A 57,671-nucleotide genomic window follows, 5' to 3' on the forward strand; every position below is an offset into this window, starting at 1 on the left:
ATCTGAGTTGGTGTCAGCACCGCTAGCAGACCCGGCACAGTTATCAATTCTTGATGTCCCACTGGACGGGGAAATAGAGCGGCAAATCAAGATTGGGACTGGGAATGCTGCGAGTGGCGCGGCAAGCTTTGCTTATATGGAAACTGCGATCGCGCACACGCTTTCGGGTGAGTTCCAAGGCATTGTTACTGGCCCGATTGCGAAATCTGCTTGGAAAGCCGCAGGATATGATTATCCGGGTCAAACGGAACTGTTAGCCAATCGTTCCGGCGTCCAGCGATTTGGGATGTTATTTGTGGCGCGATCGCCTCATACTGGTTGGACACTCCGCACTTTACTTGCCACTACCCATATTCCCCTCCGTCAAGTCGCTGAGGTGCTGACACCGCAACTGCTGACGAATAAGCTTGATTTGCTGGTGGAATGCTTAAAAGCAGATTTTGGGATAGAAAAGGCAAAGATAGCGATCGCTGGTCTAAATCCTCACAGCGGCGAACAAGGACAACTGGGACGAGAAGAAATCGATTGGTTAATCCCTTGGCTAGAGCAACAACGGCGACCCGCTCTGCAACTGGATGGCCCAATTCCCCCAGATACGATGTGGGTAAAGCCCGGTCAAGCCTGGTTCGGTTCAAATGGCATCTCATCGGCTCACGATGCTTACTTGGCGCTCTATCATGACCAAGGCTTAATCCCGGTTAAACTGATGGCATTTGACCGAGCGGTAAATACTTCTATCGGTCTTCCCTTCATCCGCACCTCTCCCGATCACGGGACTGCTTTTGATATCGCTAGTCAGGGAATTGCCGATGCTACCAGTATGAAGGCAGCGATTCAACTTGGGGCTGAATTAGCGGCTCGGAGGACAGCCGCGAACGCTATGTAGCTTTCGCTAGCGAATAAGGTATCGTCAGCCAGATTAATTCGAGAAGAGATTGTTCATGTTTGCATATTTGATTTTTAGCGCGATCGCTCAAAGCATCCACTTGAGCGCTCCAAAACTTCCTGCGTCTAAATCTGAGAACGAGCGAGCCAAGTTCGAGCGAATAGCAGCCTCAACAGTACCAACGAACTCCGCCTTCGCAGACTTAAGGTATTTAAAAACCGCACAGAGGGGTTTTGCCGTTTTACCTGTTGCTTATGTAGCCGCGAATTCTATTCACCGGGAACATTCTCTAGGGTTGGATGCTAAAAACGGTATCTCCTCACAAACACCATTTGTTAAAAGCGATCGCAATCAAAAGTTCTTTCCTTTTGGTTTTAAAGCAATTAGGAGTGCGCCAGGGGTTACACTTTATCACCAAAACTCTGATTATGTGCAAGTTGTTGATTTGAGCCAAGGCGCGTCTGTCAAATTCCTTTATGGCGAGATTACCAATCCCGGTAAGAAACAAGGCGCTTATGGAGGAAACGATCCTAAGTTGAGACGCCAAACGCTGACACAAGCCTGGAAAAATTTCTATTCTTTTAATAAAAAAGCTTTTTCGATAACGAATGGTCAGTTTTTCAGAAATGACACTAAATCCGCCACCATCACTAACTTAGCTTTTCCAGTTAAAGCCAATGGAATCATTATGAGTGACGGCTATGCAGGCGAAAGTGAATTTGCTAGCCAAAAGCTGATGCTTGCGGTTTGGAATAATCGCGCAGAAATTAGCGTTTTTAATGGTAAAAACTCTCTTTACTCTTCTTCAGCTCCTAATATCATTGTTGGCTTAAGCGAAAAAGCAAATAAATCTATAAATAAAAATTTGGGTAGAACTTTTATGGGAGTTAGAGATGGCGACTCTAACAGAATTTACGAAACAGTTTTAATTTTCAATTCGAGTGATTCAACTCAGTTTCATGCAGCTGAGACACTAAAAAAATTTGGTGCAGATAACGTAGTTATGCTCGATGGTGGCGGTTCTTCACAGTTGCTTGCTCAGGGTGTAAATTATATTACATCTAAAAGAACTATTCCCCAGACCATCGGTGTAGTAAGCGCTCCGTGAGTAAAGAGTAGACAGAAATAAGGATGCGATCGCAAGGAATGCCCTGTTGATTCAGGTAGGGTGCGATCGCATTTTTATTTTTTTGCTTTCTTCATTTTAAACCTTTGCAAATTAGGTAAACCAAGTAGATGGGGAAAAACTCTGCTCAGACGAGCTAGGAAGTTGATGTTTAATCCAATCTCTCTTCCTTTGGAGAATCTCAAAAATTCCTTGGCGAATTACTGTTTCTATGTGCAGCTTTCTTTCTCCAGAGCAGTAACGACGATTACATTTCTCTGAAATTTTTTGACCATCCTCGATCGCAGCGTATACGTTAGGAACTCGACTCAGGGTATAGGTCATTAATTCTTTATATAATCTAGAATTTAAAAAGGCTCCGTATTCAAAATACTCTTGTTCATTGTCTAAGATTTGAGCAATTTCATCGGCAACCCATAACATTGTTAAATTGATGGTTCGACAAGCCATTTTGACCTCAATTTTTATCGAATAACATTCTGATTTTGTCTGGTTGATTTTCTAATTTATATCTATTATTATTAAATTTTAAAAACATCAACGTCTTGCCCGAAGCAAATTTTAAAACTGGAGATTTTCTCTTATTTTATTTATGAAGTTTTCACGTAAAAACACAGATAAAATTTAATTACTTTCTTTGCAAATGAAGAGGCAAAAATAGTACTTATAGGCTGACTAATAGGTAATAATTTCCCCCAGCCATAAAGTTTACGGGTATCTTGCTTAGAGGTTTTTGTTAACATCGGCTGCTTTGTAAACTCAAGGCATGAATATTAACAGGAAACTCAGCTTCTATTGGATTAATATCAGTTCTATCTACTAGCGCAAAGAGAGCATACTGGATTAATCGCTTCTAGCGTATGCCGACTAACCCAGCCTGCATTAAAAGGAGGTCGTCAGATTGGGAAACAGACTCTAGCCTGTTTTGAATCTAAGATTACGTCTCAAATGTAAAAAAATAGAGGAGAAATCGGGAAGAAATCGAGAAGAAATGAAAAAAACAGTAAACTTTTGCAAATAATATTTTGCTGCTGTTTACAAAGCATCAAATTAAGATAGCTGTTTAAGGCGATACCCAATACCGTGAATTGTCTCAATCAAATCGGGCGGTGCGCCTACTGCTCTGAGTTTCTGCCGTAGGCTTTTAATATGGGCTTTAACAGTCTCCTCCTCTGGCGGTTCCTCAAGAGACCATACGTGTTCAATGATGCTACTGCGGCTGAGTACCCGCCGACCATTGCGGAGGAATAGCTCCAATAAAGAATATTCCTTGCGGGTTAAGTGCAAAGATTGCTCAGCATAGCTAACTTCATAGGTACTAGGGTTAAAGCTCAAGCTGCCCCACTCTAGCACTGGAGACGCTGAGGAACTCCCTCGACGCAACAAAGCGCGTATCCGAGCTAATAACTCTGGTAGATCGATCGGTTTAACAATATAATCATCCGCTCCAGCATCTAAGCCGGTGACTTTATCTGCGCTAGTGTCGCGGGCAGTGATCATGAGGATTGGCTGGTTGTAGTCATGAGAGCGCAATCGACGGCAAAGGCTTATGCCATCTAGCTTAGGCAGCATTACATCTAGCAAAATTAAGTCATACGTAACGGTTTGGACTTGATCCCAAGCAGCTTCCCCATCTGTCACCACATCAACCACATAAGTTTGATCGGTAAGAGCTTCTACTAAAGCTTCTGCAAGACGCAAATCATCTTCTATTAGAAGGATTCTCATTGCATAAATTGCTTTTAGTTGATAAAAAACGGGAAATAAAGATGATTGATAAAGTCTCTAACTGGCTAAACTGCCCTATTCATAGAATATCATCTATCATTCGGACGATTAACGCAGGATAAACAGTAACCTTAGCAAGAAAACAATGCGATGAAGTGGCCTATTAAAAAAACAATGATTATCAGCGGTTTAGGGTTGGCATTGTTGCTACTCGGTGCAACAAGTACAGCTTCGTATTGGAGCATGACTCAACCGATCGAATGCCATGAATGGATACAGCACACTGAAGAAGTTGTGCAGAACCTTGATGAGATGCTTTCTACGCTAAAAGATATTCAAGCAAAGGAACGCAACGATATCCTAAGGGGCGACGAAACTTGGCTAAACACCGCTCCCGCGGCTAGTCCGGAAATTGGCTCGAAAATTCAAAAGCTCCGAAAGTTGACGGGCGATAACTCCCTGCAACAGACAAAGTTGAATGTGCTTGAGTCTTTAGTGACAAAGGAACTCCCTGTAGTCGAAAAGTTAGTTTCCTTGCGGCAAAACAATGATGAAGATGCGGCGGGTCAGATTGCCCTGATTGAAGAGGAGCAAAAGCGTCAGGGTGAGATTCGCCAGTTAATTCAGCAGATGCAGAATGATGAGCGAGCATTTTTACAGCAGCGATCGCTAGCAGTATCAACCAGCGCTCAAAATACAATCCTGATGCATTATCTTGGCACAGGCTCGGTTTTTTTGCTTTTATGCTGGGTTTACTTGCTTCTGTATAGCGAAAATGCAAAGCGTCAACGTGCAGAGGAAGCACTCAGAAAGGTTAATGAGGAACTAGAAATCAGAGTTCAGGAACGAACCGCAGAAATCGTTAGTACGAATGAATTGCTGCTGGCTGAAATTATCGAGCGCAAGCGAGCTGAAGAAGCGTTACATCTAACCCAATTTTGTGTCGAGCGGGCGGTATATGCGATCGCTTGGATAAATCCGGAAGGGCGGTTTGTCTATGTAAACGACGCCCTTTGTCATTCCATCGGTTATTCACGAGAAGAATTACTCTCGATGAGTCTATATGACGTAAATCCGGACATTCCCCCAGCAGTCTGGCCAGATATTTGGCAAGCTATCAAGCAACGCGGCTCTCTCTCCCTGGAGTCTCATCATCGTAGTAAAGATAGCAGGATATTCCCGATTGAGGTGACAGGCAATTACTTGCAGTTTAAGGGCAAGGAGTACGCTAGTTTTTTTGCTCGCGATATCAGCGATCGCCTGCGGCACGCTACGCTACGCCAACAAGCAGAATTCGCTCTCTCGGAGAGCGAACAACGGCTACAGGCAATTTTAGATAACTCTCAAGCAATTATCTACCTTAAAGACACTTCTTGCCGACACATTCTAGTCAATCGCCAGTTTGAAAATTTATTGCACCTTACTAGAGAGCAAGTTCTTGGCAAAAACGATTACGATATATTTCCCAAGGAAATCGCAGATAGATTGGTATCAAACGACAAGAGAGTGCTTGAATCTGGAAGTTCCTTTGAGTTTGAAGAACTCATTCCTTGCCCCGACGGTATCCGCACTTACTTATCGCTCAAGTTTCTCATTCATAACACTGAAGGGATTCCCTACGCAATTGGTGGCATTTCCACCGATATTAGCGATCGCAAAGCTGCTGAAGAAGCACTGAGAATTAGTGAGGAACGCTTTCGGATTGCGCTCAAAAATTCACCCATCGTTGTCTTTAATCAAGACACCGATTTACGCTACACCTGGGTACATCATCCCACTTCAAGGGTTGTTGACGAAGTTTTACTAGGAAAATTAGAAACCGAAGTCTTTTCGCCTGAAGATGCCCAACAGCTGGTAGCGATTAAACGCCCGGTGCTGGAAAGCGGAATTGGAACGCGCCAACAGACGTGTATTACACTCAATGGAAAAGTTCGCCACTACGATTTAACCGTAGAGCCGTTGCGGAATCCCACCGGGGAAGTTATTGGCATTACCGGCTCAGCGATGGATATTACCGACGTCCGTACTAGGGAAGAACAACTGCGAGCAATCTTCGAGGGCGCACTCGAAGTGATATTAATTACAGATGACGAGGGCGCTTATGTGGAAGCGAATCCAGCCGCCTGCCAACTACTGGGGCTGCAACTTTCAGAACTTTTGGGAAAGCGGATTGCAGACTTTCTGGAGCCTAGTTTCGATTTTGAACAGGCGTGGCACAGCTTCCAAAAACAAGGGCTGGCAACCGGAGAATTGCGCCTCCTTCATCCAGATGGAACCGTGCGAGAAGTTGAGTATTCGGCTAGAGCTAATTTTCTTCCTGGGCGAAATCTATCAGTGTTACGCGACATCACCATGCGTAAGCAAGCAGAGGCAGCGCTGCGAGAGAGCGAGGCTCGCTTCCGCATGATGGCTGATAGCGCCCCCGTTATGATCTGGATGTCCGATCCAGACGCACTTTGTACGTTTTTCAACCAGACTTGGCTAAACTTTACCGGACGGACTCTAGAACAAGAAATTGGGAATAGTTGGTTGGAAGGCGTGCATTCTGAAGATATTCAGCATTGTTTAGATAGCTACTTATCCGCTTTCAATTCCCGAATGTCCTTTTGTATAGAATATCGATTGAGAAAGGCTGATGGCGAATACGGTTGGATTGTAGATAAAGGAGTTCCCCGGTTTACCCCAGAAGGAGATTTTGCGGGTTACATTGGCACCTGCATCGACATTACCGAGCGCAAAGCTAACGAGGAAGCGCTGAAGGAAAGCCAACGTTTCATTCAGAAAATTGCCGATACAACTCCTAATTGGCTCTACATTTATGACATAATCCAAGATTGTAATGTTTATGCCAATCGTCGAACGGAAGACTTTTTTCAATGCACCCAGGCAGAAATTCAAGCAATCGGATCGCGGATTTTATCAGATTTTTTACACCCAGAAGATTTCGCTAAAATCGAGGAATTTAGCAAAGAGTTTGCCACTACTACAGAAGATCAAGTAATCGAAAAAGAATACCGGATGAAAAACGCCACGGGTGAATGGCGTTGGTTTCATATCAGTGAGGTTGTCTTTACAAGAACTGCTGACGGTAGACCCGAACAAATCCTAGGTACAGGAGTAGACATCACCGATGTTAAAAAAGCGGAAGAAATTCATCTGGCGCTAGAAAGAGAAAAAGAACTCAGTCAGCTTCAGATGCGCTTTTTTTCAATGGTTTCCCATGAATTTCGCACTCCAATCAGCACGATTTTACTCTCTTCGCAATCCTTAGAACATTCCTTCGAGCGATGGTCAAAAGAGAAATTATTGAAAAATATTGCTCGGATTCAAGCCAGTGCCAAACACATGGTTCAGCTATTAGAAGATATTCTAATAATCAATAGAGCCGAAGCTGGAAAACTAGAATTTAATCCTGCGTCTATTGATATCAAAAAGCTTTGCTACTACTTAACTGAAGAAATGCGGTTAATTGCAGGTAGTAAGAATTCAATAATATTTGTCAGCCAGGGAGATAGCCCAAACTCAGCAATCGATGAAAAACTTCTGCGCTCGATTGTTACCAATTTACTCTCCAATGCGATTAGATACTCCCCCCAAGGCAGTCATATTCATTTTTCCCTCGTTTGCGATCGCCAAGAGGCAACTCTGCAAATTAGGGATAAAGGCATTGGTATTCCACCAGAAGACCAACTTCATCTATTTGAGCCGTTCTATCGAGGCGAGAATGTTGGAAATGTCGCTGGTTCGGGATTAGGACTAACCGTGACTAAGAAGTGTGTGGACTTACACGGCGGCACAATTACAGTAAAGAGTAAAGTCGGGGTGGGAACCACTTGCACTGTGACATTGCCTTTATACAACCCTGTAAGACCAGGAAGTCTCCAGCCCAGCTAGAGCAGTCAAACCATTCTGAGGGTAGACGGCTGCGATCGCACCCACCGAGTAAAGTAAAAAAGTAGCTCAATTGACTAAGATTGGCATTTGGTAGCAAGATAAGTCATGACTTCTTGGCGCGATCGCTTCAATCAAATCAGTGGCAAAAGCCGCTTCGTAGTCTGTCGTTTGTTTGTCCATCTAGCAGGTGCAGAGGTTGCGCCTCTGTTGGGAGTTCTAAATCGTGCTGCTAGAGAAGCCGTCGAAGCTGACGGGGATCTGCAAATTTTGGGCGAAGGACTGGTTGAAATTTGTCAGAACCTCTTACAGTACGATACTTACTGGCAATCCGCAGCGAATGAAGGCGACGTTTTCTGGAATGAAGGTGAAGCTGGGGACTATGTGAATGAATTGTTCACAGACTCTGCTGAGCGCTATTTGAGCGAACCAGACTTCAGCCAACCTTCTCACGGAAATGAACCCTTGTCATTGCCAGTCACTCGCAACTTGATTGTGATGATTACGGTGGCTTATGAGGGGGAACTTCCGGTACTCGAAGGCGATCTGGCCAATCTTAGTGCGCTTAAAGAAGGTCTAAAAGCCTTGGTTAATCTGCACTATCAGGAAAGGCTGCGAGCAATACAAGTTCACTTTTCTCCAGCGCAGTTGGGTGATGAACTCACAAACGATCAATTGTTGCTGAATTTTCCAGAACTGATTCCTCTTTAGATTCCCCTTTAATGGCTAATAGCTTCCTCATCAAAATTATTCATCCGTTTATGTTACGTAGATTGACCATTCTTTTCATGTCCCTGACGTTGTGCTTCACAACGGTAGCTTGTGGTAGTCCCTCAACCACAACCCAAGCCCCATCTCAGAATCGGGACTTCAAGACAACGACCACTCAAAGTCGTTTGCCTGATGGACAATATCCAGTCCAGCAGGCAACCTACAATGATGCCGATGGGGAATACACCCTCATGTTGCTCAATACCCCTCCGGGCACGCCCGCTGTTTATCGCTCTACAGATTTGCAAATGGCACGTCTGACAGACGAAGAAATTAAGTCTGGTCAGAAGGGTTATGTGAAAGCAGCTAACGGTCAGGCATCTCTGCACATTCCAGAAGACTTCAAAATTGAATACGTTCACAACGTCACTGAAACGCGACCCGACCCTCAAACAGGTCAACCCCAGACCGTGGTCGTGCGTCAGCAGTCAAGCTTCTGGGCACCTTTTGCAGGAGCATTGGCAGGTCAAGCGGTAGGCAGTTTGTTGTTTACCCCGCGTTACTATATGCCGCCAGTGTATCAACCGGGCGGAATTATGAGAGGTTACGGCGGATACGGCAACACTTATAGTCAAGCGGTTCAGCAATACCAAACCCGCTATCAAGCGCCGCCACCAGCTGTTAGAAATCGTCAAACCTTGCGGACAACTGGGCGCTTAAGATCGCCTTCATCCAGTCAACCGACCAGCATTCGTCGAGTCCCGCAAAGCGGAAACCGTTCTACTGGATCGGGTTATGGTTCCAGCACGCTGCGTCGCTCTAACGGATCGACTCCCAGCCGCGCGAATAGAAGTCCCAGTTTTGGCAGCGGATCGCGATCGCGTCCCAGTCGTAGTCGGGGATCGTTTGGTTCTGGTGGCAGACGCCGCTAATTATCGAGAGCGTGGGTAACGCCTATTCTCCTAGCTAGCTCTGTAAGCGCACATTGCCTTGCGCTTACAGCGTCAAAAGAAATTTTTACAAGCTGTATCTTATTGCTTTTCGCCGTTTGAGAAGACTCTGGGGCTGAACTTCCTGGAACCCCTCCCCGCTTGCGGGGAGGGAAATTAACTTGCGGTTACGAGTATTAAGTCAAACAAAAAACGCCCAACAAAAACTTGAGGGCGTCGATCATCAGGGTGCATCTACTAAATTCAATATACCTCACTGAGGGGTCACACCCCCCACCCCTAATAAAAGATTGTTATAAAACTTCTCAATCGCTTCTCAAAGAGCCAAACGTTCTGGCTGTCGCGCGTTATCCCCCATCACTTTATGAGCGCTACATCAGGGATTCCTCTTTTCCCACTTTGGTAGGTAGCGTAGCGGCGCGCCCATTGCGGGGGTTAAGGAACTGTTGCAGACGATTTGCACAACAAAATGACATTACTACCAGAAGCTGCTTCTACCAGCTTCAAAGAACCGAGTAGCCGCCCATAGCCTGCGCGATCGCTACTCCCCCAAAAACAAAAAACGCCCAACAAAAACTTGAGGGCGTCGATCATCAGGGTGCATCTACTAAATTCAATATACCCCACTGAGGGGTCACACCCCTCACCGTCAAAAAAGTTGTTACAAAACTTTACATTTTGGGGGAGCGATTAGCCGAGAGTCCTTATCAAGAGGGTTGAAGGATGCTTGCAGTCAATCCAGAGAAATCAATACCTTGAAACCTACGTACAGCCTAGACGTCAAGAGAGACTGAGAGACACACTAAGCGATCGCTTCTGTTAGCTTTGTATTTACTTGAGCTGTACTTTGTCTACCCAAATCGCTTATCTCTCAAGCAGTGCGTGCAGATTGAGCTTTCTCGCCTGATTGACTGAAAAAACTCCCCTCCTTCCTATCCCTGCTACCTATAGCAGTCCTCAAGGATTCATGAAGCCTTGCTCCCCGGCTTCTTAGAGAAGTTGAGAAGCTGAAGGGCTGGCATTCCACAACTCAAATAGGATTGCTATAGTTAGTTGAATTTCTCCAGCGTAGCTGCTACTTAAACGAAATTCGCCCAAAATAGTATCAGTAGTTTTGGTCGCAACAATGCTATATTTGATAGCCGTTATCGTTCTTATTTAAATTTGTTTTTATAAATTGACGGCGACTTAGGGCGTAAAATTTAAATTCGATCTATACTAATCCCTCAGACGATCCCCTGTATTTTTCCTAAGAAAAGTTTACCCATTAGGGTGATGTGTAAAGGAGGTGAGGAGGGAAACATGGTAATAGCTTGATGGAATGACCCTAAACAGGGCAACTTGACAACAAGTAGCCTGCATATTCGATTTCAAGAGGTTTTGGATATGTCCTTGCTTTTTTTAATCCCTTTAGCAATCTCGATAGCATCAGCCTTCGTCATCTTTGAGAATTCTCACGATGAAGTTGCCATGCTTGCTGCATCAGCAGCATCTGTCAGTTTGATTCTATGTTTGCTCTTTTTGCCTTGGCAAGTCCAGCTTTTGGTGTTGATGTTTGTCTTAACGATTACTAGACGGGTTTCTGTGCCAAATCAGAGCAAATTTAGGTAAAAAGACAATAATTTATGCTGCGCTTTCCTGTACAGCGAACTCCAATCCAGTCTCGATCTAGGTTGTTAGAGCTGGATTTGGTAACGCTGATACTGAACCTCTAACTGAAACATCTGATGAACTGCTACCATTTTGAACAGCAGCTATCGTTTACAGGTTCTTCGGATAAACTCATCGACTCTCAAGAGTTTATTTGCTTTGGTAGGTATATCCCAGTTTGCCCTGCCAACCTAAGCGTGAAAAGGCGCGATCGCTGGAACCTCTACACCCAGCGCTGAAACTGCCCTTTCTTAAACACAGTCTTTACCAGTGCTGCCTTGTGCTTTTCGCCTTGATAATTCACTTAATAGAGTTTGGTGTGAATCCGCCTACTTTTTTGGGATACGTCATGAGCTGAGGATAGAACCATGTTTGTCCTCTAGTTGTTTGGCGCTCGGCACGCATAGCCGCGCCATTGCTTGTGACAGATGCGTAAGTCCTGACGATTTTACTTCATGTCTGCAATGGAGGCATCTATTGTCCCCCTTTAAAAGAGGACTGGGGATATCTGATATTTAGTCTCCAAAAATGAAAGGTATAACACCTGTCTTGAAAGCTTCAATCAAACTTTTAGCAATTAATACCAAAGGAAGAGCCTAAATCATTTTTGATTTGATAATAAATTTTTCGAGAAAATAAAAATACGAAATATTAAGCTTATGAAAATTTTCCGGATTCATTGCCAGATCTATCGTTGAAAATACTGAATACTAAACTTACAAATAAACGTTTAGTTGACCACTACACAGAAACGCCTGCTATTGTCAGAAAATCACTCGAACAACTTCCACAGCTTTGTTTAGCGTACCTTACTACGGATTCTAACTTTACAAATTCTTTGTAGAAGCTCAAGTTTTTATAAAGAGAACGTAAAGAAAAAGATTTGATAAAGGTACTGGCTACTGAGGTTTTCAGTGGATATACTGATATTACTGGCACTCCCAAAAGTGGCACTCCCAAAAGTCTAGGAACTGTAACGGGTGTTATGAGTAATTACTTTCGATTCACAGGAACAGCAACTTTACTGATTGGGTTGCAACTATTCAGCCCCCAGATGGTGTCTGCCAGAATCGACCCCACTCTTCCCAACAACAGCCCGTCAAACAGCTTCTGGAGTGCTGCTGAGACCCAGAATTTACTAAAATCTGGCGGGGAAGGGAAAGCATTTCAACCGAAAGATAACGGCCCTCCGGCTGGTGATGGAACGGGTGCAGGAACGCGCTGAACCAGGCAAAGGTAAAGGTCAAGTAAAAGTTAAAAGGCAAGGATAAAGAAGTTTGTTCTTTCTTAGAACTGTTTAGTTTTGCAGAGGGGGAGATTTCCACCAATGCTGATGTTGAACTAAGGTGTGAACTTGCCAGCTTGGCGAGGTTTGAGAGAAGTCAGTTCGGTAGTGTCCGCCTCGACTCTCTGTACGAAAAGCAGCACTTTTGAGAATTAGATACGCTACATCTAATAAGTTGTGGGTTTCTCCCCAAATTCGCAGTTGTTGGTCGGCATCGGGTAAGTCGAAACTAGCCCGCTGACCGGGGATTAAATTCATCAGGTACTGACTCAGAGACAGAGCAGCAAATTCTTGTTGCCAAACTTCGATTTGAGCGATCGCATTCTCTAAAACCTCTTGCGATCGACAAATTCCAGCACTTTGCCACACTAAGCGCGGTAACTCTTGCCGTAAAGCTTCAATTTTGTCTCGTTCGGTCGAATCGCAGATGAATGATGAGGGATGAGAGAGAGTCAAAGGGGAAATTTCTCCCATGCTTCCACTATCTGGTTTTTCTTGTGTTGTTTCATCCTGCATCGTTGCTGTTTGATCCTTTCGAGTCTTTCCTTCTTGCTTCTGACTCCTTTCTAAATGAGCCAGTTGGGCACCAAACACCAAACATTCCAGTAGGGAATTACTGGCGAGACGATTGGCACCGTGAACGCCAGTACTAGCTGTTTCCCCAATCGCATATAAACCGGGAATCGAGGTGCGATTCATTAAATCGCTGGCGACGCCTCCCATCCAGTAATGAGCCGCTGGCGCAACCGGAATTGGCTCGTGAAAGACATCAATTCCCCACCGCTGACACACCTGGATAATGTTAGGGAAACGGTGGCGAATCTTTTCTTGGGGAATTGGGCGCAAATCTAAGAAAACGTGACCTGTGGCAGGGTTGGCTGCGATTTGCTGCAAGTGGCTAAAAATCGCTCGACTGACAACATCTCTCGGTGCGAGTTCACCCGCTGGATGGTAATCAAAGGCAAATCGTCGTCCTTGGGAATCGACCAGATGAGCGCCTTCCCCCCGGACTGCTTCGCTAATCAAAAAACGAGGCGCACCCGGCTTGGTGAGGGCTGTAGGGTGAAATTGGACAAATTCTAAGTCTCGCAGGATAGCCCCAGCACGCCACGCGATCGCTACCCCATCTCCCGTACTGACCGATGGATTTGTCGTTTGAGCAAATACTTGACCTCCGCCGCCTGTCGCCAGCACCACCGCACCCGCCCTTATCCAGCTAATCTGATTTTGGTAAACCAGGCAAATTCCCTGGCACTCACCAGTTTCAGGATTGAGCCACAGACTTAGGGCAAATGCTTGAGAGATAATCTGGATATTCTGACGACGCAGCACTTGTTCGGTTAAGGTACTCACCATTGCGCGACCCGTCGTATCGGCAGCATGAAGCACGCGGGGACGAGAATGAGCCGCCTCTAAGGTCAAAGCGAGATAGGTTCCTTTGCGGTCAAAGGCAACGCCCATATCCACTAGCGAATCAATGCAGGATGCAGCCTCCTCTACAAGAAACTGTACGGCTTCTTTGTCACACAAACCCGCCCCTGCCCGCATTGTGTCCTCAATGTGCAGCAAAGATGAGTCTGTCGGGTCAATTGCAGCCGCGATGCCGCCTTGCGCCCAGTCGCTGGCAGAAAGGGGCAGAGTATCCTTTGTAATCAAACCAACTTGATACGAGTCTGGCAGGCAAAGCGCTGCATAAAGTCCGGCTGCACCAGCGCCTACTACTAAGACATCAAAGTGGATAGGTATTTCCTGCTGGGGTAAAGATTCTGAGCTTATAGGGTTCAATGATAAGTTCCTTAATACTTCCACTCATAATAAATAACCCACTCCATTGAGGAGTGGGTGGTGAAAATGAGTCGTTAGGGGCGAATGTTCTTGTTATGGTCTAGATTCCGAGTGTAAGGTGAGTTTAGCTCACCCGGCTTGCGAAATCTTTTCCTTGATAGTCACGACTCAGCACGATTAGCAAATCGCTACGTCTATGCTCAAAGGGCTATAGCACTCAGCACTTTAGTAGTAACCGTTGTTATAGCGATCGCCACCTTCCACGAAGCTTGATTCTATTTCTGTCACTGTAAAATTATCCAGGTTCGCTTGAAGCCGTTCTTTTTGACCGTCACTTAGCCCTGGAATTTGCAGGACATCTTCTACTTTCTTGTAAGGTGCATTATCGACAACTTTGCGAGCCAGAGTGGGGTACAGCCCTGGATATTGCCGAAACGCTCGCACATTGGTGTTGTTCAAGTCAATCTTTTTCCCGAACTCGGTGGCTAGCTTATCATCCGCCCGATTCCGGAGGGGTGCCTCGACTGCTGCCAACACTGATGAAGAGTGCAGTGCTACACCCGTCAAATCGGCTGCAATAGCGCTTTTGGGCAGCCCCATCCATCCTAAGCAGCTCACCAACATAGCCAACACTGTCAGCAGACGAACCAATCGTTTCATAAACTTAAATCCTCCTGACACAGCATGATTGAGGGTACCATGTCCTCAACTATTAGTTTAATTTTTGTTTTCTATCCTCTCATCTTATTACCTCTCGGTACCCACTCCACCTCAACTCTGGAACAATTGGAAGTTGGTTAGTTTTCCAAAATCTTAATAAAGAGCTAAACTCCGACCGGGAAACTGGGGTTTTGTGGCAATATAGAAGATCGTTCCTCAAGGTAGTTCACAGGAAATCCGATATGGTTCTTAGATTAGGCGACCAAGTACCCGACTTCACGCAGGATTCTACACACGGTCAAATCAACTTTTATGAGTGGGCTGGCGATAGCTGGGTAGTGCTATTTTCTCACCCCGCAGACTTTACGCCCGTTTGCACCACAGAACTTGGCGAAGTCGCTCGTCTCAAGCCAGAATTTGACAAGCGCAACGTGAAGGCGATCGCACTTAGTGTCGATGATGTTGACTCCCACAAAGGTTGGGTCGGTGATATCGAAGAAACTCAGAGTGTTGGCCTTAACTACCCAATTCTGGCAGATCCGGATAAGAAGGTCTCTGACCTTTACGACATGATCCACCCCAACGCCGCCAACACCGTAACGGTTAGATCGGTCTTCGTCATCGATCCGCAGAAGAAACTGCGTCTCACCTTCACCTACCCCCCCAGCACCGGACGTAACTTCGATGAATTGCTGCGGGTAATCGATTCGCTGCAACTGACGGATCACTACAGCGTAGCCACTCCAGTTAACTGGAAAGAGGGAGACGATTGTGTAATCGTTCCTTCGCTGAAAGATCCCGAAGTATTAAAAGAGAAATTTCCTAAAGGTTACACGGAAATCAAACCTTACCTGCGGATGACTCCCCAACCGGACAAATAGTTTTGAGTGGGTAAGTGAGCGATCGCTGTGCACGATCGCTTACTAGATAATTAACAATAGCCTGATGGGTCGAAAGCTAATCGTCCGTCAGGCTATTTTTATTGGTTTGAATGAGCCAACAGTAAAATTTTGGAGTAGGCGTTGCCCATTCTAACTAAATCGAGGAAATCCAGAATGCTTTCTTCTCCCCTAGTTGTGCGAATTCCGCCATCAATGCCAATGACAGACGAACAGTTTTTTGAGTTCTGTCAAATTAACCGCAACTTACGCATTGAACGGAATAAAACTGGAGAAATCGTCATCATGCCCCCAACTGGTTCAGAGACAGGAAACCGAGAAGGTAATATATTCGGGCAGCTCTGGTTATGGTCAGAACAAGACGGCACGGGGATAACTTTTTCTTCTAGCACGGGATTTATTCTATCAACAGGTGCAGAAAGGTCGCCTGATGCTTCATGGATAAAACTGGAACGATGGAATGCTTTATCCCCAGAACAACAGCAAAAGTTTGCCCCTATTTGCCCTGATTTTGTGATTGAACTGAGGTCAGCTTCGGACAACTTAAAGCCTTTGCAAGAAAAAATGCTCGAATACATGAGCGAGGCAGGATTCCAGCTAGGCTGGTTGATTGACCGAAAAAACCGCAAAGTTTATATCTATCGTCCCAGTCAAGAAGTGGAATGTCTAGACAATCCCGACACGGTAAGTGGCGATCGCGTTTTGCCTGGATTTTCCCTCAACATGACTAAAGTTTGGTAAAAGTCGAGTCGGACTACCGCGATACGCCAAAATTTTTATAGGGAAGAACTTAGGTAATTTCAGAATGGATATCAAAAAGGGTTTTGTAGAGACAGTTGGCAACACACCGCTCATCCGCTTAAACAACTTCAGCGATGAAACAGGTTGTGAAATTCTGGGAAAAGCAGAATTTCTCAATCCAGGCGGTTCTGTGAAAGACCGGGCAGCACTTTATATCATTGAAGACGCCGAAAAAAAAGGTTTGCTCAAACCTGGCGGTACAGTCGTTGAGGGAACCGCTGGGAACACCGGCATCGGTTTAGCTCATATTTGCAACGCCAAGGGCTACAAATGCCTGATTATCATCCCAGATACCCAGTCTCAGGAAAAGATGGATGCTTTGAGGACGCTGGGCGCAGAAGTTCGTCCCGTTCCACCTGTACCTTACAGCAACCCCAACAACTATGTCAGGCTCTCCGGCAAAATTGCGTCTGAGATGGAAAACGCGATTTGGGCGAATCAATTTGATAATTTAGCCAATCGACAAGCGCACTACGAAACTACCGCAAAAGAAATCTGGGAACAAACGGACGGTAAAGTTAATGCTTGGGTTACAGCCACGGGAACTGGCGGCACCTTAGCGGGTGTAGCGATGTACCTGAAAGAAAAAAATCCTGCTGTTAAAACCGTCTTAGCCGACCCGATGGGCAGCGCCCTCTACAGTTATATCAAGACGGGTGAAACGAAGAGTGAGGGCAACTCAATCACAGAAGGGATTGGCAATAGCCGCGTCACCGCCAATATGGAAGGTGTACCGATAGACGATGCTATCCAAATTGATGACACCGAAGCGGTACGGGTTGTCTACAGACTCTTAAGAGAGGAAGGACTGTTTCTGGGTGGCTCCACAGGAATTAATGTGGGAGCAGCCGTAGAACTCGCCAAGCAGATGGGGCCAGGTCATACGATTGTGACCATCCTCTGCGATAGCGGCGCTCGTTATCAGTCGCGGCTGTTTAATCGGGAATGGCTAGCATCGAAGGGACTTTCACCCGATTAGAAAGGAAGCAGGGGGGAGGGGTGAGAATTTTCACCGACTACCTACCCTCAGCATTTAGTCGTTTTTATCTAACCATTGCTAGCATCCCATTGCCAGCAGCGGGTGCAAGTGCCAGTTCCTTCCACAGCAAGAGCGGCTACGTAGTCAAGTTCCGGTTTCAATTCTTGGAGTGACCAGCGATCGCATTGAAAGCGATCGCCTTCAATGCTTAGCAGCATCGCTGGTTCCCCTGGAGCCAGCGTTACCTCAATTTGATCCAGAGGTCGAGCCAGCCCTTCTCCAATTGCTTTTAGATAAGCTTCTTTGCGAGTCCAGGCGTTTAAAAATGCTTGCTGCTTCTGATGTGCAGGCAAGGCACGCAAAACGGCATTTTCTCGCGCCGAAAAGAATCGTTTAGCGATCGTTTCAACTTCGGCAACAGAACGAATGTATTCAACATCGACACCGATCTGGCGATCGCGTGTTACTGCATACAGGCAGATATCTTGAGAGTGAGATAAATTAAACCGAAGGTTACTTTCTCCGTGCGTTCCAGCTAATGCTGGCTTGCCACGGGAGCCATAGCAAAATTGCACCTCGACCGGGTTGATTTCTAAGTAGCAACTCAGAATTGTCCTGAGCAGACCTCGCCCAATGATGAAACGCTTCCTGTCCCGCTCAAAGTGAAAACGCTCAGCTCTTATTTGCTCATCTTCAGAAAGGATTTGTTGCAGATGCTGAACGTGAAATGCCGATTGGTCGAGGGAAGCACGCCAGACATGGACATCATTGCTCGATAGCGCTAAGTCAGTTTGTGGAGGACACCACATAGAATCAATATCAGTCATCAGTCTGAGCCATCAATCTGAGCCTGTGGTTATCTAACTCCAACGTTGCGCCATTTTGAGTCCGGAGAATTACCGAAGGAAAGCTTCTGTTTTAGCGTGTCATCATCACTGAACCCGAAGAAGCCGACAAAAACTCTTAAGCATTTTCTCGGACTCGATCTAATACAGTTCGCTTAACTCTGCTTCATGTCTCTCTTGTGCATTGGTCCCGCCCGTGAGTTAGGAGACGCGGTTCGCGATCGCACTGCTAAAGAAGTCTTGCTCTCCTACTGCGCCATCTGCCTCTGCATTATACTTTCTACCCATCAGAACGCACCAAAGCGCTTAGATTGGCACCACTTGCCTTTACCGGGTACTTCTCCTCGCTCGTGGGGCGGAGAGAAGCCATACGCTAACGGCGCTACTGGTAGATTTTTCGGGAAGTAGCCTATCCCTTATTCTTTGAAAAAACTAGTTACTCCGAGATTGCCGTTTCTTCAGTATAGCTGTCTCTCTTTTTTGTAAAAAACAACACTCATACTAAATTAGTTACAAACCTTGACACACATATACAAGAATTTATATAACTGCTTATAGCTAATCCCACACATGGTCAATAAATTTGGCTGAGTATAGATTTCAGAAAATTACTTCAGCATAGTCTTCCGGCTTCTTACTACGAAAGGACTTCAAATCTTTTTGCCATCTTCCAAGCTGTAATGCTTACCAGCAAAGCAATTTAACTTTGCTGGTAGTCTCGTCTTTCGGAAACCAGCTTGTGCAAGAAGTTTTCATATTTGTAATTTAGATGACAGATTAATCGGACTTAACAATGAAATAACTTTACAAAATCTTTATAAAACTTTTTAGGTGCCATATCAAGAAAAGCAATGTAGGATAAGTTATTTACCGTATTTAGTCTGGAATTTAAAATATATTTTTTTAGTAAAGATTCGTAGAATTACTAGTCTTAAAGATAGACATCAGACCAAAATTGAAAAACTACCGAAAGGTTGATTTTTTTCTCAAGACCACTGTCTGTACCTTGCCGGATTGTTCAAGCTAGAAGCTTTTTTAAAATCTGAACAAAAACAATAAAGAAGATGAATTGTAGTTCTTAACCTTGATATGTCAACTTTCTGGTGCCGCGACCACTTCTCAATAAAGCTAGTAAGTTTCCATTAGTACTTATGAACACCGTTACACCAAGCGATATTGATTCTTCTACAGCTCAAAATTTTTCTACCCTAGTTGAACTGCTACGGTGGAGGGCACTCCAGCAGCCGGAAAAGGTAGCTTATACTTTTCTGATTGATGGCAAAAAAGAAGGTTCCCAGCTCACTTATGCTCAGCTCGATCGCCAAGCAAGAGCGATCGCTGCCTTGCTACAACAGCATAATGCCAGAGGAGAGCGGGCACTACTGCTTTATCCACAAGGTCTAGAGGTTATTGCCGCTTTTTGCGGTTGCTTATATGCCGGGACAATTGCCATTCCCGTACCCCCACCGGAAGCGGGGCGATTGAAGCGAACCTTGCCCAGACTGCAAGCGATCGCCAAAGATGCCCAAGCCTCATTAGTGCTAACCACCTCTGGCATTCTGTCTCTCGTTGAAGAGTACGACGAGAAAATTCCGGAATTTCAGGCAATGAGCTGGATTGACACCGAGCAGGTAGATCTGTCTCTGGCTGAAACCTGGCAAGATCCAGCCGTAACCAGCGATATGCTGGCCTATCTCCAGTACACCTCAGGGTCCACTTCCACTCCTAAAGGTGTGATGCTCAGCCACAGTAACGTAATGTTCCACTCAGCGAACCTCCAAAAAGCCTGTGGCTACACCCCGGACAGCGTAACTGTGGCGTGGATGCCTTACTTCCACGATTATGGACTGGTTGAAGGACTCATCCAACCCCTCTACAACGGTATCCCCTGCTACGTGATGTCACCCTTCGCCTTTATCAAACGCCCATTCCACTGGCTCCAGGCGATTTCGCGCTACAAAGTGACCCATAGCCAAGGCCCTAACTTTGCCTACGATCAATGCGTGCGTAGGATTACACCAGAACAACGCGCCACCCTGGACTTGAGTAGTTGGCGTGCAGCAGGCAATGCCGCTGAGCCAATCAACCCCCAAGTTATGGAAAGTTTTTACGAAACCTTTGCACCATCCGGGTTTCAGTGGAATGCTTTTTGTCCTGCCTACGGATTGGCTGAGGCAACTTTGTTAGTATCCTTCTCTGCACAAACCGCAACACCCGTTTTGTGCAATCTCGATCCGGCAGCACTAGAAAAAAATCGCATCGTTCCAGCCTCCAAAAATCAAGATATTGTACGAACAGTTGTTGGATGCGGGACTAAAGTTTGCGACACCAAGATAGCGATCGTGCATCCGGAGAAATTTACCCGATGTGCCGCTGATGAAGTCGGCGAGATTTGGGTATCCGATCCTAGCGTGGCTCACGGCTACTGGCAGCGACCCGAAGAATCGGAACGCACCTTCCGGGCACGCATCGCAGATACAAATGAAGGGCCATTTCTACGTACCGGCGATTTGGGATTCTTAAAAGATGGCGAACTATTTATCACGGGGCGCATCAAAGATTTAATTATCATCCGAGGCACCAATCACTATCCTCAAGATATTGAATGGACGGTGCAAGAAAGCCATGCAGCGCTTCGACCCGAACATGGCGCAGCCTTTTCAGTGATGGTGAATGGCGAGGAGCGACTGGTAATTGTCCAGGAAGTCGAGCGTCATACCCAGAATCTAGACACCAATGAGGTCATGGGAGCCATCCGTCAGGTGGTATCGGAACAGCACGAGCTACAGGTTTATGCTGTGGTATTGGTGAAGCCGGGAAGTATCCTGAAAACTTCCAGCGGCAAGATTCAACGTCAGGGTTGTCGAGCAGCTTTCTTAGCAGGAAGTCTAGATGTCGTCGCGGATTGGAGCGAAAATCCTCAAGCCACGGCAAAGTTTCAAAGTCTCAAGGGAGAAGTAGAATCCCTGTTGCAGAAAGTGCAAACTCCTAAATAGCGATTGGGAATTGGGAATTGCGAATTGCTTGCGATTACCCACACCGATAAGCCATTACCCATTACACGGAGAATTCAATGCATCAACTAAAACAGTACTGGGTCGCTGAAGCGCTCGAAAAGGACTTAGGCGATCCAACACAGCCGGAAAGCGTGATGTCTTTCAAAAGCGTCATGGAGCTGGACGAGCGCGAAGAATTTCCAGAAAAAGACGTTGAATGGCTTTATAACTGGAATCTTCATCACTACCACATCCCCGTGGAATACGGTGGAGAGCTGAAATCTTATGAAGAATTCGTCGCTTTTGTTAGAGTTTTGTCCAGACGTGACCTAACGACATCGATAACTTTTAGCACGCTTTTCTGGTCTGGTTTAGTTTGGATGGCAGGCACCCACGAACAGAAACAAAAGCTGGCAAAGTTTATTAAAGATAAACATGGTGCCATGTGTCTTGCTTATTCAGAAAGGGCACACGGAAGCGACCTAGTTGCTAGTGATGTGCAGGCAACTAAGGTTCCCGGTGGTTATCTGCTGAATGGGGAAAAATGGCCAATTAACCGAGCGACAATTTCTGGAATTTCAGTTGTGCTTGCCAAAACAGATGACAGTGGCGGGGCACGTAGCTTGTCGCTGTTTGTTGTTGATAAAAGTGAAATTGATCCAGCGGGTTATTCCAATCTTCCTAAGATCAAGACTTTGGGAATTCGCGGTTCTGATATGAGCGGAATCCGTTTTGATAATTGCTTTGTACCTGAAGAAATGCGTCTGGGGCAAGAAGGAGCGGGTTTAGAATTGGGGCTGAAAGGCTTTCATCTAACCCGGACGTTGTGTGCAGCCTTTTCTTTAGGATCGGCGGATACAGCCCTGAGAACGGTGCTGAAGTTTTCTCTAGGACGGAAATTATACGGCAAAACAGTTTTCGATATTCCTCACCCCCGGACTACTTTAGTAGACGCTTTCTTAGATATTTTGGTCTGCGATTGTGTCACGATTGCGGGGGCAAGAAGTTTTCATGTCGCGCCGGAGCAATCTAGCGTTTCGTCTATCTTCGTGAAATATTTTGTGCCTGTAACGGTTGAAAAGTTAGTTCAAAACCTTTCCGTAATTCTAGGGGCACGTTTCTATTTGCGCGAAGGTCACGATGAGGGAATTTTCCAAAAAGTTGTCCGAGATAATGCCATTATTAGCGTGTTTGATGGCAGTACGGTTGTTAACTTGCACGCGCTGATTTTACAGCTTCGTCAGATGGCGAAATACCGGGCGAAAAGAAATGCTGCCACTTATGAGGGATTGCGATCGCGTCTGGAAACCCGGTTTTCTCTAGAAGCACCGTTACCACCATGCGAACGGGCAAAATTTGAGCTGTTCAGCCGGGGATGCGATGATGTTTTACAAGGTCTGGAAATCTCTCTAGAACACTTGTATGACTTAAAGACAGATTCTAGCGTCGATGCTGAAGTGTTGCAGAAGCTGATAACACTGACAAGCGCGGTCCTCGAAGAACTCGACGCACAGGATGAATTCTTGGCAAGCTCAGGTTTTGAATTCGGACACGATCAGTCTCCTGAGTTATTTGAACTAGCTAAGAAGTACTGCACATTGCACGCAGCCGCAGCTTGCGTACATATGTGGATTTACAACCGAAAAGTCTTGGGTGACTTTTTTGCCAAAGGTGAATGGTTGGCAATTTGTCTGAACAGACTCCTGATGACTTTTCGTCCTTCATCAGGTATTATTCCTAGCATTTACATCGAGAATGTTGCCCAAGAACTTCTCAAGCTTGACCGAGAAAACAAGATGTTTTCGATTGTCCCCCTCCAACTAGCCCAAGCCCCATCACCAGAGGAGAAAACCCATGCAGCTTCAGAACTCCAGCTCCAAGCCTAGTGAAGATTTAAGCAAAAACAATTTACAAGACGAGAATATGATTGTTGAAAACTCCCCTGCTGAAGCGATTCAATCCTGGCTAGTTACCAAGCTTTCTAAGCAACTTTCACTCAATGCAAAAACCATTGATGTCCGCGAACCTTTGACGCGCTACGGTCTGGATTCCATCGATGCTGTTACCTTAGTGGGCGATTTAGAAGATTGGCTAGGATGCGAGCTGCCTTCTACTCTGCTGTGGGATTATCCGACTATTGAAAAATCTGCTGAATACTTGGTTAAAGAGTTTGATGTCTCAGCGGCAGTTTCTTCAGTTGCGTCTAGCAATGTCAAGGATGCTAGTGACGATAAAACTGAAAAAGTAGAGGCATCTTCCAAGTCTTCTGGCTGGGGCGGTTTGTGGAACCGAATTAGCGGCAGCTAGAGCAAGATATCTGGTTGGTAATTGGGAATTGGGAATTGGTTAAAGATTTTATCGCTGTTGTGGTGACTGTAAATCTTCAACTTCGGACAAGGAAAGATAACCCATTCTTGATGACTAATTACCAATCGCTAAATACTGGATAAGAGAATAACTTTTAAACCCTAGAAAATAGGGAGGAAACAGTCAATTGAATTTCTCTGATTTCTCCTTCTGGTGGGTACTTTTTCTGATCGGCGTTCCCTTCTTCACGGTTCGCTATATAGGCAAGTACCTGAATATTTGGCGAGATTACTTGGATAGTATCGGGTTGATGGTACTGTCGCTGATGCTGTTTGTGAATGCATCGCGCTCCAGCTTTATCATCTTCGCCTTTGAGATTATCTTTAACTATGTGATGGTGCGGCTGATGTTGCGCCGTCGAGGTTGGGAGTCGCAAGCGATCGCAGCCACGGTGATCGGGATCGACATCGCCATCCTTGCCTACTTCAAATACGTGAACTTCTTTGTGGAAGATGTTCTAGGACTATTTGTAGGGGGAGTTACTGCGAGTTGGCAGCAGAGAGGCGGCATTCCTGGTGCAGGTGCAATTCCTCCAGGGATTTCGTTTTACACCTTCCAGATGGTTGCTTTTGTAGTGGATTCATTCAGAAGCAAAAATAAGCAGCCAATTGGAGTTGTTGATTACATCAACTTTGTTTCCTTCTTCCCGCAAGTCGTCGCTGGCCCGATTGAGCGGCGAGCTGACTTGTTTCCTCAAATTGAATCATTCCGCTTTAAGTTCTCCGCAGAAAACTTTGAGGACGGTCTCAAGTGGCTGTCTTTGGGCTTGTTTATGAAGTTGGTACTGGCGGATAACTTGTCGCCGTACATCAACTTGCAAGAAACAGGAAATGTCTGGCTGGTGTGGCTATCTATCTACTTGTTCACTCTGAGGATTTACTTTGATTTTGCTGGCTATAGTTTCATCGCACTAGGTTTAGCTAAATTTGTAGGCGTTCAGCTAACACTCAACTTCATCGCCCCTTACACTTCACCAAGCATCCAAGAATTTTGGCGTCGCTGGCACGTGACGCTGAGTACCTGGTTTCGAGACTACGTTTTCCTCCCCCTGATGGGCGCAAAGAAGCAGTGGGCGGCATTTTATCTGTTCGTCACGTTTACGCTCTCAGGGTTTTGGCACGGAGCCGCTTGGAATTTTATCATTTGGGGTGCCTATCATGGCTTGTTGCTGCTAGTTCTGCGATATGCAGGTCGCCCTTTTTACCGCTTTGTTGGTGAACGTTTATTCATGCCTCAGTTCTTATCGTGGGCGCTAACCTTTGGTTCGGTGATGCTGGGCTGTCTATTCTTCATGGAGTCAGATATGACTCGGCTAGGACAGAAGCTGCAAACACTGGTGACACCTTGGGCGTACTCGTTCTCAAATTTGGGAGCGGCAATGAGTTCCTTTAGTGCGAATGAGGGTGCGGTCTTAGTTTTGATCCTCTTTCTCACAACGGCGGAATTGTTCTTGGAACACCTCGCAGTTTGGCAAAAACGGAAGTGCGAATATGATTTGCTGTTATCCCCCTGGTTAACTCGCGTTCTTTTGGGTTTGACCATCTTGCTAGCTGCAAATACCCCCTCTAAATTTATTTACTTCGAGTTCTAATGTGGAAACCTCTAAAGCTTGCTAGTTGGATAGCGGTTGCTGGTTTAGCCTGGTCTGTTGGGTACCTTTACAACGTGCGCTACGGTGGAGAACTGAGCTGGCTGCGTGCTATGTACGAACGTAAGGTAGCGCTGGCAAGCCAAATTGAAGCACCCCACCGCCTGCTGATAACGGGTGGTTCTGGAGCGCACTATACGTTGAATACCAAGCTAATGGAGCAAGAACTTGGCATTCCCGTATTCAACATGGGGTTAGATGGCCCAATTGGTTTAGATGTCATCCTTCCCAGCGTTTTGAGTCAAGTTCGCCGGGGCGACATTGTGCTTCTGATTCCAGAGTACCTATTACTGTTGGATGAGGATGGGTTGGGCGATCGCTCTGGTTCGTTTGGGATGGCAATTGGACAGCCCGGTTTGGGAGGAATCCCTCCCAAACAGTTAGCTCTAGACGCAATGATGCTAGGGGTTCCGACTCTTAGAGGAATTACTAAGTCGAGCTTGGAGGTGATTGAAAAAGGAAAAATGACCGGCTACTACTCCGATCCGGTTGACGAACGTGGCGACCCTACAGTGACGAAAGAACGCGCTGGGAAGTGGTGGCAGATGACATTTCAAGAACCCGTATCCAAACACGCGCTTCAGCGGATCGCTAAATTCCGCGAAGAAGTCGAGGCAAAGGGAGCAACTTTAGTGCTGTCATTGCCGTGGGTCTATGCGAACGGCAACGACGAAAAGACGATTCGTAACGTTAAAAAGACGGCTGAGGAACTGAGTAAAATCGCTCCTTTGATCTACGAAAAAGACTCGTTGAACCTGAAGAGTGACTCCAACTTGTTTGCCGATACCCACTATCACCTGAAGCCGGAAGCCAGAACAATCAGGGCAATGGAGCTGGTTCAACAGTTAAAACCAGCGATCGCTGCACAACTGACAGCACCCAACTCCACGACCAAAGTGCCGCAATAGCAAATCGCTTTAGCCATTCGCGTTCGATATCAAGCTTATTTACCAAACCCCTGTTAATGATATGGACGGCAAGCTAGACGGTACAAAGCATCAAAGAAAGGTCAGTTCCACTCCTTCTGAGTCTGGAAGCGCAACGCCCACCCGAATTTGCATTCTTGGTGGGGGCTTTGGCGGTCTCTACACTGCTTTGTACCTGCGCCGTTTTCCTTTATTGAAATCAAGTCAATGCGAAATTACGCTGGTTGAGCAGAAAAATCGCTTTCTTTTTACCCCCTTGCTCTACGAACTGGTCACAGACGAACTGCAAGCGTGGGAAATTGCTCCTTCTTATCAAAAGCTATTAAAAAATACAAATATTCGGTTTTGTCAAGAGACAATTCAGGAAGTTGATTTACAAACACGCCAGGTAAAGCTTGAATCCGGTGAGGGTCTCGCTTACGACTACCTCGTTTTGGCAGTCGGGGGAGAAACGCGCTTAGAGGGCGTTCCCGGAGCTGGCACTTATGCCCAAACCTTTCGCAGTTTGGCGGATGTAGAGCTTCTGAAACAACAGCTATACGAGTTTGAGCTTTCTGAGCAGGAACAAATGCGGATTGCGATCGCGGGCGCTGGTCCTAATGGCGTAGAACTCGCTTGCAAAATCGCCGACCGGCTACAGAAACGAGGGCAGGTACTGTTGCTTGACCGGGGTAATCAAATTCTAAAAACCTTTTCCGCTCATACTCAAGCTGCGGCTCACCGTGCTTTATCAAGTCGTGGTGTGCGGGTAAAACTAGAAACGAGCATCCACCGCATTGAACCTAACCAAATTACCCTAGTTCGGGATGGTCAGATTGACACTTTGCCTGTAGATTTGGTATTTTGGACGGCTGGAACCCGGCAGCTCGATTGGGTGCGCGAACTTGATTGCCAGCATAATAACCAGGGACAACTGATTTCTTGCCCTACCTTACAATTAGTTGACTATCCAGAAGTGTTTGCTTTGGGGGATTTGGCAGAAATTTACAATCCCCGTGGCGCACGGGTGCCAGCAACCGCTCAAGCCGCTTTTCAACAGGCAGATTGTGCTGCTCGCAACATTTGGGCAGCGATCGCGGGCAAACGCTTACGGCGCTTCCGCTATTTGCACTTAGGAGAGATGGTGACTTTGGGAAAGGGTGCGGCTGCGGTTTCTAGCTTTGGTCTGAATTTAGAAGGGCGCTTGGCATCGATTACTAGACAAGTCGTTTACCTCCAGCGCCTGCCAACCGTGCCTCACCGCCTCCGAGTAGTGAGAAACTGGATTTATCAAGCGATTCGGCGGGTTGTTTTAACAGTCTGGAAGTGGCTGGCAGCAATCCGGCGGTTAGGGTCCAATAGTTTGGGAAAGCGGCGATTGGCGGCGAATTACTCCCGGCGATCTAAGTATTAAATTTAACAAACGGCAATTGCTTACTGCCGTTAACCATGAAAAAATTTTCCATCAAGGTCTAATGTTTTATGGCTTCTACTCAGCAAAAATCTAAAGCCATTTTTACTTCCAAGCTTGAGCAACTGTTTGGGTTAGACCTGCGATCGCTAGCCCTGTTTCGGATTGGTTTGGCGCTGGTTGTTCTTGCCGATTTAATCATTCGGGCGGGGGATCTGACAGCACATTATACAGATGCTGGAGTGATGCCGCGATCGCTACTAACTACTATCTTAAAACCTTGGTATTGGTCAGTTCATGCGCTGGGCGGTCAAACCTGGTTTCAAGCCATTCTATTTTTGCTAGCTGGATTTGTGGCTTTAGCGCTATTGGTGGGATACCGAACCCGGTTAGCAGCGATCGCAACTTGGGCGCTGATGGTATCTCTCCACAACCGAAACCCAGCTTTGATTTTCGCGGCGGATGATGTAATTCGCGCGCTGCTTTTCTGGGCAATGTTTTTGCCCTTAGGTGCTTATTACTCGATTGACAGTGCCCTAAATACATCTACCCAAAAATTACCCAAGCGCATCCTCTCCGGTGCCACCCTAGCACTTACGCTACAACAATGCTTTATCTACATCTTTTCGGCGGCTTTTAAAGCGAAGAGTCCCTTTTGGTGGCCTGATGGTAGTGCGGTTTATTATGCTTTGAGTTTCGACCAATACGCTACACCATTTGGTCAATTCCTACTCAGCCTACCTTCTGCACTTCTAGTCTTGCTCACTTTTAGCGCCCTGTGGTTAGAAACCCTTGGCCCTTTGTTACTCTTCGTTCCCATCCGTACCAGCTTTTTCCGCTGCTGTGCAATTATCTCGTTTATCCTCTTACATATCGGTTTCGGATTGTCGTTTGTACTGGGGATTTTTCCGTTTCTCAGTACAGCCAGTTGGCTAGCTTTCATCCCGACGGAAGTTTGGGACTCGGTATCTAAGCGGCTGTATACCCCAGAACGAGCCGGACTCCAGATTTACTATGATGCCGACTGTGGCTTCTGCAAGAAGGTTGTCCACCTGATTCGCACTTTCTTGATATTGCCTGCACAGACGCCACTGCTCTTAGCTCAGGACGATCCCTCGATTTTTGCAGATATGCAAGCGAAAAATTCTTGGGTAGTAGTGGATTGGCAAGGAAACAGGCATTTTAAGTGGGAAGCGATCGCTTACGTTTGTAGTTTATCCCCAATATTTAAGCCACTGGTTCCCCTTCTCAAATGGGGGCCTGTGATGTCTGTAGGAACGAAATTTTACGAGACAGTTGCATCTAACCGCAGGGCTGCTGGTAACTTTACAAAACCCTTCAAGTTCCGTCCCCTTGAAGTACGTTCTTCGCGACCGATGAATATAGTGACGTTACTCTTGCTAGCTTATGTCACTATCTGGAACTTCAGAAGTTTTGCTCCTGAGAAATTTAATCGAAAAGCCTTAAATTCGATTGACTGGATTAGCCGAATTTTGAGGGTAGATCAATCTTGGAGTATTTTTGCCCCCGCTCCCCCCCGAGATGATGGTTGGCACGTAATCCCAGGCAAGTTGAAAGATGGAACTGAAGTTAATGTTTTGAGAGATGGGGAGCCTGTAAGTTGGGAAAAGCCGAGTCGGAAGAGCCGAAACGCCCTCTATCAAAATATGCAATGGCGCACCTATTTCATAAACCTCAATCGCACCATCGGCAAAAAGCTTTATCCCTACTATGGACAATACCTCTGCCGTGACTGGAACGCTCGGCACCAAGGTTCAAAACAACTAGATAACTTTGAAATTGACTTTATGAACGAGAGAACCGTGGCACCCGGTCAACCTCAGAATGTCGAGAAGAAGCCTGCTTGGCAGCAATCCTGCTCACAGAATCCCGAACAATATCAGTGAGGCTCGTCAAAGAAAAAGTTTGCTGTGACAAGTTTAAAACACTTATTATTCAAACTTTCTCTAGTCGATTGACCGGATAAAACTTAGTATTTAAAGTTTGCGTTTTTTCAGTCGCATTGGCTTTGTCTTTTTTCGTTCTAACTTGACATCTGGCGCTATCTTTACACATTTAAAATGCTTAAATTAAACTTTTGGAAGCCTGATAGCAAGAATAAGCAAAAAGTTAAAGCTTATTTAAGTATATTTATTTTTTTCTGGATACTCTTTATCTTGAGTAATTGCGGATTTGATTATGCTGAAGGCTCCTTCCACTATAAACTTGCAGAACATATTGTTACCACTGGGCAACTAGGTTTTGATACTCCACAAGAGGGAATTTTTTCAATAGCACCCAATGGGAGAACCTATGCTTCCCAAGAAATTGGAAATACAATATTTTTTCTACCTACCGCCTTTATTAATGTAATTTTAGAAAGGATTTTAGATCCTTTCACTACGGTAAAAGTTATATCTATAACGAAGGAATTTATACGTTCATTTCAGCCCGGGTTTTATTCTGCACTCACAGTCACTGCTTTTTTCGGTATCTTGCGGTTTCAGTTTGGTCAAGCTATCTTACCCAGCTTTATCGCAACCTTATGCCTAGCCGTCAGCACTTATTTTTGGACTTATACCAGAGAATCCTTTGATGGAGTTCTCTGTTCTACATTATTGACTACATCTTTTCTGCTGTTATTAAATTTTAGAAACAACAAAAAAAATCAGTATTTAATACTAGCTTTTATTTGTTTGGGTTTTTCTTTAATTACTAGAATTTCCATGATTTTAGCTATAGTAGCTTCACTTGGTTATGTAGTACTTATTAGCAGACTATCTTTGATCAGCCGAGCAAAGAATGTTGCCACTGCATTACTGATAATCTTCCCTTTTTTAGTATGGCAATCATGGTACAACCATCTAAGAACTGGATTTTTCTACCTTTCCCCGGTTCAAACAGACGCCAAATATTTGGGTAACAATGCGTTGGATGGAAATATCTTTATAGGATTGACAGGTCTTTTGCTGAGTCCTGGAAAAAGCATATTTATATATGCCCCTTTATTAATCCTATCTGTTGTTCTATTTAGAAAATTCTTTAAGGAGCATAAAAAAGAAGCTTTATATATATTGGTACTGACGATAGCTTGGTTTCTACTGCATGCAAGATTAAGGAGTTGGTATGGTGGCGGAGGATGGGGACCCCGTTATCTAGTGACCATCCTGCCCATTCTCTTTTTGCCCTTTGCAACCAATATGGAATATGTTTTACAAAGAACCTCGTTGAAGCTCTCAGCAATTTTTCTAGCTGGTTTTGGGTTCATTCTCTCATTTTCATCAATTCTTTCACATTGGTACTGGAGACTAGAATTCGCTAGAAAAGATGAAGTAGCCTATGTCTGGAAGTTCTCAAATAGCCAGTCATTGGATATGTTGAAGAGTGCAGCGAGAAATCTTCTCAATTCCTTTAAAATTGCTACTCATTCTCCAGGAATTCAAAACCAAAATTTATGGTATTTAAATTCAGGCATAGAAGCTTACGGTAGTCATACTGTAAATCTCTGGCCTAACTCTCTTGTGTTTATCGGTGTTCCTTGGTATTTAGTAGCGACTTCAGTTGCCTTTTTATTGTTGATGATGTACTTATCTATTCGGAACATTTTTAATCTGGAAGATACTAGCAAAATGGCAGATTAAATTAATTTTAGTGACAAAAAGAAAGAATAACTTTTTTAAGGAATAGGGTTAAACCAGTGTTCAATCTTAAGAAGAATCCAGCCAACATTACTGCATATACTTTAATCGTATTATCCTTAGTTTTTGGATTTTTTATACGCCTATTCAGTGTTCTCAGATATACCACTTTTTTTTATTACGATCAGGCCAGAGATGCTGAAATCTACATGAAGATGTGGCAAGGAAATTGGCCTATATTAGGCCCTTCTGCCTCTGTCGGAGGATATCATCTACCGCCTCTTTATTATTATCTAGTTTTTCCTTTTACTATATTTGGCTCAGATCCAGTTTTTACAGCTGTACCTAATGCATTATTCTCTTTTTTCTCTATTCCGCTTTTAATTTATTTAGTTTATGAACTATTAGAAAATGTTGAATTTTCCAAACGCCTTCTTCTGGCAGGCTTAGCAGGTTTTTGGTACAGTCTAATCTTCGGAGAAATTTTTATAAGTACGTTCCAGTGGAACCCCAGCCCTATTATATTTTTTCTGCTTTGTTTTACTTTACTCTATAAATACCAGTTGGAAGCTAGATTTTCTCTAGTTCCTCAATGCTTCTCCTGGATACTTTATGGGATTGTTTTAGCCATATTAATTAGCTTGCATTCCACAACTCTTTTTGTAATGCCAGTAGTTTTTATTGCCAGCTCTATTTTATTCATCTCAAAAAACCGCAGAACTCCTATTAGGTTTTTACTGCCTATCTTGTCCGTTTTAGCAGCATTTGTAGCTTTGTTTCCTTATTGGAAAGGAGAACTTAGTCGCGGTTGGTTGAATACCAAACAAATTATCGCTACTTTAACTAGCTCTAATCAAGAAGCTAATTCTAATATCTTAAGTAAGATTGGTAGGCTGGTATTTAATTATGTTGAATTAGGACAACAAGCCTATTTTACTGGAGAAGGTTGGTTTTATATTTTAACTTCTATTATTTTCTTAACAGTGGTTTTAACGGTAGCAATAGCCAAGTTTAAAGGGAACAAAACTATTTTTGCTTTTTTAGCATTTACTTGGTCTATTTATCTATATGCTGCTTCAAATTATCAAGGAATTTATTACATTCATTACAAACTTTTAATTTTAATCTCTCCAATAGTTTTGGCTGTCTTGAGTTTAGCTTACTTAGATTTATCTAAGAAAGCAGATAAATCTTTAAGTGCTTTTTTAATTGCAGGTATAGCTCTATCAATCTTGATTAATGCGAGTTATGACTATCAGTATTTAACCAGCAAATATAGCCAAAATAGACTGGTATCTACTTCGGACATTACTCAGATTTTAAGTCAATTACCTGCAAACTCAACAATCTGTACATTTGATCCGAAACCTGTCGGTTGGATGTCAATGTACCAGCCCTATAAATATATCGATCAATATATTACTAAAAAGAATTTCAAGATTGTTAAAACTTTTTGTCAAGCAGGGAACTACCTAATTTATCCAAAGTTCTATATGGTACAACGTACTGATAACCTTTTTCCAGTTTTTAATGTTTATAGAAATCCAGATTTAACACAAGCTCATAGTACAGTTTTAGAAACTCAAGTTGCTGAGGTTCATCTTCTCCAGTAAAAGAGACCTTATTTTTGGGTAGGTTAAATATTTAGTTACTGAAATGGACGGACTAACCTCATGATGAAAATACAGGAATCGAGCCACAGGTTTTATTCAAAAGAGGTACGATTTTTTATCGCAATTTTATTAATCATAGGTCTTTTCTTTCGATTCGCTAACCTTGAAAAAAAAGTTTATTGGGGCGATGAAAGTAGCACTTCACGTCGGATTTCAGGTTATACCTTAGAAGAAGTTAAGCAGGAAGCTTCTAGCACTGGTGCAATCCCTGTAAAGGATTTGCAGAAATATCAGCGCCCTAATACTGAAAAAGATTTAACTGATATGATTAATTCTTTAGCAGCAACTGCTGAACATCCACCACTCTATTTTTTGTTAGCTCGGTTTTGGGCACAGTTGTGGGGAAACTCGGTGGCAGTGATGAGAAGCCTACCTGCTTTGATTAGTCTGCTTGCGTTTCCTTGTATTTATTGGCTATGTGTAGAATTATTTGAATTGCCTCTGGTGGGATGGATGGCAACCGGGCTGGTAGCTATTTCACCATTTCATATCTTATATGCTCAGGAAGCTCGTCAGTATAGCCTGTGGACTGTAGCAATTTTAATATCTAGTGCATCGCTTCTAAGAGCGATGCGAGTAAAAACAAAATCCGCTTGGGCTATGTATGCAGCAACCTTAATTTTAGGTCTTTATTCTCATTTATTTTTCCTGTTGACTGCCATTAGTCATGGAGTCTATGTATTTTCGCTAGAAAAGTTTCGAGCAAGTAAAACATTTATCTCCTATCTGCTAGCATCTTTAACAGCTATCTTACTTTTTATACCTTGGCTTCTGATTGCTCTTGCTAATTTGTCAACAGTCGATGAAGCAACCGAGTGGATGCGATCGACTTTTCCGATACAATCTTTAGTAAAAACATGGATTTTAAATCTTAGTCGTATTTTTGTGGATTTTAATTACAGTTTTAAATATAGAAATTTTGGATTATATATTGCAATTTTTCTCTCGTTGATTTTAGTAATTTATGCAATTTACTTTCTTTGCCGCCGGACTGAAAAGCACGTTTGGTTGTTTATCTTGACGATGCTTGGAGTTACTGCGATCGCATTGACACTACCAGATTTAATCTCTGGAGGAAGACGCTCTGCTGTTGCTCGTTATCTTATCCCTTGTTACTTAGCAATAGAAATCGCAATTGCCTACCTACTTGCTGCTAAAATATCCTCATTTTCTGCTAAAAACTGGCAGCGGTGGCTATGGCAAATTGCTACAGTCGTCATCATTTCGGGAGGAGTTTTATCCAGCGCAGTCAGTTCTCAAGCACAAGAATGGTGGAATAAATATAACAGTTGTCACTATAAAGAAATCGCTCAGATTGTTAACCAGGCTAATTATCCACTTTATATCTGGTACAACTTACCTCCTTTTTCCTTGACTTACCTGTTCGATCCCAAAGTTAAACTTCAGTCAGTTTCTAATCAACCTGTTCTTAAACCAGGTGAAGAGATTGACAGCAAGTTACCTATAAATTCTATTGCTAATGATTTCAGTGATGTATTTGTGGATTCTAAAAAGGCTTTGAAGGCTGTTCTCGATCGAGAACCAAGCTACCAGATAAAGAAAGTATATGAGTGGGAACAGCAGATAGATCCTGTTTACATTACGAAGACTACTCTCTGGCATTTAGCAAAACAGTAATGATTAGAAAAGTTGATTTTTTAAAATTGTCTGTTTAGCAAATTACAGCGCGATCGCTTACTCTACCGAAATTGCCGCTAACCTAGCATCGTTGTCTCGTGCAATTGCCTTGCCCTGGGTGGGAATCTGCCTGAGCTACCCTAGAATTGTAGGCTTCGGCTTCTTACCCAAAGGAGCGGAAATTTTTCTAACCTTTACCTTGTCTTGCTCTAAAAGTATTTTGATTTGCCAAAACCGCAGCTGCCGCAAGCAGGGTGCAGCTAAAGTTTTGGCAGCTTTCCAGGCGTCTGAAGTTCCCGACGTCACTGTAACAGGGAGCCAATGTTTAGGACAATGTGGCAATGGCCCGATGGTATTGGTGATGCCAGAAGAAGTGTGGTACAACCACGTCCATCCCGATGAAGTGCCAACAGTGATAGAACGACATTTGCGAGGTGGACAACCTGTTGCAGCAATGCTTTATGGCAAATTTCACCAGCGTTCGTAGCGTATTGCCGCTAAACGTAGTCGTGTGTCACGAATGGCACCGCGACGAGTTCACCCTCGCTTTCTCCTACTTGTACTTTCAGCCCTTCACCACCGGCTTTGGTGCGGACGTAGCCGAGTCCAAAGGAACCTTGGTCGGTTTCAGTATAGCTGGTAAGTTTGCCGACTTTTTCCTCTCCAACGCTAATTACACTTCCTGGTTGGGCGGGTGTGTTGAGTCGGACGCCCCAAAGGTGTTGTTTGACTCCTTTATAAGTATTTAAACGGGCAATTGTCTCCTGTCCGATGTAGCAGCCTTTTTCAAAGGAGATGGTTTGCCACAAGCCTGCTTCTAGAGGATTGTAATCCTCAGTTAGCTCAAGGTCAGGTGCGGGGCGTCCTTGTTCGATTCGGAGATGTTCCCAGACACGATCGCTCATCGGCACTGCCCCAGCTTGCGCTAAAGTATTCCACAGCGTTTCCTTATCAGCAGCGGAGAGAATCAGCGTGTATCCCGGCGTTGCCAAACCGCTGCCCACAGCTACCCGCACCTCGATATCCCCCACCGTCAATTGCTGATGAGAACCATCAGGTTGACCAATCATGGCACCCGCACCCAACTGTTCTAAGAGGGCATCACTCCCTGGCCCAATCAAGCTGAAGCTTGCAGTATTATCAGTTACATCGGTTAACTGCACCTTGTCGGCGAAAAAAATGTATTGGTCTAGCCATTTGAGCAGCTTCTCGCGCCGATTGGGTGAAACCAGCAGCAGGACTGCATCTTCCATCACATAGGCGGTGGTTAAGTCAATCGTTCGCGCTGTTGATGTGACAAAAACCGTATCGCAGCCTTGTCCTGGCTTGAGTCGCTGAAAGTCGTTTGTACTCTGGTTGTGCAAAAATCGGATGCGATCGCCTTCGGAAACTTGAATCCGTCCCCAATGAGAGCGATCGCATACAGCAACCCCCTCCCGCGCCGCTTGGATAGCTGCTGCACTCTTGTCGTCAAAATTGCCGTCAATTGCAGATGTAGGCATGGTGATTGTTGCTAATCGTTTCAATTTTCATCTAGCGTTTCTGCTAGTTTTTCTGACTTGAAAATCTTATCAAATAAGACTAATCAGCTTCAATCTGGTACTCAATCTGAAGCTAACATCCTGTGCGAATCGCTTTGAGTAAGGATATCAGGCAATAGTTACTGCTGAAATTGGGCTAATAACCAAGCACCAACTAAGCTTTGATTTTCTTGACGACTGCGCTGTAAAGCTTCCACTAGCACTGAAATCGCTAATCCCGGCAACACCTGGGACTCAGTAATTCTTTGACTTCCCCCAGCAGATGTGATGGTAAAAGCAATAATTCTGATGTTCGCAACATCTACCACCCAATATTCCGCCACTCCTAAATCTTCGTATAGAAGCCGTTTTTGCCCGATATCATCAGATAGTGAAGTATTGGCAATTTCAATCACTAAATTTGGTGCTGGATATTGGTCTAAGTCAATGATTGACGTTCCCCAAGGGATTACATCAGCATTTTCACCAATATAATAAGACACATCTGGTTGACTTTCTTGAACACCTGTTTTTCTGTATGTACAGTTATCCCGTCCATGTATAAGAATGCCTTTGAGGGTAGCAAACAGGTTAACGGCAAAGATAATAATAGTGTGATCGCTGGCGTGGTCAGAGCCGATAGGTGACATTTCTATCCTCAATTGTCCATTGTGGTAATAGCCTTTCGCTTTTTCTAGTTGCGGATCTTCAATCGCCTGGATATATTCATCCCAAGTGGCTACAACCCAAGTATTTGTCGGTATTTTCGTTTGTAGTTTACTCATGGTTAAGGCATTTAGGGCGCGATGCTTCTGTTATGTAGTGTAATTTCTGGGAGAGCGATCGCGCTTGGTAATAGGGAATGCGATGCCTGTTTCCAGAATTAATGACTTACTTTGACATGGATTGTTGATTTTCTATTAAAATTTTTCCAAAGTGACCAATGAATTCTTGTAAAACTTCCTTTGAGCTGATACACACTTGCCAAGTGTCGGTAAAAATTTTATCTTCACTAAGTATTAGGTAGGTATCTCTGCTACTCAAAGTTTCAGGGTTGAATTCTTCTAAAGGGATTCGGTCGATAACACATCCTTCATAACCAGTATTATCACATCCAAGTTTATTAAATTTAAAAACACCTGTTGTTCTCTCTTCTTCCTTCAAAGGGTGCCAATAGTAAGCGTGAAGCGAATCTAAAAAAGCATCCTTTTTACTAGGTAATATCCAAACCATTGCTTTTGTAAAAAGATAGATTTGTCCGGCTAAATCAAAATACTCCCAATACTGCAAACTCAGTGCATATTGCTCAACAATGCCTTTAATAATAGAAACAGATAGCTCTTTTTTTTGTTGGGCTAAAATCAGTTGATAGCTTTTAATTCCTTTGTCAGGATTCTTGAGCTGATATCCTATATATTGCCCTGAGCTACTCACTTTAAACATTTCATTAAATCCAAGCTGCGTCAGCATAGTGATAGCCAAATCCATCAAATCTTCTCCTGGCTTACTCTCCTTCATGCTTGACGAAACTGGCTGGGGTAGACTTTTTGGGTTTACCTGTTCCCCTCCATCGCTAGCCTTGTTGGTGACAACAGAAGAACAATCATGAACCCACTCAGGGTGGTACTTTTGAAATAGAGCAATTAACTCATTTCGTCTTGATTGGCGATCGCTGGGAAATCTCCCCTTAATGCCAAAGTCCCGGTATATTTTGGAGATTTGATTGCGTACAGTTCCTTGAGTGCGACGCCTTGACAGAGCGATTTGAGCGTCTGTATCTCCAGCTAACACCATTCGTAATACCTCAACTGTACGAGGTTTCTCTAGCTCCAGCTTTTCCAGTATTTCTTTGAAGTGCTGACGATTCATATCTTTCAAAATATCGCAGTTATTCTATTATCTGCGTATTCTGCGTACTCTGCGTACTGAAATTAGCTTAACAGATGCCCATTGTCGTGTGTATCTGCGTTCTGAGCATGATATTCACAGAAGCATTCGAGTAAAGAAATGAAAATTCCAGAAAGTCAGCGCAGATTCCGCCAGTTAGAAATACCTGGGATGGAAGGATTTCTCGCCAATCTGAAAACGCAGTCAGAGACTACCAATATGAACCGAAAATCCATCTCCGGAATTTTGGCTAATAATACAGAAATTCAAACCACATTCCATCAGTTAGAAGTACCGGGAATGGAAGAATTTCTCTCCAAGCTGAAAACAAAGCCAAAAACGGCTGACTTGAGCGAATACGGGGATGCGATCGCAATCAATATAGATAATCTGCCTGACGAGACTGCCGCTTGAAGAAAAAGCGATCGCGTTCTTTCCTAACCTTTCAACTTGCGGTCAACTTGCGGACTTTTTAACTAGCTGGTAAGTCCGCAAACACCTTCTCTACTAGCTGTCGCGCTTTAGCGTCCAAGAGGTTCCAATCTACATCGCCAGTGTCCTCTTCAATTAAGCTAGTATCAATCTCAATTTCCTGATTTTCTGGGTGAGCGATCGCTCGATCGTAATTCCGAAAACAGACTTGATAACAAAGTTCCCATAAATCAACAGTAACTTGCTGGTCTTGATGCTTCAAACAAAGGAGATAACCAGGGTAAGGATTAGGCATCGCCATCAAAGCTTGTTCTATCTCCGAAGCTTCCTCTGGAGAAGCAGATGCAAGCTGTTCTCTTAATAACGTAAAAGTGGTTTTAGTTTCCTCCGGCGTCCCTTCAGGCCAAATCAATACATCTTGGTAAGTTCCCTTCCAGCTTGATTGGTCTAGCTGTTTGCGAATCTGGTCGATGATTCGGATAAAAGCTGGTTGCATGAGCAATTCAGCTTGCTCCCAACTCGTAATATTTGTGAACTTTGGCATCATTTTTATCTTATAAAATTGAAAAAAATGTGATGGAAAAAACTTAAGGTTGAGGTGAAGATGGTGACGAGACTGGAGCTTCTCGCTGTACAGTTTCGACTTGACTAACTTGAAAAATCAAGGTAAAAGGTTGACCCATCTTTTTGGCAACAAATTCTTCCAACAATCGCACTTGTTTAGGAGTTAAAACTTGCTCAGCGCGAACAGTAAGATAAACTTTAGGGGGGTTTGTTAACCAGTTGGACTCAGTTTTAACCAGTTCTACTCGCTGAAAAGTAATCGTATTCTTCAGTAGCGCCTGCTTCAAACTCGCTTCTAGTCGGGCTTGCCGGAGTAATTCTACAAAACTGATCCCTAAAGGAATCAAAAGAATCGCTGTCAAGGCAAGCGTCCAACTTAGGGCTTTCCTTGCTTTCGCTAGAGGGGTGTAGCCGGACAATAAAAAAGTCAGCATACAGGCAAGGGTAATCCCCAGCAAGTTCGTCATGTACAGCAGCGCTGCACCCAGACTCAGCGACCAATTCGCTTGGGCAAGCCCCAAACCAATGACACAAACCGGAGGCATCAGCGCCACAGCGATCGCTGTCCCCGCCAAAGTCCCAGAAATTTTGGGCTGCACTTTCGCAAAGCCACTAATGCCTCCAGCGACCACAGCAATTCCCAAATCGAGTAGAGTCGGTCTAGAGCGAGACAGCACTTCGCTGCCAAATTCTGGGAGTCCGACAAAGGAACCCAGAAGCATCGCTAAAACAATCGCCAGACACGTCCCCACGACGACCGCAACCAACCCTTTGCGAAACAGAATTACGTCGCCTTCTAAAGCGGCAAAGGCTAATCCGCGAATAGGGAACATCAACGGGGCAACGATCATCGCACCAATAATGACAGCCGCACTGTTAGTCAACAATCCCAAAGTAGCGATCGCGCAGGAACCAATAATCAACACGATGTAGTTCAAATCCATCGTGGATTCTTCCAACAGCCCCTCTCGCTGCACGCCTAACTCCTGCTGTGCCTTTTGTCGCCATCGCCGATATTTCGACCACTTCCAATGAATATTTTTTAGCAAATGAAAATAGTACCTTAAAATTCTATCTGAAGCCTGATAAAAGCTCCGCTTGATGCTCAATATTCACAATGATCGCAATCCCCCCGCAAAATTCAGCTACTTCTCTGGGTGGAAATCAGCAGTGAATTATCCGTGTTTACAGGCACGCTTCCCGAACGCTTCACACTCCAATCTGAAAAAATTAGTGAAATCTTTGACAAACTCTGCGGATTCGTTGGGTTTATCCGAGTGGTATTAATATTGAGCGTACATTCTTTTTTCGGCAGGTCGCACCATGATCGGGCGTTTATTAGACCAGCGTTACCAAGTTGTCCAAGCCTTAGGTGCCGGTGGATTCGGAAAAACCTACATCGCCAAAGACACCCGCCGTCCTGGTGCCCCAACTTGTGTTGTCAAGCACCTCAAGCCTGCTAGTAGCGACCCTCATTTTTTGGAAACGGCTAGACGGTTATTCACTAGCGAAGCCGAAACTCTAGAACAACTGGGAAATCACGACCAAATTCCTAGATTATTAGCCAACTTTGAAGAAAACCAAGAATTTTACTTGGTACAAGAGTTCATCGATGGGCATCCCCTCAGCGCCGAACTCTCACCCAGTTATCGTTGGGAAGAAGGTCAAGTCATCCAGATGCTGCAACAAGTCTTGAGCGTTTTGGAATTTGTCCACTACAACGGCGTCATCCACCGCGACATCAAACCAGACAACTTAATCCGACGCAACTCAGATAGCAAGCTAGTTTTAGTTGACTTTGGCGCAGTCAAGCTACTGCGAACTCAAACACTCATCAATCAAGCACAAGCCAGTGCCACCGTTGCCATTGGCACTCCCGGCTATATGCCAACCGAACAAGCGCAAGGGAGACCCCGCCCCAATAGCGATATTTATGCTTTGGGTATGATTGGCATCCAGGCGCTGACGGGGCTAATGCCACTGCAATTGCACGAAGATCCTCAGACAGGTGAGATCCTCTGGCAGCATCTAGTGGCGGTCAGTCCAGGGTTGGCAGGTGTTTTAACAAAGATGACCCGCTACCACTTCAAAGACCGCTATCAGTCAGCAACGGAAGCACTACAAAACTTGCAACAGCTACTCTATGGGGGTGGACAGCCAGGAGTGGGGGTTGGATATCCACCCATCGAGTACACATCCGCTCCCCCTCCGCCCCCAACTCCACCGTCTGAACAGAAAACCTTTGCAGTCGTTCCTCCACAACCAACACCACAACCTACTCCAAAAGCAATCAGTCACGAGTACAATCGTCCTGTTGTTGCTCCCTCGTCTAATAAATTTCCCCTAGCGATGGGGATCGGGGTAGCTATTTTGGTATTTGCGGTAGGGGGGGCTATTGCTCTTTATCAATCCCAACCCAAGAGTAATGGAGGGTCTAAGAGCAATCCGAATGAAGTGGTAGACAAAGTACAAGAGACTTGCAAAGTTTCGGATGGGCCATTAAATGTACGTTCTAGTCCTAACGCTTCGGTAGTAGGTAGCGTCAAACAAGGGACGATTTTATCTGTTACCGGCACTGCACGAAATGGTTGGGTGCCGATTAGTTCGCCGCTCAAGGGATGGGTATTTAGAAAATATATCGATTGTGGCTCATCGGCCTCAACGCCTACCAAGCCCACTCCAACAACGACTGCCAAACCCTCTCCAGAAACGCCGAAACCTACCGTCGATCGGGGGCGGGAGATCATCGCCCAAGCGACGGAAAAATTTCAAGCGGGTGATTTCGACGGCGCGATCGCTCTCGTTAGATCCATTCCCACTAACAGTTCTGCTTACGGACAAGCGCGGGAAGCGCTGCAAGAGTGGTCTTTGAACTGGTCAGTTGCACAAGGGATATATCGGGATTCCCAAAGAGCTTTCGAGCAAGGTCGGTGGCAAGATGTAATTGCCGCTGCAAACGACCCTGGACTTCCCCAAATCCGGTATTGGCAAGATCGGTTACGCCAATTAGCTGCACAAGCCGAGCAAAAACAGAACGAACAAACACCGTCTCCCAGCCCCAGCGAAAGTCCCACCGAGAGTCCTAGTCCCACTGAAAGCCCTAGCCCGATTCAGAGTCCGAGTGAAAGCCCTCGCCCCACGGAGAGTCCGGCAACTGAGCCTTCCTTGTGACGACACTCAGATAAGTGCTAAGCGATCGCTTTCCGCTCAAATCGGGCACATTTCCCTACTTGCTCTCATCGGGAGGTGGAGGGAAAGGCACCAGCGCCGCTTGGAAGAAATAAACGCGACCGCAATATTGCGACCTGTTAGAACAGATCGTTTCTATCGCCACATTATTGACATTAGTAACATCAAATGACATGGAATCTTTCTGTCCAGGAGCAATCGTGCGAGAATGCTTACGCTGTCCATCTAAATAAATATTGACCGTGGTGGGAGGACTACCGCTGTCGTTATCCCGCATTCCATATTCCAAATTCAGAGTTTGGAAGTAAGTGTCATAACCCTCCGGCATGATTCTACAGGTCATCGACACAAAAGCATTGCCTGGGGCCAGACTGAGACGGCTGGTGTAGACGGCTCTACCCACAGCAACATCTGACTTATAAGGACGCCAACGACCAGGGCCAGTACTCACGCATTTAGTCTCTGGGAGAGAGACCGTACGCCGTGCCTGTACAGCTTGATTGCCCAGAGTCGCCAAGACAAAGGACAGCAGCCCGCCAACAAGAAGTTGACTGATCAACTTGGTTTTTTGCATGGAGAGATCGCCAAGTTAAAAGGTAACAATCTTTACTAATGATACCGAATCCCCAGCCCCTGAATTGGCACCGACTCCAATAATAATCAGAATGCGAGCGTTTGGGTTAGAGAAAGCGCGATCGCAATGGGCTGACTGACAAATCAGATCGGACTGAAGGCAAAATCCCGGACTTCTAAGAATTCCGGGATCTAAACCGCTGGCATCTCACCACTCAAATAAGACTGCAATATAAAATGCCTGCAACCCAAACCCCTAAGAGAGAGCGCTAGTGGGTGCTAAATACCCTAGCGGCAGCAGCAACACCGGCACCAGGAGTAAAGCCTTCGTATCCGACTTCTCGCAGTGTCGCTTCCAAAGCGGCAACGGCAGCGAGAATATCGCGATCGCTCACAAAACCCAAGTGACCAATCCGGAAGATTTTTCCTTTGAGATGGTCTTGTCCGCCAGCCAGGACGATGTCGAACCGCTTTTTCATCACGCTACGGATTTGCTCCGAATCCACCCCAGTCGGTGCCACAGCGGTAATCGCCGGACTGCCTGCACCTTCAGGTGCAAACAGCGGCAACGAGAGCGCATTCATCGCCTCGCGGGTGGCAGTCATCAGCCGTTGGTGACGGGCAAAAATCGACTCCAAACCCTCGGCCTTCATCATTTTCAGGGCAACGTGCAGCCCCACAAATAAGTTCACCGGAGGGGTAAAGGGAGTGGTGTTTTTGGCGGCATCTTTGCGGTACTTGCCCAAATCCAAGTAGTAGCGGGGCAACTTAGCCGTTTTGTAAGCTTCCCAAGCTTTCGGGCTGACAGAGACAAACGCGAGTCCTGGGGGAATCATGTAACCTTTTTGGGAGCCAGACCCCACCACATCAATGCCCCATTCATCAATCGGCAGATTAACAGCTCCCAAGCTGGTAACAGCGTCAACGATCATTAAAGCTTCACCGTGGGCTTTAACATGACGATTGATAGTTTCCAGGTCGTTGAGAACGCCAGTGGATGTCTCGCTATGGGTGACAATGACCGCTTTGATTTGTTTATCTGTATCGGCTTCGAGTTTTTCCCGGAATTGTTCTGGGTCGAGGGCTTGACCCCACTCAGCTTTTACCGTATCAACATTCAGACCGAAAGCTTGGCTAAGTTCCGCCCAGCGATCGCCAAATTTGCCATTACAGCCAACCAAAACGCGATCGCCTGGACTCAGGAAGTTAATGATGCCAGCTTCCATCGCCCCCGTGCCACTGGCAGTTAACATCAGCACGTCATTCTCGGTTTGGTGCAACCATTTCAGGTTTTGCGTCACCTCAGCCATCAGTTTGCTAAATTCACTGCTGCGGTGCCCAAATGGATGCTTGGCTAAGGCGAGTAATACCTGTTCCGGCACTGGTGTTGGGCCGGGAATCATCAACATTAACTTATCGTCCATCGATCTGTCCTTAAACTTGAAGAGCGCATACTCCAGAATCGCATATCTTTTCCAATCCATTCACCAATTAGCAATCAGCTTTTTAGCTTTTCGGAGTAATTGAGTAATCGATAGTCAGTAGTGGGTAATCGGTTTACAGTCTCTTTACGAGCTAGTACTGACAAGTAAGGAGTTAATAACTACTAAAAGATTGACAAAAAGCCAAATCTTTACTCTAATTTCTCCGGTGGGATTTTTCTTAAAAAAGCGGGAAGGTCTACCTGTAAATGTTTGTTGGGTTGAGGAGATGATAAAGGAGTTCGGTTGATTGGCTGAGGAATCTCAGCCACAGTTGGGGGTTCTATTGCCATCAGCAGTTCTTCCAGATCCTCAGGGCTATCTGCTAGCACTCGTTGCAAGAAATCCTTTAGTTTTTGAGCGCTACGAAGGCTAGCATTGCAACGGTCTTTCCAGTACTGGATGGCGGCTTCGTACTCATTTGCTTGCTGGGCTTGCATGAGAATTTGCTCTTGCAGGGTCGCGGTGTGAGTTTCTAATTCGGTTGTCTGGGCTTGATAGCGATCGCGCGACTCTGCTAAGTCGTGGCAAGCTTGTTGTAATCGAGCCTGAATTTTAGCTTGCTTGTCTAGCTGGTTTTCTAGGTCTTCAATCTGGCGGTGAAGAGCTTTAATGGTTGCATCCTGTTCACCAACCAAGTCTTCAGTCTCGGAAAGGTTTGCCAACAGTTGTTGCTGTTCTTCCAAAGTTTCGTTGGCTTCTTGGAGTTGATCTTCTAGCTGATTGATAACTGTAGCGCGATCGCTACATCGACGGTAAAGCGCCTGCATTTGCTGCTCCTGCTCTAGCGCCTGCACCTCCAAACGCCTCACTACAGTTCGAGCTTCCAGAATTTGAAATTCTAGCTCCTGCACTCGTTGTTGCTGTGCTTCTAAGGCTGTTTGTCGGTTCGCTAGCTCTTGTTCCAGAAGCGTTTGACTGTTTTGGATAGTCTGCCGGCTCTGAGCCAGCTGCCTCCGCAAACGTCCTAATTCCCCTTGCTGCGCCTCAGCTAAAGTTTCGATCGTCGCTAACAATTCTTGAACCGTTTCCTCTTTGAGAACCGCTTGCGATTGATGATTCTCTAGCGCTTGCTGCTGCTCGAAAAGCTGTTGCTTGAATTGATCGAGCGCCCGCTGTTGAAGATTCGCGGCTTCCTCTGTCGATGCCAGCTGAGTTTCTAAAAGATGTTGCTCGCTCAGTTGGAGCCTCAACTCACTGACACAAGCTTGGGATTCCTCCAACGCCTGCTCTAACTGATGAATGCGAGCTAACTGCTGCTGTTCTTGCGAAGGCGATCGCGCCAATTCCAGCGGTTCTGGAGGCTCCAGTTCACAGGATTGCCCTTGTGAGTCTTCTAACGAGGGTAATTCGCTGGGATGAGGCTGTGGAGTAGCAAGAGCATCCTTTGCCTCTGCGTCTGCTGAAGCTTCCTTTGAATTTAACCAAAAACGATCGGCTGAATCTGGTTCAGTCACTCCGAACCTCCCAGAAGTCAATAACGGTCTTGGAGCATCCAACAGCCATCTCGCATTTCCGAGTGATGAGTTAGCAGTTAGCAGTTCTCGGAGCGTTTATCACTGTTTATCACTTAAGTAAGTAGAAAGCATTGACCCTAATTTTAGGGCTTTCCGGCGATTTTTCTGTATTGAGGACGAAGCATCAGTGCCAGCATCTAGGCACAGAATTCAGGTATTTAACAACTCTGGCTTCGCCCCACACCCTTTCTAATCTCAATACCTTTTATACCTTGGGTTCTCGGTGTCCGGTGACAATATCTGGCGAAGGTGGTTGATCGAAGGCAATGTTATTCAGAGACCAACGGTAATCAATTGGTAAATTTGCTCGTTCGCAAGTTTGTTCGAGTTGCTTCTGTTGAGCCATTGCTTTGCGAAGAGTACCGATCAGCTGGTGAACTTGCTCCCGCACTGCCGGTTTTTGACTAACGGCGAACGAGGTGTGGCGTTCCAACACTTGCAGGAGTAATTCGTAGTGGATACGAGAGGGAAGAGGAATTGGCTCCATGAAACCTAATTTACCTATAGGGGTCAAGATATTGGGCAAGGATGAGGCGGAAGGGGGAATGAAAAAGTTCTTTATTCAATCTTTCATCCTTCCTCCTCCCTCCTTTATCCTGCAAAAGGGTTTTCATTCTAGGAAAACAGCTTGGCGATGCCAACAGCAGGGTCGGACTGTTTCACCAAGGACTCACCAATCAGCACCGCATCAGCACCCGCTTGCACAACCAAGCGAAGGTCAGATGGCGTGTGCAGACCCGATTCGCTAACGACAGCGATCGCCCGATCCCGCAACTCGCTACCTCGCGCCGCTAAAATCTGGCAGGTTGTTTGTAAGTCTACGGAAAAATCTTCCAGATTGCGATTATTTATACCAACTAGGGTAACGCCTTCTAAGGAGAATACTCGGTCTAATTCTGCTAGAGTATGCACTTCAATCAGCGGTGTCATCCCCAAAGCATTGGTAATTTTGACAAAGTATTGGAGGTCTTGATCGCTGAGAATTGCTGCAATCAAGAGAACGGCATCGGCTCCGTGGCGTCGGGCGAGATAAATTTGGTAAGGATAGATTAGAAAATCCTTACATAAAACGGGCAAGTCTACGGCAGCGCGAACAGCCGTCAGATTTTCAAAACTCCCTTGAAAAAATTTTCGATCGGTCAAGACTGATAAACAGCTGGCTCCTCCTTGCTGGTAAGCAGTCGCGATCGCCACTGGGTCGAAATCTTCCCGAATCACACCTTTACTGGGAGAAGCCTTTTTGACTTCTGCAATCAAGGCAGGTTTTGTCTTCCCTTGCCGCAAAGCACCGATAAAATCACGAGGTGCAGGTGCAGACTGCACTTGACGCCGCAACTCCACTAAGGGCAGGCGTTCTCGCATCTGGTCAACTTCCGTTTCTTTTTGCCAGACAATTTCCTCCAGAATGTGGCGGGGTTTGGCATCAGGTACGGCAACCTGATAGCGTAAAGTGCTGATAGCAATCGATGGATTTGGGGGACGGCGGCGAATTTGCATATTTCCTAGTTTGGCACAATTATTCATGGGGAATGGGGGCTTAGTAGGGGTCATTTGTCAACGGTGATTCGTCATTCGTCACCAGCAATCGACGAATGACAAATCACGAATGACTCTTCTCCCTAATGAGAACCTACAGCCCGTTTGTAAGCTTCATCCAATACTTCTGAGAGGGTAGGATGTGCGTGGACAAAATATGCCAGAGTCTGGACAGAATTGCGTTGAGCGATCGCGTTTGCGGCTTCGTGAATCAAATCCGCTGCATGCATTCCGATGATGTGGACGCCCAGCACTTCGCCTGTATCTTTGCGGTAGATGACTTTTGCCATCCCGTCGGCTTCCCCTTCTGCGATCGCTTTCGAGTTTCCTTTGAAATAACTCTTCGCCACCGCGACTTCAAACCCCTCCTCTTTCCCCATGTCTTTCGCCGCCAGTTCCGTCTTGCCGACAAAGCTAATTTCTGGGTGAGTAAAGGCGGCGGCAGGGATGCTGTGATAATCGATCAAACGGTGACGCCCGCAGATATTCTCTACCGCCACGACGCCTTGAGCCGACGCCGCATGAGCCAGCTGCATCTTGCCCGTAGCATCTCCAATTGCCCACAGGTGAGGCACGGGTTCGCCACTTGACAAGACTGCCATCCGGTCATCGACGGGGATAAAGCCTCTATTTGTCTCAACGCCGATAGCATCCAGCCCCAAGTCCTTAGTATCCGGAATGCGACCTGTAGCAACCAAGCAAGCGTCTACTTCTAGCACGTCCACAACTTCTTTCGTTTTGGCGTCGGCTAGCTCAATGACCACGGGAGAACCCGGTTTAACACTCTTCGCCAACGTGCCTACTTTCGTTTCAATGTCACGCGGCTTAATCAGCACTCTTTCGGCAATCGTGGCAATGTCCCGGTCAAACCCAGGCATCAGCTGGGGTAACGCTTCAATCATGGTGACTTCAGCGCCTAATGCAGTGTAAACATCTGAAAATTCTAGACCAATGTAACCGCTGCCAATAATCGCAATCCAGGAAGGTAGCGACTCCAATCTCACGCCGTCATCGCTGGTAAAAACAGTTTTGCCATCAATTTCAATTCCTGGTGGAACCCAAGGAATTGACCCAGATGCAATGATAATGTCTTTTGCCGTAACGGTTTTTTCACCCGATCCCGTGCTGATGGTGACTTTTTGCGGTCCCGCAATTTTCCCCCGACCTTGGAGAATTTCAACGTCCAGCCGTTTCAAACTGTTTGTCAAATCGCCGCGAAGCTTGGAGACAAGGTTGTTCGCATGGTCTGCGATCGCTTGTCGGTCAAACTCAACGCCTGCAACTTGAATCCCCAGCGATTTCAGATGGTGGGCATTGCGTAACTCTCGCACTCGACCGGATGCTGCCAACAAAGCTTTAGAAGGAATGCAGCCCCGATTCACGCAGGTGCCGCCCATATCGGCTGCTTCCACAATGGCGGTTTTGAGACCGCAGGAAACGGCGTGTAGGGCAGCGCCATGTCCGCCGACACCGGCTCCAATAATCACTAAATCGTAATCAAATCCTTGAGTCACGTTACTCTCCCCTAGACGACGATGCCCTCCTCATTTTCAGCTTGACCAACGGTGAGCGCAAGTCCCCAATCGGTTGTGGAGTGAAAGAGTGCAAGTTATTCTCCTTACAATTTTCTCTAAAAAAATTACGAATGAGTCATCCCTTCAGCCGCGTGTTATATCTTAGAAACTAAAAGAAATCCAGCGATCGCTCGAATTGAGCGATCGCTGTCAATTACTAGGGTGCCCTGCCATCAAAAGCAGTGTTTGTGGAACCAGCGTAATGAATCAGAGTGACCAAGACCATCGTCGCGCCGCTGATAAAGCGTTTAGCGAATCGCTTGAGCAATTGCAGGATTTATTGGAATTGCCGGACAATCAGACGGCTCGATCCCAGTCAGAGTCGGACAGCGGTAATCATCAAAAAGAATTGACTGAAGCAGATGAGCTGGAACAAGCCGCTGCTGACATTGAGGAATATATGCAGAAAAAGACTAAATCATCGGGGAACGGATAGCAAGTAATTGGTTGGGAAAAGCGAAAAAAACACTAACCATTGTTGACCCATAACTACTGATGAGCGCCTACTTCCTAACTTCTGCCATTCTGACGCTTTACTTCGTACAACATCAAAGCAGCTGCTACAGCCACGTTTAGCGACTCGACTCCTGGACTCAGGGGGATGGTCACTTGCACCTGTGCCAGTGAAACTAACTCTGAAGACAATCCAGCACCTTCATTGCCCATCAAAATCAGCGTGGGACGGCGTAAGTCTACCTCCCAGTAGGTTAAAGTCGCACTAGGCACAGTTGCCACGACTTGCATTCCTCGTTCCCGACACTGAGAGATATCTGCGATCAAATCGGAACTGATCCGCATCGGTAGCCGAAACCATTGTCCAGCAGAGGCTCGCAGCACCTTTGGATTGTCCAGATCCACACTATCTTCACTGACACACAACCAATCCGCACCCGCAGCGGCGGCAGTACGAATCATCGTGCCGAGGTTGCCGGGATCTTGCACGGTTTCCAAAATTAGCCCCAAACCCGTAGCTGGCAATGGGGACACCTGGCGGCTCATCCGGGGTGCCGTAGCGATAACACCATCAGGTTGAATCGTGGTAGCGATCGCTTTCAGAACTTCCTCGCTCACCACTTCAGCCCTTTGACATCGATTACAAGCTTTCTCCCACAATTGCTGGTGACGCTCCTGCCATTGAGGCGTAGAACAGACCGTTTCTAACGGATAATCAACCGCACAAGCTTCCTCTAGCAAATGCGTCCCTTCCAACAAAAATATTTGCTGCTCCCGCCGTTCCTTGGAGCGATGTAACTTGCGAATTTGCTTGACCAGAGGATTCTGGAGACTCGTCAACATCAACAAGAATTAGGACTGAGGACTGAGGACTGTAGGACTGAGAAAGTGTCAAAAGGCAAGAAAGAACTTTTTCCCAATCTGGCAAAGGATTGAGTTCTGAGTGTTACTAAGTGACGAAATTCTTTATTAGCGTCTGACTACCCTATCTCGATCGCCACTTTTTTCTACTCAGTCCTCAGTCCTGATACCTCAGTCCTAAAAATGCGGAACCCGGGACTTGAACCCGGAAGTCCTTGCGAACACTAGAACCTGAATCTAGCGCGTCTGCCAATTCCGCCAGTTCCGCTGACGTCTGGATTTATACCACCGATTTACTATCTTGCAACAAACCCTAGAATTTGTCAATACCTTTTATCCGGAAAAGTGAACCGATACAAGGTACAATGCTTCATCGACTGACAATGAAGCGGGATTGCTAATCTAGACATTTAAAATCTTTCCTGTAGAATCAAAACCAAATTTAAAAAAAAGCCACCCTATTCCGTGAAATTTGGAGGACAGACCTATTAACCCCCCTCTCAGCCTGACCGATACTTACTCTCTGCCCGAAGAAGACAAGTCCGTTTTGCACATTTGGGGTAGAGCTTCCTTGCAAGGGCACGTCAAGATTAGCGGCGCAAAGAACGCGGCACTAGCGATCATGGCAGGAGCCTTGCTGTGTCCTGAAGATTGCCGAATCCGTAACGTTCCCTCGCTTGTCGATGTCAAGCGCATGGGTCAAATTCTGTCGTCCCTAGACCTGAAGCTGGAATGGAATGGCGACATTCTCGACATCAACGCTAGCCACATTGGACAATCAAAAGCGCCCTACGAGTTAGTTTCTCAGCTACGAGCTAGTTTCTTTATCGTTGGACCGATGCTGGCGCGACTGGGTGTAGCAAAAGTGCCACTACCTGGCGGTTGTGCTATCGGTGCCAGACCCGTCGATCTTCACGTCCGAGGTTTGCGGGACATGGGGGCAGATGTCCAAATTGATCATGGGATGGTCAATGCCCATGTAACTGGCAGCAATCGAAGATTAAAGGGAGCCAAAATTTATCTGGACTATCCCAGTGTTGGTGCGACAGAGACACTGATGATGGCGGCAACCCTAGCAGAGGGAGAAACAATCCTAGAAAACGCCGCCCAAGAACCAGAAGTCGTGGATCTCGCTAATTTCTGCATTGCAATGGGAGCCAAGATTCGCGGTGCAGGTACCAATACAATTGTGATTTCTGGTGTTCCCAGCTTACATTCTGTAGATTACAGCATCATTCCCGACCGGATTGAGGCGGGGACATTGCTCGTTGCAGGAGCAATTACCCATTCAGAACTAAGTCTGTCCCCAATTATTCCAGACCATCTCACGGCTGTGATTGCCAAGCTGCGGGAAATTGGAGCGACGGTACTCGAAGAAGCGCCCGACTGCCTGCGGATTATCGGAGGACAAACACACACGGCAACAGATATTGAAACATTGCCATATCCTGGATTCCCCACGGATATGCAGGCACAATTTATGGCATTGCTGACCCTCAGTGAAGGGGACAGCGTGATTAGCGAAACGGTTTTTGAAAACCGATTGCGTCATGTGGCAGAGTTGAATCGCATGGGTGCAGATATTCGCGTGAAAGGCAATCATGCAATTGTGCGGGGTGTGCCAATGTTATCGGGGGCACCTGTACTAGCTACTGATTTGCGTGCTTCGGCGGCGTTGGTTTTGGCATCGCTGGCGGCAGAAGGAAAAACAATCATTCGAGGATTGCAGCATCTAGATCGGGGTTACGAAAAACTGGAGGATAAACTACGGCAGCTGGGAGCTAAACTACAGCGGGTGCAGGATGATGACAGTTTGCCAGTTGAAAATTTGAAGGTTGAAGGTGACAGCCTGCCGGTTGAAGGTTTAAAGGTTGAAAGTTGAAGGAAGGGTAATCGGTAATGGGTAGAGTGATGAGTAATGAGGTATTCATTCAAAACTCATAACTCAACACTCATAACAATTACCTTTTACCGAATTGTCTATTCCTTCACAATTTCTGTCAGCGCTGGTTTTAGGGTTGAATACTGATATTCAAATCTTTGGGACAAGGTGCGTTTTGGAAGAACTTGTTGCCCTTCCAAAACGACTTGGGCACCATCTCCTAAAAGACCTTCTAAAACAAAGCTGGGAACTGGTAGCCAGGAGGGTCGATTTAAAACTTCTCCCAAAGTTTGAGCCAATTCGTTCATCCGGACTGGATTCGGAGCTGTACCGTTTAGGACACCTTCAATTTCCGGATGGCTGAGTGCAAATAGAATTAGATTCACTAAATCGTCTCGGTGAATCCAGGAGAACCACTGACGCCCTGAACCAATGGGGCCACCAGCAAACATTTTGAAGGGGGGAAGCATTTTGGCAAGTGCCCCTCCCATTCCTAAGACAATTCCAGTTCGCACAATTACCAGTCGCGTGCCGCTGTCTTTGACTTTTTGGGCTTCTGTTTCCCATTCTTTACAGACAGTGCTGAGAAAATCATTACCGGCTGAGCTAGTTTCATCAAAGGCAGCCGTCTCGCTGGTGCCGTAGTAGCCAATTGCAGAAGAATTAACTAAGACAGCAGGCTTGGGATTCGCTTGATTAATTGCTTCTACAATTTTTTGCGTCCCTAGCTTTCGGCTATTTAGGATCGTCTGCTTTTGTTCTGGAGTCCAGCGTTTTTCCGCAATCGGTTCTCCTGATAGATTCACCACAGCATCGCATCCAGCAATGGACTGTTGCCAGGAGCCTGATTCAGTGGGTGTATATGCAATGATTTCGAGATTGGGATAGGTGTTGGCAGGAAAGACTTGCTTTGCTTTAGCAGGGTTACGACTGAAAACCAAGATTTGATTTCCTTGAGCGTGTAGTCGTTCTACCAGACGAGAGCCGACAAATCCAGTTGCTCCTGTAATGGCTACTTTCATGCTTCTCTCGTTGCCTCGCTATCGGGGGTTTTTTTCGTGTCGCTGTAAGCCATACCATTGACCTCAGCATAGCGATTCATAAACCGCATAAATCTCTCCCAGTGGTCTTCTCGCTGAATTTCAAATTCGCAGTCCAACCGCTGAAAATCATCCCCTTCTGGCCCGCTGAAAACAAATTTTACAGAAGAAGGCTCAACGCTTATTTCACCTTCTTCATCCGTTAATCGCAGCCCATTAGAAAACTTATTTTTAAAGCTGTTGAATTTTTCTATGGCTTTCAGCTCGTTAAATGTCATCAATACCGTGCGGACTCCAGAACTGCGATTCCGCCGTAAGCTGACGTTACCGATTTCTTCAGGAATCCCTTCAAAAAATTGAATTAAGGGTGTATTAGAAGTCATGCACAAAATTAATGAAACTCATAAAGTAGTATACAAAAGTCAAATGCCCTCCGAGCGCTGACTCGGTGAGCTAGAGAGTTTAGAGGCGATCGCCTAAAATATTTTTGACAAGTTGTCGGTAAATGCGTCCTAAAACCGACATCCAAGGTAGGGAGATTTTTAACTCAACTTTTCCCTAACCAGATTCTGAGCAAGTAGCTTTAAATTTATTAATTACAGGGGTTGACTCCCCAAACTCGTCTTAGAAGCTCGAAGGAGCCTTGAAGATGGCTCTCCTTCACTCTATAGGGAAGGGGCTGGAGGTTGGGTCTGTATTGGACTCAACTGCAAACCGTTATCGTTGCTCAATCTTCGTCTTTCCTGTTCATCCTCCCATTCTTAACCATCCAAACACATCCCCTACCGTTAGCCGCAGTTCTGTTAACAAGTCTGGAACAGGTAGCACGTCGAATGCTTCCGGCAACAATTCCGGTTGCTGTCCGCGAGGATAAACTAGCACGGAGCGTTCGTCTGGATCGAGTAGCCAGCCTAATTTGCTACCGTGTTTGAGGCAGTGCAGGATATTTCCGGTTACTTTGGTTTGACTTTGTTCTGGAGAGAGAACTTCAATTGTCCAATCTGGAGCAGCCTGAAATACATTGGCAATATCTCCATTTTCATCAAGAGGGATTCTATCCCAAGCAAACACCGCCACATCTGGCACGATTGACCGTCCGCCGAAGGTACACCGCAATTCCGGAAAAGCTAGGGCAATTCGCTTAGCCTCGACCACCTCATTAATAACAGTGACTAGCTTTCCCTGTAACTTGCTGTGCTTCCCTTGCGGCATTGGCTTTTGGATGCTTTGACCCTTGCTGTATTCGCTGGCTGGCTTAGTTTCTGGCAGCTTCAGAAACTCCTCTAGAGTCAAGGTTTTAGGAGGTGTATGTACCATAAGCGCTCGCATAAATGCCGCTACTATTACCCTACTCGTGCAGTTTCACTCCTCGAATTGACAAATCCAACAACTCTACCGGATGCATGATCGGAATTGTCTTCTCTTGAAGTTCTAAATGCTTGCTAATTTGGATCGTACAACCGGGATTTGCCGAAGCAATTAATTCAGCACCCGTATTCAGAAGATTTTCAACTTTTTGCTTACCCAATTCTCCAGCAACTTCAGGTTGCAGCATATTGTAAACCCCAGCACTGCCACAACATAACGCTGCATCCATCGGTTCTCGAAGTTGAACGCCTGGAATTTGGCGCAATAATTGGCGCGGTTGGACGCTAATTTTTTGCCCGTGCAATAAATGACAGGCATCTTGATAAACCAAAGTCAATGGTTGATCGGAAAGTGGGGAAAGTTTCGCCGTTATTCCGGCTTCGTATAGAAACTCTTGAGCGTCTTTTACTTTAGCGGCAAATTTTACGGCTTTCTCTTGATAATCGGGGTCATCTTGTAGCAGGTGTCCGTATTCTTTTAAAGTATGACCGCAACCAGCAGCATTGATGATGATGGCATCAACGTTTGTACCTTCAAAACTATCAATCATTTGGCGCGCGATCGCTTTTGCTTGTTCTTCCTGTCCTTGGTGATGTGGCAATGCAGCACAACACCCCTGAGCCTTTGGAATCACGACTTCACAGCCATTGGCAGTTAATACCCGTACCGTTGCTTCATTGACCTTTGAGAAGAATAGACGTTGCACGCAGCCCAAAATAACGCCCACTCGATAGCGTTTCTCACCCTCAGCCGAAATCACCTCTGGTAGGGTATCTACAAAGGTTCTGGGAGTAATTTCTTGCAGATTTGATTCCATCGCTGCTAAGCGGGGAGAAAGGCGTTGGAGTAATCCAGTCGAACGAACTAATTTCTGCAAGCCTAATTTCTGATAGACCATCAGAGGCGCTAGCAAAACCCGCAACCGATTAGGATAAGGAAATAGGGAAAAAATTAGTTTTCGATACAACTTGTCTGGCAAACTGCGCGAATAATTGCGTTCAATTTGGGGACGCATGGCAGTAATTAACTTGTCATACTGCACGCCAGAAGGACAGGTTGTGACACAGGCAAGACATCCTAAACAAGAGTCAAAATGCTGTACTGTTGCAGTATTTAGAGAAATCTCACCTTTATTGATAGCATCCATGAGATAAATTCTGCCTCTAGGAGAATCCATCTCTTTGCCAATCACCCGATAGCTGGGACAAGTAGATAGACAAAAACCGCAGTGAACGCAGCTATCAATTAACTTGGGATTGGGGGGATGATCGTTATCAAATCCGTTAATATTAATCGGGTTTGAGTCATCTAAATTTGTTAAAGAATTTTCTGATGTTTGCATGGATGAGTTTAATCTTCCCTACTTTTTAGACGGTGTTTTCTGCGATGAAAGCGCTTTGTTCACATTCCACCGATAAACCGACTTGGACTTAAAATATTTTCTGGATCAAATTGCGTTTTGATTTTCTGCATTAAATCCAGAGCGTTGCCGGTATAACCCCAGACATCTAGTTGCTGCTTCAAAGAGATCGGCGCTTCTAGAATTGTCAGAAACCCGCCGTGAGATTCACAGAGCGATCGCATCTGTTGTAAAAACGCGATCGCTGTTGTTTCAACAACGTCACTATTGCACCGCAATAGTCCCAACCCACTTCCAGCATGGATCAGACACATCACCGATGGGACGTAGATTTGCAGATGAGCCAAAATGGTCGCGGCGGCAGCTGGTAATACTCCTATTTTGCAAGCGATCGCTGCCTCTGTGTGGGATGCCCACATTTGTTCTTGTAACTTCTGCCATAACTCAGCCTCATCGGCATCTGAATACAAGACACCCTGTAAACCGAGATGTTGCCCCACTTCCAACCATCGAGCGCACTGTTCCTTCACGCTCGGCGATACACTTTGAAAGCGAGCGATCGCACCAATGCCCTCCCCTAACCCTAAACTAGCCACAATTTGAGTGGATAGCAGGTCAACAGCCGTGGGCGTTAAGGCTGAAGCGAGCAACGTTTTGGTGGCTGCGGCAATTTTTTCGGCTGTGCCAGTCAGCACTACGGTTGCAGATGCCTCAGGCAGGGGATAAACCCGAAACGTCACTTGACTGATAATCCCTAACGTTCCAAAAGAGCCGGTAAATAGCTTCATCATGTCGTAACCGGCAACATTTTTTACCACCCGACCCCCAGCTTTGGCAATCTGACCATCGCTGCGGACGAAAGAAAGACCCAGTAGCATATCCCTCACCCCACCATAGCGTTGTCGCAAAGAACCGCCCCCAGCAGTCGCAACAATACCACCAACCGTGGCGTCTTTTGGATAGGCTGGATCGAGGGCGAAAAATTGACCTTGTTGCGCTAGAATCTTTTGCAGTTCGGCAAATTTCATGCCTGCTTCGACCGTAACGGTTAAATCGCCAACCGCATGAGCGATTAAGCGATTCAGACGTTCGGTACTGACAACCAAATTGACCCCATCGACTAATCCGCCCCAACCTAGTTTGCTAGCGCTGCCACAGGGTAAGATGCCCCACCGATGCTGGTAGGCATAAGCCATAACCTGAGCGAGTTCTTCCTCGGTGCGGGGAGAAACAATGCAATCAAGGGTCGTTCCTGGTGCAATTGCTTGAGAGATTTGTGCTTTTCGAGTGGCTTCTATCTGTTCCCACGGCACAATACCAGAGCTGGGGAGGAGACTTTCAAGTTTTTGGGCTACGCTATTCATTGCTTAAAAAAACATCTGTGCGATCGCACTCAGGTGGACATGAACACTAGCAAAACATAAGCACGGTACGCAAGTAACACTCAGTTCTCGACGTAACATCATTTAATTATTTAGTTATAAATTTATTTCTTTATATCTCAAGATAGATGCAGCACTTCATACTGGTATTTGTGGGGTCTATTTCTCTCTTTAGACAGGTTTAATTGAATGGTTCGACGAAAGAATATACCGGCATTACAGCAAGCAAGAAGGGCAGGGACAACCCGATCTTACGATAGGGAAAGCTTGCTAAATCGAATTACAACCCGAATTCGCCAATCTTTAGAGCTACAAGAGATTTTGGCGACAACAGCGCGGGAAATTCGCTCATTTTTAGACATGGATCGGGTCAAAATTTACCGATTTCACCCAGATGCCAGTGGCGAAGTAATTGCCGAATCTATAAATGGCGATTGTTTACCCTCTATGATGGGGCTGCGGTTTCCAGCGGAGGACATTCCGCCCAATGCTCGTGAGTTGTTTGTCAAAGTCCGCCAGCGAGTCATTGTCGATGTCATTTCTAGGCAGAAAACTCAAGAACAGTTAGATTGCCTATCAA

Annotated in this window: 51 protein-coding genes and 1 tRNA gene (2 of these 52 only partly in view); 28 read left to right on the forward strand and 24 right to left on the reverse strand. The window is 45.7% G+C overall.

Annotated features, from left to right (window positions below):
* On the forward strand, positions 1-886 hold the 3' portion of the coding sequence (gene pdxA / locus NC997_RS12255; protein WP_190525699.1) for a 4-hydroxythreonine-4-phosphate dehydrogenase PdxA. It extends 302 nt beyond the left edge of the window; the window shows 886 of its 1,188 coding nt (coding positions 303-1,188); the start codon falls outside the window, past its left edge; the stop codon is at positions 884-886.
* Between the two features lie 55 nt (positions 887-941).
* Complete coding sequence (locus tag NC997_RS12260; protein ID WP_190525701.1) at positions 942-1,994, forward strand: phosphodiester glycosidase family protein; 1,053 nt, start codon at positions 942-944, stop codon at positions 1,992-1,994.
* Between the two features lie 111 nt (positions 1,995-2,105).
* Here the strand turns inward: NC997_RS12260 and NC997_RS12265 are convergent, their stop codons facing one another.
* A complete protein-coding gene (locus tag NC997_RS12265; protein ID WP_190525702.1) occupies positions 2,106-2,462 on the reverse strand; it encodes a hypothetical protein in 357 nt (118 codons plus the stop codon).
* 600 nt (positions 2,463-3,062) lie between these two features.
* Positions 3,063-3,740: a response regulator transcription factor gene (locus NC997_RS12270; RefSeq protein WP_190415460.1), complete on the reverse strand. Its 678-nt coding sequence runs from the start codon at positions 3,738-3,740 to the stop codon at positions 3,063-3,065.
* Between the two features lie 150 nt (positions 3,741-3,890).
* Between NC997_RS12270 and NC997_RS12275 the strand changes: the two genes are divergently transcribed.
* From NC997_RS12275 to NC997_RS12285, 3 genes are all read left to right on the forward strand, one after another.
* The gene (locus NC997_RS12275) at positions 3,891-7,634 is read left to right on the forward strand and encodes a PAS domain S-box protein (protein ID WP_190525703.1); all 3,744 of its coding nucleotides are present in this window, start codon (positions 3,891-3,893) and stop codon (positions 7,632-7,634) included.
* 105 nt (positions 7,635-7,739) lie between these two features.
* Positions 7,740-8,342 (forward strand): DUF1517 domain-containing protein, encoded by a 603-nt coding sequence (locus NC997_RS12280; protein ID WP_190525704.1) that lies wholly within the window; start codon positions 7,740-7,742, stop codon positions 8,340-8,342.
* A 50-nt stretch (positions 8,343-8,392) separates the two neighbouring features.
* Positions 8,393-9,274: a hypothetical protein gene (locus tag NC997_RS12285; RefSeq protein WP_190415465.1), complete on the forward strand. Its 882-nt coding sequence runs from the start codon at positions 8,393-8,395 to the stop codon at positions 9,272-9,274.
* Positions 9,275-9,727: 453 nt separating this feature from the next.
* Here the strand turns inward: NC997_RS12285 and NC997_RS12290 are convergent, their stop codons facing one another.
* Positions 9,728-9,886 carry a hypothetical protein gene (locus NC997_RS12290; protein WP_190415467.1) on the reverse strand — a complete coding sequence of 53 codons (159 nt, stop codon included), beginning with the start codon at positions 9,884-9,886 and terminating at the stop codon, positions 9,728-9,730.
* 792 nt (positions 9,887-10,678) lie between these two features.
* Between NC997_RS12290 and NC997_RS12295 the strand changes: the two genes are divergently transcribed.
* From NC997_RS12295 to NC997_RS12305, 3 genes are all read left to right on the forward strand, one after another.
* A complete protein-coding gene (locus NC997_RS12295) occupies positions 10,679-10,903 on the forward strand; it encodes a hypothetical protein (RefSeq protein WP_190415469.1) in 225 nt (74 codons plus the stop codon).
* Positions 10,904-11,019: 116 nt separating this feature from the next.
* On the forward strand, positions 11,020-11,181 hold the full coding sequence (locus NC997_RS12300; protein WP_190525705.1) for a hypothetical protein: 162 nt from the start codon (positions 11,020-11,022) through the stop codon (positions 11,179-11,181).
* A gap of 644 nt (positions 11,182-11,825) precedes the next feature.
* On the forward strand, positions 11,826-12,167 hold the full coding sequence (locus tag NC997_RS12305) for a hypothetical protein (protein ID WP_190440968.1): 342 nt from the start codon (positions 11,826-11,828) through the stop codon (positions 12,165-12,167).
* 72 nt (positions 12,168-12,239) lie between these two features.
* On the opposite strand, the gene nadB is transcribed toward NC997_RS12305, so the two are convergent.
* Together nadB and psbU are read right to left on the reverse strand one after the other, a co-directional pair.
* Positions 12,240-14,012, reverse strand: a complete 1,773-nt coding sequence (gene nadB / locus NC997_RS12310; RefSeq protein WP_190525706.1) for an L-aspartate oxidase — start codon at positions 14,010-14,012, stop codon at positions 12,240-12,242.
* Positions 14,013-14,237: 225 nt separating this feature from the next.
* On the reverse strand, positions 14,238-14,672 hold the full coding sequence (gene psbU / locus NC997_RS12315; protein WP_190415476.1) for a photosystem II complex extrinsic protein PsbU: 435 nt from the start codon (positions 14,670-14,672) through the stop codon (positions 14,238-14,240).
* 242 nt (positions 14,673-14,914) lie between these two features.
* On the opposite strand from psbU, the gene NC997_RS12320 reads away from it, so the two are divergent.
* The 3 genes from NC997_RS12320 to NC997_RS12330 all read left to right on the forward strand — a co-directional run bounded on the left by NC997_RS12320 (position 14,915) and on the right by NC997_RS12330 (position 17,351).
* Entirely contained in the window at positions 14,915-15,553 is a 639-nt protein-coding gene (locus NC997_RS12320; RefSeq protein ID WP_190415478.1) for a peroxiredoxin, read from the forward strand.
* Positions 15,554-15,727: 174 nt separating this feature from the next.
* Entirely contained in the window at positions 15,728-16,312 is a 585-nt protein-coding gene (locus NC997_RS12325) for a Uma2 family endonuclease (protein ID WP_190525707.1), read from the forward strand.
* Positions 16,313-16,376: 64 nt separating this feature from the next.
* On the forward strand, positions 16,377-17,351 hold the full coding sequence (locus tag NC997_RS12330) for a cysteine synthase A (protein ID WP_190525708.1): 975 nt from the start codon (positions 16,377-16,379) through the stop codon (positions 17,349-17,351).
* Between the two features lie 68 nt (positions 17,352-17,419).
* Here NC997_RS12330 and NC997_RS12335 read toward each other — a convergent pair whose 3' ends face one another.
* On the reverse strand, positions 17,420-18,178 hold the full coding sequence (locus NC997_RS12335) for a 4'-phosphopantetheinyl transferase superfamily protein (RefSeq protein WP_190525710.1): 759 nt from the start codon (positions 18,176-18,178) through the stop codon (positions 17,420-17,422).
* Between the two features lie 186 nt (positions 18,179-18,364).
* Here NC997_RS12335 and NC997_RS12340 point away from each other — a divergent pair, with 186 nt between their 5' ends.
* The 12 genes from NC997_RS12340 to NC997_RS12395 all read left to right on the forward strand — a co-directional run bounded on the left by NC997_RS12340 (position 18,365) and on the right by NC997_RS12395 (position 34,959).
* A complete protein-coding gene (locus NC997_RS12340; RefSeq protein ID WP_190525712.1) occupies positions 18,365-18,604 on the forward strand; it encodes a hypothetical protein in 240 nt (79 codons plus the stop codon).
* Positions 18,605-19,347: 743 nt separating this feature from the next.
* Positions 19,348-21,192 (forward strand): fatty acyl-AMP ligase, encoded by a 1,845-nt coding sequence (locus tag NC997_RS12345; RefSeq protein WP_190429102.1) that lies wholly within the window; start codon positions 19,348-19,350, stop codon positions 21,190-21,192.
* A 77-nt stretch (positions 21,193-21,269) separates the two neighbouring features.
* Positions 21,270-23,078, forward strand: a complete 1,809-nt coding sequence (locus NC997_RS12350) for an acyl-CoA dehydrogenase family protein (RefSeq protein ID WP_190525714.1) — start codon at positions 21,270-21,272, stop codon at positions 23,076-23,078.
* Positions 23,047-23,499 carry an acyl carrier protein gene (locus NC997_RS12355; RefSeq protein ID WP_190415492.1) on the forward strand — a complete coding sequence of 151 codons (453 nt, stop codon included), beginning with the start codon at positions 23,047-23,049 and terminating at the stop codon, positions 23,497-23,499. Before NC997_RS12350 ends, NC997_RS12355 begins: the two co-directional genes overlap by 32 nt.
* Before the next feature lie 187 nt (positions 23,500-23,686).
* The gene (locus NC997_RS12360; protein WP_190415494.1) at positions 23,687-25,150 is read left to right on the forward strand and encodes an MBOAT family protein; all 1,464 of its coding nucleotides are present in this window, start codon (positions 23,687-23,689) and stop codon (positions 25,148-25,150) included.
* A complete protein-coding gene (locus NC997_RS12365) occupies positions 25,150-26,115 on the forward strand; it encodes a hypothetical protein (RefSeq protein ID WP_190415495.1) in 966 nt (321 codons plus the stop codon). Before NC997_RS12360 ends, NC997_RS12365 begins: the two co-directional genes overlap by 1 nt.
* A gap of 61 nt (positions 26,116-26,176) precedes the next feature.
* Positions 26,177-27,526 carry an NAD(P)/FAD-dependent oxidoreductase gene (locus NC997_RS12370; protein WP_190525716.1) on the forward strand — a complete coding sequence of 450 codons (1,350 nt, stop codon included), beginning with the start codon at positions 26,177-26,179 and terminating at the stop codon, positions 27,524-27,526.
* Between the two features lie 68 nt (positions 27,527-27,594).
* Positions 27,595-29,430 (forward strand): DCC1-like thiol-disulfide oxidoreductase family protein, encoded by a 1,836-nt coding sequence (locus NC997_RS12375; protein WP_190525718.1) that lies wholly within the window; start codon positions 27,595-27,597, stop codon positions 29,428-29,430.
* A 174-nt stretch (positions 29,431-29,604) separates the two neighbouring features.
* A complete protein-coding gene (locus tag NC997_RS12380; RefSeq protein ID WP_190525720.1) occupies positions 29,605-31,164 on the forward strand; it encodes a glycosyltransferase family 39 protein in 1,560 nt (519 codons plus the stop codon).
* Between the two features lie 56 nt (positions 31,165-31,220).
* Positions 31,221-32,774 carry a hypothetical protein gene (locus tag NC997_RS12385; RefSeq protein ID WP_190525722.1) on the forward strand — a complete coding sequence of 518 codons (1,554 nt, stop codon included), beginning with the start codon at positions 31,221-31,223 and terminating at the stop codon, positions 32,772-32,774.
* 60 nt (positions 32,775-32,834) lie between these two features.
* Entirely contained in the window at positions 32,835-34,472 is a 1,638-nt protein-coding gene (locus tag NC997_RS12390; RefSeq protein ID WP_190525724.1) for a glycosyltransferase family 39 protein, read from the forward strand.
* 199 nt (positions 34,473-34,671) lie between these two features.
* On the forward strand, positions 34,672-34,959 hold the full coding sequence (locus NC997_RS12395) for a (2Fe-2S) ferredoxin domain-containing protein (protein ID WP_190525801.1): 288 nt from the start codon (positions 34,672-34,674) through the stop codon (positions 34,957-34,959).
* A 10-nt stretch (positions 34,960-34,969) separates the two neighbouring features.
* Here NC997_RS12395 and NC997_RS12400 read toward each other — a convergent pair whose 3' ends face one another.
* The 3 genes from NC997_RS12400 to NC997_RS12410 all read right to left on the reverse strand — a co-directional run bounded on the left by NC997_RS12400 (position 34,970) and on the right by NC997_RS12410 (position 37,861).
* Positions 34,970-35,974: a folate-binding protein YgfZ gene (locus tag NC997_RS12400; protein WP_190525726.1), complete on the reverse strand. Its 1,005-nt coding sequence runs from the start codon at positions 35,972-35,974 to the stop codon at positions 34,970-34,972.
* A 158-nt stretch (positions 35,975-36,132) separates the two neighbouring features.
* Positions 36,133-36,777 carry a Uma2 family endonuclease gene (locus tag NC997_RS12405; protein ID WP_190525728.1) on the reverse strand — a complete coding sequence of 215 codons (645 nt, stop codon included), beginning with the start codon at positions 36,775-36,777 and terminating at the stop codon, positions 36,133-36,135.
* Positions 36,778-36,883: 106 nt separating this feature from the next.
* Complete coding sequence (locus NC997_RS12410) at positions 36,884-37,861, reverse strand: helix-turn-helix transcriptional regulator (protein WP_190525730.1); 978 nt, start codon at positions 37,859-37,861, stop codon at positions 36,884-36,886.
* A gap of 138 nt (positions 37,862-37,999) precedes the next feature.
* Here NC997_RS12410 and NC997_RS12415 point away from each other — a divergent pair, with 138 nt between their 5' ends.
* Entirely contained in the window at positions 38,000-38,293 is a 294-nt protein-coding gene (locus NC997_RS12415; RefSeq protein ID WP_190525732.1) for a hypothetical protein, read from the forward strand.
* Positions 38,294-38,351: 58 nt separating this feature from the next.
* Here NC997_RS12415 and NC997_RS12420 read toward each other — a convergent pair whose 3' ends face one another.
* A complete protein-coding gene (locus NC997_RS12420) occupies positions 38,352-38,858 on the reverse strand; it encodes a hypothetical protein (protein WP_190525734.1) in 507 nt (168 codons plus the stop codon).
* A gap of 40 nt (positions 38,859-38,898) precedes the next feature.
* Positions 38,899-39,924: a DUF389 domain-containing protein gene (locus NC997_RS12425; RefSeq protein ID WP_242031294.1), complete on the reverse strand. Its 1,026-nt coding sequence runs from the start codon at positions 39,922-39,924 to the stop codon at positions 38,899-38,901.
* Positions 39,925-40,198: 274 nt separating this feature from the next.
* Between NC997_RS12425 and NC997_RS12430 the strand changes: the two genes are divergently transcribed.
* Positions 40,199-42,046, forward strand: coding sequence for a serine/threonine protein kinase (locus NC997_RS12430; RefSeq protein WP_190525736.1), 1,848 nt, complete (start codon positions 40,199-40,201; stop codon positions 42,044-42,046).
* Between the two features lie 55 nt (positions 42,047-42,101).
* On the opposite strand, the gene NC997_RS12435 is transcribed toward NC997_RS12430, so the two are convergent.
* The 6 genes from NC997_RS12435 to lpdA form a co-directional block, all read right to left on the reverse strand.
* On the reverse strand, positions 42,102-42,638 hold the full coding sequence (locus NC997_RS12435) for a hypothetical protein (RefSeq protein WP_190525738.1): 537 nt from the start codon (positions 42,636-42,638) through the stop codon (positions 42,102-42,104).
* Positions 42,639-42,906: 268 nt separating this feature from the next.
* Positions 42,907-44,061: an alanine--glyoxylate aminotransferase family protein gene (locus tag NC997_RS12440; RefSeq protein WP_190525740.1), complete on the reverse strand. Its 1,155-nt coding sequence runs from the start codon at positions 44,059-44,061 to the stop codon at positions 42,907-42,909.
* Between the two features lie 209 nt (positions 44,062-44,270).
* A complete protein-coding gene (locus tag NC997_RS12445) occupies positions 44,271-45,575 on the reverse strand; it encodes a hypothetical protein (RefSeq protein WP_190525742.1) in 1,305 nt (434 codons plus the stop codon).
* A 265-nt stretch (positions 45,576-45,840) separates the two neighbouring features.
* A complete protein-coding gene (locus NC997_RS12450; RefSeq protein WP_190415523.1) occupies positions 45,841-46,122 on the reverse strand; it encodes a DUF5340 domain-containing protein in 282 nt (93 codons plus the stop codon).
* A gap of 128 nt (positions 46,123-46,250) precedes the next feature.
* Positions 46,251-47,132: an indole-3-glycerol phosphate synthase TrpC gene (gene trpC, locus NC997_RS12455; protein WP_190415738.1), complete on the reverse strand. Its 882-nt coding sequence runs from the start codon at positions 47,130-47,132 to the stop codon at positions 46,251-46,253.
* A 122-nt stretch (positions 47,133-47,254) separates the two neighbouring features.
* Positions 47,255-48,685 carry a dihydrolipoyl dehydrogenase gene (lpdA, locus tag NC997_RS12460; RefSeq protein WP_190525744.1) on the reverse strand — a complete coding sequence of 477 codons (1,431 nt, stop codon included), beginning with the start codon at positions 48,683-48,685 and terminating at the stop codon, positions 47,255-47,257.
* Between the two features lie 262 nt (positions 48,686-48,947).
* Here lpdA and NC997_RS12465 point away from each other — a divergent pair, with 262 nt between their 5' ends.
* Positions 48,948-49,181, forward strand: a complete 234-nt coding sequence (locus NC997_RS12465; protein WP_190525746.1) for a hypothetical protein — start codon at positions 48,948-48,950, stop codon at positions 49,179-49,181.
* Positions 49,182-49,255: 74 nt separating this feature from the next.
* Here NC997_RS12465 and NC997_RS12470 read toward each other — a convergent pair whose 3' ends face one another.
* Together NC997_RS12470 and NC997_RS12475 are read right to left on the reverse strand one after the other, a co-directional pair.
* Positions 49,256-50,041: an RNA methyltransferase gene (locus NC997_RS12470; RefSeq protein ID WP_190525748.1), complete on the reverse strand. Its 786-nt coding sequence runs from the start codon at positions 50,039-50,041 to the stop codon at positions 49,256-49,258.
* Positions 50,042-50,243: 202 nt separating this feature from the next.
* Positions 50,244-50,327, reverse strand: a tRNA-Leu gene (locus NC997_RS12475).
* Positions 50,328-50,531: 204 nt separating this feature from the next.
* Between NC997_RS12475 and murA the strand changes: the two genes are divergently transcribed.
* Positions 50,532-51,941: a UDP-N-acetylglucosamine 1-carboxyvinyltransferase gene (murA, locus tag NC997_RS12480; RefSeq protein ID WP_190415530.1), complete on the forward strand. Its 1,410-nt coding sequence runs from the start codon at positions 50,532-50,534 to the stop codon at positions 51,939-51,941.
* A 98-nt stretch (positions 51,942-52,039) separates the two neighbouring features.
* Here the strand turns inward: murA and NC997_RS12485 are convergent, their stop codons facing one another.
* The 5 genes from NC997_RS12485 to NC997_RS12505 form a co-directional block, all read right to left on the reverse strand.
* Positions 52,040-52,963 (reverse strand): TIGR01777 family oxidoreductase, encoded by a 924-nt coding sequence (locus tag NC997_RS12485; RefSeq protein WP_190415532.1) that lies wholly within the window; start codon positions 52,961-52,963, stop codon positions 52,040-52,042.
* The gene (gene psb28, locus NC997_RS12490; protein ID WP_190415533.1) at positions 52,960-53,364 is read right to left on the reverse strand and encodes a photosystem II reaction center protein Psb28; all 405 of its coding nucleotides are present in this window, start codon (positions 53,362-53,364) and stop codon (positions 52,960-52,962) included. The genes NC997_RS12485 and psb28 overlap by 4 nt, the downstream gene beginning before the upstream one ends.
* Before the next feature lie 364 nt (positions 53,365-53,728).
* Positions 53,729-54,298: a Uma2 family endonuclease gene (locus NC997_RS12495; RefSeq protein ID WP_190525751.1), complete on the reverse strand. Its 570-nt coding sequence runs from the start codon at positions 54,296-54,298 to the stop codon at positions 53,729-53,731.
* Positions 54,299-54,329: 31 nt separating this feature from the next.
* The gene (locus tag NC997_RS12500) at positions 54,330-55,691 is read right to left on the reverse strand and encodes a heterodisulfide reductase-related iron-sulfur binding cluster (RefSeq protein WP_190525753.1); all 1,362 of its coding nucleotides are present in this window, start codon (positions 55,689-55,691) and stop codon (positions 54,330-54,332) included.
* A 59-nt stretch (positions 55,692-55,750) separates the two neighbouring features.
* Positions 55,751-57,073, reverse strand: a complete 1,323-nt coding sequence (locus tag NC997_RS12505) for an FAD-binding oxidoreductase (RefSeq protein ID WP_190525755.1) — start codon at positions 57,071-57,073, stop codon at positions 55,751-55,753.
* 207 nt (positions 57,074-57,280) lie between these two features.
* On the opposite strand from NC997_RS12505, the gene NC997_RS12510 reads away from it, so the two are divergent.
* Positions 57,281-57,671: the start of an EAL domain-containing protein gene (locus tag NC997_RS12510; protein ID WP_190525756.1), read on the forward strand. It continues 2,381 nt past the right edge of the window; only the first 391 of its 2,772 coding nucleotides appear in the window; the start codon lies at positions 57,281-57,283; the stop codon falls past the right edge of the window.

It is taken from the genome of Trichocoleus sp. DQ-A2, assembly GCF_039961915.1.
Lineage (GTDB): Bacteria > Cyanobacteriota > Cyanobacteriia > Cyanobacteriales > FACHB-T130 > FACHB-T130.

What these genes read in the sequence shown, in the direction of transcription:
- NC997_RS12260 (WP_190525701.1), top strand. Translation starts at nt 942, where the DNA reads ATGTTTGCATATTTGATTTTTAGCGCGATCGCTCAAAGCATCCACTTG.
- NC997_RS12265 (WP_190525702.1), bottom strand. Translation starts at nt 2,462, where the DNA reads ATGGCTTGTCGAACCATCAATTTAACAATGTTATGGGTTGCCGATGAA.
- NC997_RS12270 (WP_190415460.1), bottom strand. Translation starts at nt 3,740, where the DNA reads ATGAGAATCCTTCTAATAGAAGATGATTTGCGTCTTGCAGAAGCTTTA.
- NC997_RS12275 (WP_190525703.1), top strand. Translation starts at nt 3,891, where the DNA reads ATGAAGTGGCCTATTAAAAAAACAATGATTATCAGCGGTTTAGGGTTG.
- NC997_RS12280 (WP_190525704.1), top strand. Translation starts at nt 7,740, where the DNA reads ATGACTTCTTGGCGCGATCGCTTCAATCAAATCAGTGGCAAAAGCCGC.
- NC997_RS12285 (WP_190415465.1), top strand. Translation starts at nt 8,393, where the DNA reads ATGTTACGTAGATTGACCATTCTTTTCATGTCCCTGACGTTGTGCTTC.
- NC997_RS12290 (WP_190415467.1), bottom strand. Translation starts at nt 9,886, where the DNA reads ATGATCGACGCCCTCAAGTTTTTGTTGGGCGTTTTTTGTTTTTGGGGG.
- NC997_RS12295 (WP_190415469.1), top strand. Translation starts at nt 10,679, where the DNA reads ATGTCCTTGCTTTTTTTAATCCCTTTAGCAATCTCGATAGCATCAGCC.
- NC997_RS12300 (WP_190525705.1), top strand. Translation starts at nt 11,020, where the DNA reads ATGAACTGCTACCATTTTGAACAGCAGCTATCGTTTACAGGTTCTTCG.
- psbU (WP_190415476.1), bottom strand. Translation starts at nt 14,672, where the DNA reads ATGAAACGATTGGTTCGTCTGCTGACAGTGTTGGCTATGTTGGTGAGC.
- NC997_RS12320 (WP_190415478.1), top strand. Translation starts at nt 14,915, where the DNA reads ATGGTTCTTAGATTAGGCGACCAAGTACCCGACTTCACGCAGGATTCT.
- NC997_RS12325 (WP_190525707.1), top strand. Translation starts at nt 15,728, where the DNA reads ATGCTTTCTTCTCCCCTAGTTGTGCGAATTCCGCCATCAATGCCAATG.
- NC997_RS12330 (WP_190525708.1), top strand. Translation starts at nt 16,377, where the DNA reads ATGGATATCAAAAAGGGTTTTGTAGAGACAGTTGGCAACACACCGCTC.
- NC997_RS12335 (WP_190525710.1), bottom strand. Translation starts at nt 18,178, where the DNA reads ATGACTGATATTGATTCTATGTGGTGTCCTCCACAAACTGACTTAGCG.
- NC997_RS12340 (WP_190525712.1), top strand. Translation starts at nt 18,365, where the DNA reads ATGTCTCTCTTGTGCATTGGTCCCGCCCGTGAGTTAGGAGACGCGGTT.
- NC997_RS12345 (WP_190429102.1), top strand. Translation starts at nt 19,348, where the DNA reads ATGAACACCGTTACACCAAGCGATATTGATTCTTCTACAGCTCAAAAT.
- NC997_RS12350 (WP_190525714.1), top strand. Translation starts at nt 21,270, where the DNA reads ATGCATCAACTAAAACAGTACTGGGTCGCTGAAGCGCTCGAAAAGGAC.
- NC997_RS12355 (WP_190415492.1), top strand. Translation starts at nt 23,047, where the DNA reads ATGCAGCTTCAGAACTCCAGCTCCAAGCCTAGTGAAGATTTAAGCAAA.
- NC997_RS12365 (WP_190415495.1), top strand. Translation starts at nt 25,150, where the DNA reads ATGTGGAAACCTCTAAAGCTTGCTAGTTGGATAGCGGTTGCTGGTTTA.
- NC997_RS12370 (WP_190525716.1), top strand. Translation starts at nt 26,177, where the DNA reads ATGGACGGCAAGCTAGACGGTACAAAGCATCAAAGAAAGGTCAGTTCC.
- NC997_RS12375 (WP_190525718.1), top strand. Translation starts at nt 27,595, where the DNA reads ATGGCTTCTACTCAGCAAAAATCTAAAGCCATTTTTACTTCCAAGCTT.
- NC997_RS12380 (WP_190525720.1), top strand. Translation starts at nt 29,605, where the DNA reads ATGCTTAAATTAAACTTTTGGAAGCCTGATAGCAAGAATAAGCAAAAA.
- NC997_RS12390 (WP_190525724.1), top strand. Translation starts at nt 32,835, where the DNA reads ATGATGAAAATACAGGAATCGAGCCACAGGTTTTATTCAAAAGAGGTA.
- NC997_RS12400 (WP_190525726.1), bottom strand. Translation starts at nt 35,974, where the DNA reads ATGCCTACATCTGCAATTGACGGCAATTTTGACGACAAGAGTGCAGCA.
- NC997_RS12405 (WP_190525728.1), bottom strand. Translation starts at nt 36,777, where the DNA reads ATGAGTAAACTACAAACGAAAATACCGACAAATACTTGGGTTGTAGCC.
- NC997_RS12410 (WP_190525730.1), bottom strand. Translation starts at nt 37,861, where the DNA reads ATGAATCGTCAGCACTTCAAAGAAATACTGGAAAAGCTGGAGCTAGAG.
- NC997_RS12415 (WP_190525732.1), top strand. Translation starts at nt 38,000, where the DNA reads ATGAAAATTCCAGAAAGTCAGCGCAGATTCCGCCAGTTAGAAATACCT.
- NC997_RS12420 (WP_190525734.1), bottom strand. Translation starts at nt 38,858, where the DNA reads ATGATGCCAAAGTTCACAAATATTACGAGTTGGGAGCAAGCTGAATTG.
- NC997_RS12430 (WP_190525736.1), top strand. Translation starts at nt 40,199, where the DNA reads ATGATCGGGCGTTTATTAGACCAGCGTTACCAAGTTGTCCAAGCCTTA.
- NC997_RS12435 (WP_190525738.1), bottom strand. Translation starts at nt 42,638, where the DNA reads ATGCAAAAAACCAAGTTGATCAGTCAACTTCTTGTTGGCGGGCTGCTG.
- NC997_RS12440 (WP_190525740.1), bottom strand. Translation starts at nt 44,061, where the DNA reads ATGGACGATAAGTTAATGTTGATGATTCCCGGCCCAACACCAGTGCCG.
- NC997_RS12450 (WP_190415523.1), bottom strand. Translation starts at nt 46,122, where the DNA reads ATGGAGCCAATTCCTCTTCCCTCTCGTATCCACTACGAATTACTCCTG.
- trpC (WP_190415738.1), bottom strand. Translation starts at nt 47,132, where the DNA reads ATGCAAATTCGCCGCCGTCCCCCAAATCCATCGATTGCTATCAGCACT.
- NC997_RS12465 (WP_190525746.1), top strand. Translation starts at nt 48,948, where the DNA reads ATGAATCAGAGTGACCAAGACCATCGTCGCGCCGCTGATAAAGCGTTT.
- NC997_RS12470 (WP_190525748.1), bottom strand. Translation starts at nt 50,041, where the DNA reads ATGTTGACGAGTCTCCAGAATCCTCTGGTCAAGCAAATTCGCAAGTTA.
- NC997_RS12485 (WP_190415532.1), bottom strand. Translation starts at nt 52,963, where the DNA reads ATGAAAGTAGCCATTACAGGAGCAACTGGATTTGTCGGCTCTCGTCTG.
- psb28 (WP_190415533.1), bottom strand. Translation starts at nt 53,364, where the DNA reads ATGACTTCTAATACACCCTTAATTCAATTTTTTGAAGGGATTCCTGAA.
- NC997_RS12495 (WP_190525751.1), bottom strand. Translation starts at nt 54,298, where the DNA reads ATGGTACATACACCTCCTAAAACCTTGACTCTAGAGGAGTTTCTGAAG.
- NC997_RS12500 (WP_190525753.1), bottom strand. Translation starts at nt 55,691, where the DNA reads ATGCAAACATCAGAAAATTCTTTAACAAATTTAGATGACTCAAACCCG.
- NC997_RS12505 (WP_190525755.1), bottom strand. Translation starts at nt 57,073, where the DNA reads ATGAATAGCGTAGCCCAAAAACTTGAAAGTCTCCTCCCCAGCTCTGGT.